Below are 51,979 nucleotides of genomic sequence, written 5' to 3' on the forward strand. Positions count from 1 at the left end.
CAACTTCTTGATTTTCAATCAAAGTCCAATTTAGAGCGAGTTAGATTGTTTAACATGTCATGTAAGGAAGCACAAATCGGGTCCAGATATCATCGTATGTTACTACAAATCAGAAGAACAGCAGATTTTATTTGGAAAACAGCAGATTTTATTTGGAACCAACAAACCTGTATTTCACTTTCGCCATCGGATAATTATCGTTCAGACGTAAGATGATGCGGTAGATATTATCTTTCCATTGCGTCTTCATGATGCCATCCGTCATCTGTACCTTTTCTACGGATGCCGAAAGATACTGCGCATCATATTCCAAACGGACCATACCACCCTGAAGGAGGATTCTGCCCGCTTTCTGGACCACCGGCTTGCCGTATGCCATCAGGATAATCTGATTGTCGAATACCTGACCGTTCAGTCGGTCTTTCTCTATCTGCAGGGAGTCGAGCTTATACTGTTCGGTAATCTCCACCCAGTCATACTCTCTGTCCAGGGCGATGGTACGCTGCCATTTTTCCACATGCGCCCCATCGGTATACGCCTTTTCGAGATTCAGAGTCAAGGAAGATACGCCATCTGCAAAGACATGATTCACCTTCTCGGCACGATACTTCCTGCCATCCTTCTGCTCCAGACCGTTGATGATAGGAGCATTATGATAAGCCGAACGGCAGTTCATCAGTTCAAAACGCTGGTTGCTGAACGATTTCGAAGTATAAGTATCACGCCCCAGGTCGATAATCACCGGCTGATTGTTGCGATAAACGATGAAGTTTCCGATATCGTTGTGGTTATGACTCTCGGCATTGTTTCCGCCTTTCGCTGCCACAAACCAGCTTTTATTGCTCGCCACCATAATCTGCGAGTTTTCCAGATAAGCATCCTCCGTCTTCGGCTGCTCCGCCTTCGTCTGCTGCAACTGCGGCAACATGGAAAGCAGCATCAGTTCTCTTCCCAATTTCGGATAGTTGCCCGATTTCAGGAAGAGCGTAGAAGGCTTGAGGGTATACTGATATTTCTTACCCACATAAGCCGCCAGCTGCATCATCTGCTCGTTCTGGAGATAGGCTCCATAAGGAAAGAGGATATTGATGTTCGGAACATTCTGAGCCTGGGCATCAGAGAAATTCACGAAGGTAAGGTCGTTGATATACATCGTAGTGATGAACCTACCCATATTCTCCACCTTCTTCTTCTGAGCATCAGTCAATGTCAGGACCGCCTGCTTAGGAGCAAACTGCATGAAATAGAGCGACTCGAAGAATGAAGCCCCGGCACAATCCCAATAACTGACACCTTCCTCGCAACCGCCATCATCAGGATAGCCCTTCATAAAGGTTCGCAGACATTGCTGCACTCCCTTGAAGGCAGCATCGCGCTGCTTGGCATCCTGCTCGCAGATAAGTACCGTCTGCAACCAGTTGGCGGTAATCCAGGTATTCCAGTTGTTGGCATTGTTCTTCCAGCCCTGAGGCTGATTCAATGCAGGTAGAAGGAATCGGCGTTCTATCTCGCTTCTCACCTTTTCGCAGAGTCCCTTTTCCTTACGGCTGATTTCATCTTCCAGCATATAGAGGGTCCAGGCAAGCATGCCTGCTGTCTCGGCATTGAAGAGATCTACCGGCTGGATATCCTTTTCAGGATGGTCTTTCGGATAATGCGCCGGAATGCCCCACCAGGGTTCCTTCTCTATAAAATAATGTAGACCCTTGCGGATGGAAGGCAGAAAACGCCCCCTGCCCTGCATGATTTCTGCCATCACCAGACAGACAAACTGTTTTCTGATACCAAAGCTAGCCTCCTCGTATCGGGTGCGGTTACCATTGGTTCGGAACTCAGCAAACATCGAGTTTGGAATGGCATTCCAAGGTTTCTTCTGATAGAGATTACCCAAACGGATATAGTCGTTGCGCATCGCCAGAGGCACCTGCTTCTGCCAATACTTGTCCTTAGCCTTCGGGAAAGGCACAAAAAAAGCCTGGGCTTTCATCAACATGGATGAAAGCACCAAGCCTATTATCATTATCAATTTCTTACTCATATCGTTAACTTTTTGCGTACAAAGTTACGAAGTAATAACAAGACCGAAGTCTAGAAAATGATAATTTTAGAGCAAATATCGCTTTAAGCGGTATTTTAAGAGAGAGATTCACATTTTCCTCAGTTTATCCACCCACAGCAGACTACTTCCTCAAAGAATTGGCAGTCAGTTCCAGAAGGCTCTGCAGATAATCATCGTCTGTATCCTTCTTCATCTTATTCAGCGAAGTGGCGCAGAATTTCTTCTCGTCGGCATTCAGCAACTTGCCATAACCCTTACAGAGCTTGACTATCTTGTTGGCTACACCCGTCTGGAGGGTACGTCGAGTTACCTGATTTCCAAAATAAGGGTATTGGTCTCTGGCATTCTTAAAGGCAGCACGGAGCGTGTTGAGTTGCACCATAAACTCTGCCGCATCCTTTGGAGGAGTCATCTCCAAGTCATAACTGCGAGCCAGATTCCTGTTATACCTGATGTTGCCCAGGGAAACAAGAGAATCCAAACCTTGGTTGCCCAGGGAAACAAGAGAATCCAAACCTTGAACCGCATTCATCTTATAAACTAATGACTTCTTATAGGCTTGCGGATCCTTGGAGTAGAACTTATAGACACTGCCCAATACCATATCATCCTTTCCTGGATACCATACCAAGGCATAAACATATCGCATGGTAGAATCCTTGCTGTCACGGAAATACTGCAGGTTATAGTTGCGGTCCTTATGAGTACCAAACTCATAGGTCGTGGAATTGTTATTCCCATATCCCACCCGATTCGTCTCAATGCTGGCAGAGCCCGCTTTCTTGGTAAAACTGATATAAGCGAGACGACTATTGCTCAACAAAGCCTTATGAAAGGTATCCACCATTTTCTGCTTCTTCCCGGGAACGGCAAACTCAAATCCCTTCATCATACCTATATTATAGGTATTCATCGTGGAAGAAGTAACGAGGTCGTCCTGCAACAAATCCTGTACGAATTTATCAAATGCCTGGTCGATGGACGGTATAGGCTTCTGGGCATGGCAAGCCGAAGAGAGCACCATCAGGCAAGCCACAAATGCTAATTTAAAAGTTGTTTTCATATTCTTCTTGTTTTAATTGTTTCCTGTTAATAAACCTCCTGGTCATCACTCACATGGTCCTCATCATGCACATTCTCCTCGCTTTCGAACGAGGCACTGGCTACATCGGCATTGAGCGACTGGGTCTGAAGAGCATCGACGAGATAGAGCTTGAAGAACATTTCGTTCTGCTGTGCCTCCATCTCCCGGAGATGCTCATCGGCAAGCTTTTCCGGCTCTGCCAACAAAGAATCGGTAACAATATTCTGAGCTATCCAAAGCTTTGGAGGAGCTGGAGTAAACAGATGCTGCCGATATTTCCCAGACTTGTGCTTCCTTGTTTTGGGAGATACGGAATCACCCGACCTTTTTATCTTTTCGGGCATGGAGAGATTGGCATCTGTAGATTTCTCCTCGTGGACAGCTGCTGAATCTGTATGTTCCTGATTCGTTCTGCCATCGAGTTGAGCCATCTTCGAATCATCCTGATGCCCTGTCTGTCGCCCTATCCGGGGAATAGCAAGCACAAAGAGCAGGGCGATGGATGCAGCCATACCAATCGGCAACCATAGGCGACGCATTCTTGCCTTTGCCTTCGGATGAGCATCTGCAACATGATTCTCTGCCTGATGGTCGAGAGGCATTCCCTCGTCGAAATATCCAAACATCATCTGGTATTCCTTCAAGTCATCGCTCACATCGGGATGCTGCCGGAACCACTCCCCTAGCAGAGCCTCCTCTTCCAGAGAAGTCTCACCAGCCATAAACCGGTCGAGCAACTGCCGTATATCTTTTTCTTTTTCGTTCATATCCAGTTTCCTCCTTTATTGATTATACCTATTTAAAGGGCTATCGACATCTTTTTCTGATTTCCTGCAACATCTGCTTTCTTGCCCTAGAGAGCAACACAGATACAGATTCAGGGGTGATGCCTACGATTTGCGCTATTTCCTCAAAGCTTTTCTTCTCTACCTGTCGCAGATAAAGCACCTGATATTGGTTGGAGGGCAGAGCCTTGAGGCGTTTTTGCAGCCACAGCTCGTTCTCCGAGTTTTCCACTTCCACATCGGGCGGCGCATAGTGGCTAGGCGACTTATCGAAAGGCTGGGCATCTATCGAAATCATCTTCCGCTTGCGAAAGAAGTCGATGCAAAGATGCTTGGCGATGCAACCCATCGAACCTTTGGCATGAGCAGCAGACTGAATATCATCCTTGATGGCCCAGAGCTTGAGCATCGCATCCTGTGCGATATCCTCAGCCTCATCGCAGCCAACACCATAACCTTGACTGATCTGCAAGGTTATCTGCCGCAACTGCGGAACGATATGGATGAATTCATTCTCTGTCATTAGCTCTCTTTTGCTTTATTTATTCAAAACTACAACATAAACGGAAAAGAAGTGTTTTTCTTAACGAGATTAACTTATATTAACGAGAAAGCCTGGCAAACGTCATTGCCAAGCTTTCTTGATTTAAAAAACTATTTATTACTTATCCATAAACGACAAGCCCTGATAGAACCAGACATTCATCTGGTTGGCACCACGATGATTCCAGGCATAGTAAGGGATCAGGGTGAGGTTCTGAACCTTGACAGAAATGACACCTTCCTTCTTTTGGTCCAAAATATGAGCAAGTGTAGAAATTGCCTTGACTTTGAAGGCAGGAGCACCCTTGGTCTCCTTGTTCTCAATGCTGTAGTTATCTACCAGCGAGAAAGACGGCTTCTTATCCATGATGGTGCGGAGTACAGGCTCGTTATCGTTATCCACAGCCTCAGCGCAATAAACCAATGGTCCACGCTCTACGGCAACCTTTCCCTTGTCATCTGCCACCTTGCCATTAGCAACCACAGTACGTACAGGCATATCGAAGTGGATGCGGATGACATCGCCCTTCTTGATGTTCTTGACTGGGAGATAACCCTTGTTGGCTTTGAGGTCAGCTTCAACAGCCTTGCCATTTACAGTTACGCTATAAGCTGGTTTCTCTACATCGCTATACTTGTAAAGGTCGCTAGGAACCACCTGGTTGCGAACCCATCCAGGAATGCGGACCAGAAGGTTGGCATTCTTCACACCACTCTTCTTCACAGCAATCTTGATGTCACCGTTCCAAGGATACTCGGTAGTCTCCTCCAGAACCACATCCTTGCCATTCACCTTGATGGTAGAAGTATTACCGGCAAAGAGGTTTACGTAGATGTTGTTATCCTTCACACCATAGAGATAACCCGGTACGGAAGGGATGAAGCGGCTCAGGTTACTTGGGCAGCAGGCACATCCGAACCATGGCTGGCGGGTCTTGGTATTATCAGCATTGAAGGCATACTTGCCGTCGCTTGACAATGGGTTAGGATAGAAGAATCTACCACCATCCATACTCATACCAGAGATGACACCATTATATAAGGTACGCTCCAGGCAGTCGATATACTTGCTCTCGCCGTGAAGGAGGAACATGCGCTCAAAGAGGTAAACCATAGAGATGGCTGCACAGGTCTCATTGTAGGCAGTCATGTTTGGCAACTCATAATTCTCGCCAAATGCCTCACCGGCATGGCGGGCACCTACACCACCTGTAAGATAGTATTTCTTGCCGACGATGTTTTCGAAGATACGGTCGATAACCTTCATATAGGCAGAATCCTTGGTCAAGGCAGCCACATCAGCAATACCAGCATACATATAGCCGGCACGAACAGCATGACCTACCGCCTCTTTCTGCTCCAGGATAGGAGCCTGGCTCTGAGAATATGGGTTGCGGATATGAGTCTTGCCACGATAATCGAGCAGATATTTAGCCTCATCCAGATACTTCTTCTCACCGGTCAGGGTGTAGAGACGTGCCAAAGCCATCTCAGCAATCTGATGACCAGGAACGATGGTAGCCTGTCCTGGCTTAGGACCTACTTCCTTCACCACGCAATCAGCATAACGCTTGGCGATATTCAGAAACTTGGTGCTTCCGGTAGCCTGATAGTGAGCACATGCAGCATCTACCATGTGACCGAGGTTGTAGAGCTCATGGCTCAAATCCTCGTCCTTCACCCAACGCTTGTTTCCCGACCACTGGTGTGGATGCTTTGGGTTGATGGTACGGGCTGTATAGAGATAGCCGTCAGGCTCCTGAGCAGCACCTACTACATCGAGTACGCTGTCGATATAAGCCTTCAGTTTCTTATCTGGATAAGTCTGGAGGATATAGCTGGCACCTTCGATGGTCTTATAAACATCAGTATCATCGAAAGAGAATCCCATAAACTTGCTTACATCCCACTCCTTGGTGTTCAAACCCGGATGGTTAGGATGCTGCAGGGTATAGGCAGCCATCTCGAAATTCTTGTAACGGTGCTCGCTCTCGCACTTGCTGAAAGCCAATGGCACAGTTACCTCGCGGGCAGCCTTCAGACGGGCACCCCAGAAGGTGTTCTGTGAAATCTTCACACTGGTAAAAGGAACTTGAGTAAAAGGATAACCATTACTCAATGTCTTTGCATTCTTCTGCGCCATCGTTGGCATTGCCACGGCTGCAGAAAGCAAAACTGCTGAAATTAATCTCTTCATTTTTCGAATAGGTTTAATTTAATTTATATTATTGTTTGTCATTTCGGTTGCAAAGATAAGAAAAGTTTCCGAATATAGTGTACAATAAACAATAAAAAATAGGTAATTATCGGTTAAAAACCTATCAAACACCTATATTTATATCATATTTATCGCTATTTCTTGTTACAATCGTTTTTTTATCTTACCTTTGCAGGCAAATTAGAAATACAATAATATATCAAATATGAATCATCTTCCATACCGTGCCATCGCCCTTGATCTGGATGGCACCCTGACCAACCACGACAAGGTGGTTACCCCGAAAACCCGCGAAGCGCTGCTCCAGGCAGAAGCCGAGGGTGTTGTTATCATCCTTGCTTCAGGCAGACCGACCTACGGCATCGAACCGGTGGCTGAATGTCTGGAACTGGATAAGCGAGGCGGCTATATCCTATCCTATAATGGCGGAAACATCGTGAATGCCAAGACTGGTGAAAAACTCTTCGCCCAGTTCCTGCCAGATGAGGTGATACCTATATTATATAGGTACGCGAAGGAGAAAAATCATGCCCTTCTCGGCTACGCCGGCAACGAGATTATCACCGAAATGCCCGACAACCAGTATGTGAAGGAAGAATCGCGCATCAACAAAATGAACATCCGAAAGGTAGAAAACCTGTTCGAAGCCCTGGAGCCTCACCCTACCAAGCTCCTCATGACAGGCGACCCGGCAGATATGCTCAAGGCAGAAAACGAGCTTTCTGAGATTCTGGGCGACAGGATGGACATCTTCCGTTCAGCCCCATTCTTCCTGGAGCTGGTTCCCAAAGGCATCGACAAGGCAAAGTCCCTGCTCCGCCTTCTGGCGAAAATCAATCTCACCCCAGCCGATATGATTGCTTTCGGAGATGGCTACAACGACTTGAGCATGCTGAAACTGGCAGGCATGGGAGTAGCCATGCAGAATGCAGCACCAGAGGTTAGAGCCGAAGCCGACTACATCACGCTTTCCAATGAAGAAGATGGCGTAGCTGCTGCTTTGGAACATTTCTGTAAAAAGTAAAAAGGTAAAAAAGTAAAAAGGTAAAAAGAAACTAGGGAGATTATACCCCACTAGACTTTTTTACCTTTTTACTTTTTTACCTTTTTACTTTTCAACAATCAGTCCACCCTTAGGCTGCATGACCACCTTCAGGTTTCCCTTCTTATCCACCTTTACGGTCTTCATCTGAGAAACAGGCCAGAGTGCCTTCCTATCCTTGCTGGCTGTTTCATAATAATAGGTAACGCTCTTGCCGGCAAGCATTGGCAGATTCAGGGTGAGCTTCATCACCTGGTCGGTGCCGTTCAAACCAGCCACATACCATTTATCACCATGACGACGAGCTACAACCGCATATTTTCCAGGATAACCGGCGATGAACTTGGTCTCATCCCAGGTAGTAGGAACGCTCTTGAGGAAATCAATCTCGTGCTGAGGAAGTTCAGAGAGATTATTCGGATAGATGGCGATACACTGGATGGCAGCCTGGTTCATGATAGCCGAAGCCATCTCGAAAACATCAGTAGTATAACGGCGATGACGACTCTTGTTATCCTTGGAGAGATACTTGTTCATGATGGTACCACCCCAATCCATCGCTCCCACGGCGTTGCGGCAGAAAGGATGCATGGTCAGTTCGAAAGCCTCCTGCTTGGCATGATAATCAGAGAAGAATACATTCTCAGAAGCCAGGACTGCCTCGCTGGAAACATAATTAGGATACATGCGCTCCCAACCTCTTGGCAGGGTACAGCCATGGAAGATAACCTGAATGCCGTAATCATTGGCATCGCTGAGGATATCCTCATACTGCTGCATGGTGTGCTGCTTGTCGCCACCAAAGAAATCTACCTTGATACCCTTGATGCCGATACTCTTCATCCAAGCCATTTCCTTCTTTCTTGCCACGATGTTATCCATGATGCCACGAGGTCCCTGAGGTGCATCGTTTGCCACACCATTAGAGTTATACCAAAGCATCAGACTTACATTCTTGCTCTGCGCATACTTGCTCAACTCTGCTATCTTGTCTCTACCAATCTGGGTATCCCAGAGCGCATCAACCAGCACATATTCGTAACCCATGGTAGCAGCCAGGTCGATGAACTGCTTTTGGTCATTATAGTTGCAGGAACCATCCTGCCAGATGAGCCAGCTCCAGGCATACTTGCCTGTTCCGTATTTCTGGGAAGCCTCGAATCTTGGCTCCACCACATCGTATGGAATGGTGGTCTCTACCAATGGCTTCAAATCAGAGCCCACGGTAATAGTGCGCCAAGGAGTTGAACCCGGAAGAATAAAGGTGCCCGATGTAGGCCCGATGCCATCTGCCTCTTTCTCCATTGGGAAGGCAATCTGATAACCCTTGGCTGCATCGTAATCGCTGATGTGACAACCCGGATAGTTGCCGTGAGTACCCGTCTCGCTGACCAATACCCAACCATCGGCGCCTACCTTGAAAAGGCATGGGAAAGTATAACCATGACCATAACCCGATTTGGCAGTAAGAGGCTGATCCACCTTATAATCTTCTTCATAACTTGGTTTGGTACGGGCAAAACCGATAAGCGGATCCGACTGTGGACAAAGGTAAGTGGTGGTTACCTTTGGAAGATTGAAGGCAGTTTTCTCTTCATTCACGATGATATGCTGAGCCTTCAGTTGATCAAAAGTATAACGGAATGCCACGTCATTGTTGCTTACATTAAAGGTAACGGTCATCGGCTGTTTCTTGCCATTGATGTATGTTACATGAAGCTGGTTGGCATGATAATCTACATGCGAAAACTTGGCGGTGCGGAGGTCATAACTCTTCTCTACCTTCGCCTCTTTCTTGCCCTGATAGGTCAATCCCTGACTGAAATCGCCTACATTAGCCAACAGACCGAGTTGAGATTCGTCCATCATCTGTTTGCCTGCATAGCTGATGGAATAATAGAGTTTGCCATCGTGGTCTTCTACCACGACATTCAACTTACCATCAGGAGAGCTGACAGTATTCTTCTCTGCGTATGCACCGATGCTCGCCATCAATGCCAGCGCTACTGCTAAAACGTTTTTCTTCATTTTCAGATAAAAGTAAATAGTTTATTTGTTACTATGTTTTTATGCTTAATTACATCGGCAAAGTTACAAAAAAGGAGAAGAATAACAGCATCTCTTCGTGATTATTTGTTCACGAATCGTGAAAATGGAACGAAAGCCAAAGAAAATGTAACACAAAACAAAGTTCATATTGTCCTTCATCAGACCAATATGCCGCAAAGATAATGCAAATGAGCGCAATGAAAGCTTGCTTTCAAATTGCCGAGTGCAGCTTATCTTATGCAAAGTTAAGCAATATTATCGAATAAACAAAAATTAAACCGAATTATTTTGTATTTTCTTCAAATAATAGTAACTTTGCACGAAATAAACTATACACATATCAGCAGTTATGTTACAACTTGACAATTTCTATAAGGCTCGCTTCGTGCTGAGCAAGGTAATAAGAAAGACTGAGCTGGTTCACACGCCAAGAATCAACCCAGAGAGTGATGTTTATTTGAAACCAGAGTGCCTGCAGAAGACCGGTTCGTTCAAGATTCGTGGTGCTTACTATAAGATTTCACAACTCACCGATGAAGAAAAGGCGAAGGGTGTGATAGCCTGTTCTGCGGGCAACCATGCACAGGGTGTAGCGCTGGGAGCTACAGCCATGGGCGTCAAGAGCCTCATCTGTCTGCCTGAAGGTGCTCCTATCTCCAAGGTAGAAGCAACCAAACGACTGGGTGCTGAAGTCTGTCTGGTACCTGGCGTTTACGATGATGCCTACCAGAAGGCGCTGGAACTGAAAGATGAGCATGGCTACACCTTCGTTCACCCTTTCGATGATGAGAATGTCATCGCCGGTCAGGGCACCATCGGATTGGAAATCCTCGACCAGCTGCCAGATGTAGAAGCTGTCGTCGTTCCTGTAGGTGGCGGCGGTCTGATTTCGGGTGTAGCTTTCGCCATCAAGTCGCTGAATCCTAACGTCAAGGTATATGGCGTTCAGGCAGAAGGAGCAGCAAGTATGGTCCAGAGTCTGCACGACCATAAACAGGAGAAGTTGCCTTCTGTAGCAACTGTAGCCGATGGTATTGCCGTAAAGGAACCGGGCAAGATTACCTTTGAAACTTGCTCCAACTATGTAGACGAAATCGTAACCGTGAGCGAGGATGAGATCTGTGCAGCCATCCTGAAACTCATAGAGAGCGAGAAGATGGTAGCCGAAGGCGCCGGTGCGGCCAGCGTGGCAGCCGTAATGTACAACAAGGTTCCGGTGAAGGGCAAGAAAACCATCTGCGTGGTAAGCGGCGGTAACATCGACGTAACCATCCTGAACCGCGTCATCACCCGTGGTCTTGCCAAGAGCGGCCGTCTCTGTACTATCGAGATGGAGCTGGATGACAAACCGGGCGAATTGGTAGAGGTTTGCTCTGTCATCGCCGGATTGGGTGGCAACATTACCGGTGTTCACCACGACCGTTCTGCCAACCGCAACAAGGTGAATGCCTGCGTGCTCCGCCTGACGATGGAGACTCGCGACGAGGAACACGTAAAAGAAATCAAGGAGGCTTTGGAATCAAAGGGATTCCATCTCTGGATAGTATAACCGTGCAGAGACTTACAAAAATCCATAAAATATAAAAAGAGGGTGCGCCGTCAGTTGATAGCGCATCCTCTTTTTATATATCATTAAAAGCTTTATTACCATCAAGCTCTTTTGTTATTGAGCTTTATCTTTAATAGAGCTACTTTACTTCCTTGAGCAAGCAAGGGCGAACCTTCTCGGTTACACCAGCTTCCTCAGTAATTACGGTAGTGAGAGGCTTGCGATCGGCAGCATTCTTTGCCACCATCACCTTGTAATCACCAGCCTCAACCTGCCACTGACTATCAACCTCATTGAAAGAAGCCAGGTTCTTGTATGGGATGTCGATAGTAACTGTCTCCGACTCACCAGGCTGCAAATTCTTAGTCTTGGCGAAACCACGAAGTTCCCTGGTTGGTTTATCCATATCCTTGCCAGGAGCTGCCACATATACCTGAACAACTTCCTTACCAGCTACCTTACCAGCATTCTTCACAGTCACCAGGACCTTGATATTGCCCTGTGCATCCTTCGTTACCACAGGTTTGCCATACTTAAAGGTAGTATAGCTCATACCATAACCAAAAGGAAAAGATACAGGCACATTCTTAGTCTGGTAATAACGATAACCTACATAAACACCATCATTATACTCGGTGTAATCCACATTCTTCACGTTACCCTTGCTACCGATGCCCTTGCCCATAAACATACCAAGCACATCATCAACCTTGACAGTCTCAGGGTTAGGGAAATCAGCCTTAGAAGGAACATCGTTATAACTTACAGGCCATGTCATAGGAAGACGACCAGAAGGATTCTCCTTACCCGCCAAGATGTCAGCAACACAGTTACCACCCTCCTGACCAGGCAACCAAGACAACAATACAGCATCAGGACCACCAATCCAACTCTTGGTCTCAATAACGCCGCATACATTCAAGATGACAACCACCTTCTTACCGGCCTTATGGAAAGCGTTGCAAACGCCAGAAATCATATCCTTCTCCTCCTTGGTGAGATTGAAGCTATCAGAAACCTTTCGATCCAAGAACTCACCAGACGACTTACCAATAGTGATGATTGCCATATCGTTGTTTTTGACGGCAGCAGACATATTCAATTCAGCAAGGCTCATCTCAGGGATGAAGTGACCAGGCAAGAAAGCCTCCAAAGGATTCTTTGGCTTTGGCAAGTTCGCCTTTGCCTTTGGAGCATACTCTATGTATGACTTATGGATATCGCCATCCACCTGATAGCCAGCATTCTTCAAACCATCCAACAAACTTACCACATAAGCATGGTTAACATTGCCAGAACCAGTACCACCAGCTATGAAATCATAAGAAGTATTGCCGAAGAGAGCTATGTTCTTAATCTTCTGAACGAGTGGCAATACATTCTTGTTATTCTTCAATAACACCATTCCCTCGGTAGCGGCATTGCGAGCCACCAAAGCATGTCCCTTCAAATCAGGGTTGTTGTCGGCAACATACTGCTTGAAACGAGGAGTCTGCATGATATACTCCAAGATATGGCGTACATTGCGGTCGAGGATTTCCATCGACAGGCGACCATTGAGCACAGCCTTGCGAATCTCCTTCACCTGGTCTGCCTTACCTGGCATCAACAGGTCGTTACCCGCTTCCATCTGGGCAGCTGCGCTAATACCACCAAACCAGTCGGTCATCACCATACCCTTGAATCCCCACTCATGGCGAAGAATCTCTGTTATCAAGTCACAACGCTCACTAGACATCGTACCATTGATGAGATTGTAAGAAGTCATCACTGTCCAAGGCTGAGCCTCCTTGATAACGATTTCGAAAGGTTTCAAGTAAATCTCACGGAAAGTACGTGGATTACCGATAACATTGTTACGAGTACGATTGGTCTCCTGGTTGTTCAGTGCGAAGTGCTTCAACGAAGTACCGACATCGTTGCTCTCGATACCATTCACCATAGCAGCACAAATGGTACCAGCCAACAATGGGTCTTCTGAATAATACTCAAAGTTACGACCACAAAGAGGATTACGCATAATATTGGTAGCAGGTGCCAACAAGACATCTACGCCATAATGCTTCACCTCGTCTCCCATAGAGGTACCTACAGAATACACCAAGTCTTTGTTCCAGGTAGAGCTCATCACTGTAGCCACAGGGAAGTGGGTACAGTAGAATGTCTTGTCGGTATTCTTGCGCTTAGGGTCGATGCGAAGACCAGCAGGACCATCGGCTACAACCGTAGCAGGAATGCCCAGACGCTCAATACCATTCACCTGACCTGCGGCACCCTGTACCAACTGACCTTGGTTACCAATGGTAGCCTCCATCTGGCTCTCATACTTACCCGAAGAACCTACCACCAACTGAATCTTCTCATCAAGAGTCATCGCATTGATGACATCCTGAATAGGAGACACACCCAACTTTGGGTTCTGTGCTTGCACTACGAAAGTCGCAGAAAAAAGCACACATGAAGAAACTAATAATTGTTTTATCATTGTCTATATCTTATTTTTTTAATAATCTTTTACAAAACTCTTACTTGAAAAACTTATGTTATCATTTGAAAATCTTCTGTGCGAACTCTGTAAGATACACACGCCAATTACGCCAGATGTGTCCACCCTCCGTCTCCAAATAGGTATATTTATACCCCTTCTCATCGAAATAGCGACGCAAGCCGGCTGTACTCTTATACAAGAAGTCGGTCTTTCCCATACCTATCCAATACAATTTTGGCTTGTTCTTAAACAAGGTTGCCAACTGCTGCTTCGCCTCCTCGTCCTCTTGCAGCATCTTATAGAAATCGCTGCGAAAATCGCCAGTCTTTCCCACATGCAAACCAGCGGAGAATAGACCAACGTAATCAAACTTATTAGGGAAACGGCGAGAGATGTCAAAGGAGTGTCCACCACCCATTGACAAACCGCAGATGGCACGATGCGCCTTATCCTTGCCCACCTTGTAATGGCTCTCCACATAGTTCATCACATCAGGGAAGCTCTCATCCATCGTAGCCACCGCCTTGGCACCTTGGTAACCATAGAAAGAAGGCACATACATACCTGCCGACCATTCGCCAGGAGCAGCCTGACAGTTAGGGTTGCCATTGGTCATCACCACGACCATAGGCTTAGCCTTACCAGTGGCAATCAAATTATCAAGAATATGCTGTGCACGACCTAAAGTAGTCCAAGCATCCTCATCGCCACCTGCGCCATGAAGCAAGTAGAGCACTGGGTAATCCTTTCCCTTGTCGTAACCTGCTGGGGTATAGACGGTCATACGACGCTGCATCTTGAGCGTAGGACTGTCATACCAAACCTTCTGCACATTGCCATGAGGCACCTCATTGACGGTGTAGAGGTCACCACAGTCGCCTTTCTTGTCTGACAAGATAAAAATATTGGTTTCCGAAGTGATGTCACGAGTGATATAGACGCTTCCAGGATCCACAATCTTCACACCATCCAAGATGAGATTATAAGAATAAAGCTCAGGAGAAAGATTAGTGCTGGTAAAGCTCCATACTCCTTTGTCATCCTTCACCAAGTCTGCCACTCCCGGTGCATCATACTTTCCCACAGGGGTATCAATCTGCTTGGTAGGCAAGAAGTCGCCCGTAATCTGCACTTTCTGTGCATTGGGAGCCTTGAGACGGAAGGTTACTGTATGGTTGGCGTTTAACTCTGGAGAAACCACAGGTACGTTGTCGAACAAAGCTTGTTGTGCAAAGCTGCTCATGCTCAAGAGCAAGGCTGTTGCCAAAAATGTTATCTTTTTCATTGTGATGTTGTTTGAAGTTACTTAAAGATTTTCTGGGCAAACTCACCCAGGTAGATGCGCCAGTTGCGCCAGATATGACCGCCATCGGTCTCCATATAGGTGAACGGATAATGGTTCTTGGTCAGTTTCTCTCTAAAGGCGGTATTGTCCTTAAAGAGGAAGTCGGTGTTGCCGATACCAATCCAGAAGAGCTTTGGCTTGGCAGCAAACAAGTCTGCCAACTTCTTGTCGAAATTGTCGTAGATATACTCATTGGCTCCATCGCTCCTCTGTTCCTTGCCTATGGCAGCAGAGAACAAGCCTACATAGCCAAAGGTCTTAGGATTGTTGATGGAAATGTAAAGGGAATGGAAGCCACCCATAGACAAACCTGCTATGGCACGGTTCTGACTATTTGCCAAAGTGCGATAACGGGCATCCACAAACTTCACTACCTCAGGGAAAGATACCTCGAAAGAGCCCTCCATGGTCTTAGGCAATCCCAATGTAGGGACTATCAGATTATCTGATGTCTGTCCTGGAGCTGCCTCCTGAGAGATATTGCCATTGGTCATGACAACGATCATTGGCTTCGCCTTGCCTTGCGCAATGAGGTTATCGAGAATTTGCGAAGCACGTCCCAAATCCATCCACGCTTCCTCGTCGCCACCGATGCCATGCAAGAGATAAAGCACAGGATATTTCTGCTTGCTGGTCTCATAACCTGCAGGAGTATATACTGTCATACGACGAGTAAGGCCAGCTTTGACATCATCATACCAGACCTTTGATACGGTTCCATGCGCTACCTTGTTGACCTTGTAGAGATCTGCCTTTCCCCCACCTATCAAGAAATAGTTGGAAACGTTGGCGATGTCACGCACGGTATAGACGTTGAGATGGTCGGTAACACTGGCGCCATCCACCATCATTGTATAGCTATAAAGCTCTGGTGCCAAAGGAGCAGTGGTTGTAAATGACCACACACCCTTCTCATCCTTCTTCAAATCGGCTACTCCAGGCATATCATACTTACCCATCGGGGTATCAACTTTCTTGGTTGGCAAGAAGTCACCTGTTATCTGTACTTTATGTGCCTCTGGTGCCATGCAGCGGAAAGTAACGGTCTTGTCTGCATGAATTTCTGGAGATAGAGGCATCTGTCCTCCGAACAAGGCTTGCTGTGCGAAACAGCCCAAATGTAAGAGCAGCGCTGCTGCAAGCATTTGTAGTTTCTTCATATCTGTTTTTAATTAATGTTTTTAATTTCACTTTATTATTGCCACACCTCACCCAACTTTTTCATAATTTTAGGCGTGCATGCAGCCCAGAAGGGCCAGTCGTGTGTACCAGCGCGAGTGATGTATTCGTTAGGCACCTTATTGGCATCAAGGGCCTGTTTGAAATTGCCAGCCGACTGAAAGAGAAAATCTTCAGTACCTATCTCGATAGTGATGCCCGGCAGTTTCGATACATCGGCCTTGCTCAACAGATCATATAGGTTAGGAGCGCCATCAATGTAGGTGGCGGGGCTGCAAGCATATACATACGAGAACATTTCGGGATGCAGCAAACCATAATAAAGCGATCCAAAGCCACCCATCGACAAACCACCAATGGCACGCGAGGCACGGTCTTTCTTTACAGCATAGAGGTTCTCAACCGTGGGCAAGAACTCAGTGAAGAAGTAGGTCATATATTTTATGTCATTGCCATTATAGTTGTCGCAATAAAAATTATCGCCACCACAGTCGGGGCAAATCACAATCATCTCAGGAGCTGTGCCATCGCTGGCCGCAGTCGAGGCATTAACGTTTATCTTTCCACCATTCAGCCAATCGTTATTGCTACCATTAGCGCCATGCAGCATATACAGCACTGGATATTCTTTGCTTTTATCATAGCCTTTGGGCAAATACACCGAATATTTCATAGTGCGACCCAGCACCGTGCTCTTAATGGTTTGGTCGCGCAGCTCGGTGCCCGTAGCCTGCATTAACGAAGCAAACTTAACTGAGAAGCTGCCCGTGGTGCTGGTGGTTTTTCCATCGGCAGTAGTGGTACCCAGGTTCTTAGCCACAAGGTTGAACAGAGCGGCACCCTCACTGCTCATGGCAGTAGAGACCTCTATCTGTCCTGAGGTGATATATTGCTTCACGCCACTGGCATCTACATAATAGCTACCGCCAGCCATGTTATAGTCGGGCACCACCCAACCGTTGTCGCACAGCCAAGCATCATGGGCATTGCCTTGCACAGTATAGGTACCAACTATACCTGTAGCCGTATTGCCCGAAGCATTAATAAGATCGAGGTAAAGGGTGGTAGCCCCCTCGGGCGATGTTACGCTAACCGAATATTTTGTTACACCAGGGAACACGGTGGTCTGACCCGTAGCCCAATCGTACGATGTAACTTGCTGCTCGTCTATCATCATCATATAGCCCGATGCCTCTGGGTCATCCTGTCCCACAACGAAGGCAAGCTCTCCTACATAATTCAACTTCACTCGCTGACCGGCGGCATTGGTAAACAAACCGTTCAAGTAATACTTGCCCTCGATAAGAGATACGTCGATGTCACCACTCTTCATTGCCTCACCATTCACCTTGACCACACAAGTTTTGTTAGCCACGGTCTCAGCTACGGTATAAGAGGCAGCGGGAAGAATCCACTCGGTACTACCAAAACTAACCTGAATGATGGTTCCCTTTACATCTTTTATATCTACATTGAGTGCCTTCACGCCTTTCTTTAACTTAGTGGTAGGCTGCACGGTAGCCTCTTGCGATGTATAATTCTGCATATCTGCATATACTCCCTGCATACCATCAAGAGCATCGTTATCGCAGGCTGTGAAACACAGCCCTGCAATAAACAGACTTAATATTGAACCTATATATTTTTTCATATCAATATCATTTAAATATCAGTTAATTAGAAGATTACCATCCCGTATTCTGCTGGATATTAGGATTCAATTCTCTTTCCTTCAAAGGAATAGGAAGCAACATGTGCTTGTCTTGGAATCCGAAAGTAGAATTGGAGAAATCCCAACTTACGCCCTTGGAAGAGTAGTTAGGAATTTCCTTACCCTGTGAACCCAGGGCTTTCTTGGCATCACCCCAACGTACCAAGTCCTGGAATCGGGTACTTTCCAGACAGAGTTCCAAGCGCTTCTCTGTCTTGATGTCGTCCAAGGTAACGCTAGTCAATGGAGTTTCCTTGGCACGTTCACGAATCATATTGATGTCTTCCAGCGCTACGTCTGTGTTGCCAGCCTCCAGGTTTGCCTCGGCAGCCAGGAGGAGTACTTCGGCATAACGCATAATCTTTCGGTCGGTATATTGAAATCCCTGGAAGTAGGAGGCATCCATGATGTTGTCACTCTTCAATACGCGGTTCTTGAAGAAGAGGTAGCCTTCACATCCATAGATGTTCTGACCAGGATTCAACTTCACACCGTATGCTGTCATCTGATCACTGTTGAGCAGGGTCTTCTGCAAACGATATCCATTCTTACCCTCTGCTTTTACAAATGCATCATAGAGAGACTTGCGAGGATTCAAGAAGCCGTAGGTTCCCTGAGCCACTTCGTCGGCAGCCTTGCCTTTGAGCGTCATATTGCCAGTACGCCATCCTTGCATCAGGAAGGTCATGTCCATCTGGGACCAAGTCTGCTCCTGGTCGTTACGCCACTGCAATTCGAGCATAGACTCACAGTTGTTGTTGTTGACGGCATGAAACTGCATGTCATAGTCGCCACGGAAGAGGTCGTACTTTTTGGAATCCACCACCTCATTGAGTACGGATGCAGCCTCCTGATACTTCTTCTGGAAGAGATAAGCCTTGCCCAAATAAGCCTTTGCCACTTCCTGGGTAACACGCATACCCGTCTCCTGATCGTCCTTGTTCTTCTTGGAAGGCAAGGCATTCATGCCGATAGCCTCTTTCAAGTCTGCCTCCACAACAGCCCAAAGTGCCTCTGGAGTACTGTTTGGCCGACGGTACTCATCTGTAGCCAAGAGATGATCTACCAATGGAGCTGTACCCCAAAGGGTAACCAGCTCGAAGTTAGCCCAAGCACGGAAGAAATAAGCCTCGGCTATGGCACGCTTCTTGACTTCCGTATCATTAGCCACCTTCTCTATGACGAGGTTTGACTGATAGATGACACCATAGAGACCCGAGAACAGGCCCTCGATATTGCCGTTGCTAGAATCGAAGGTATATTCATTCAACTGCTCGTATGAGTTGTTGTCGCCACGACTACCACCGCCACACCAAGCATCATCCGAAAGCATATTCTTGGTAAAGAACCAAGTAAAATACAATCCCTTCACACGGCTATACATGGCAGCCACCGCCTGCTCGGTCTGCTCATTGGTCTTGTAGAAATCATCCTGACCACCCATATTGCCATGCTTTGCTATATCGAGTCTGTCTTCACAACCGGCAAATAACACTGCCACAACGAGAAGCAGACTATATATGATATTCTTTTTCATAATTTCCTAATGTTATTATATATATAGAATATGTATAGTGTTAGTTATATGAACCTCCAGACCTTAGAACTCCAAGTTGAAGCCCATTACTACCTTCCTTGAGGTTGGATAACCGCCTTTGTCGATACCCATACCCACTACACTATTGGTAGAAACCTCAGGGTCGAAGCCTGGGTACTTGGTGATGGTGAAGAAGTCATCGAGAGACATATAGAGGCGCAAGTTACTGATTGCCACCTTCTTGAGAAGAGTCTTCGGTAAAGTGTAGCCCAACTGAATCTGCTTAATCTTGAAATAAGATCCATCATACACCATTGCACTGGATGTAGCATACTTGTCCATATTGTTGGCACCAGCACGTGGCTTGCTACCATTAGGGTTACCCTCCGTCCAACGGTCGTCATAGAAGAGTTCCTTCATCTTGTTGACCATAGGGAAGTCGGTACGGTTGATACAGTTGAATATCTTGTTGCCTGATGCACCAGAACCAAATACTGCAAAGTCGAAGCCTTTGTAAGCTGCGGTCAAGGTGATACCATAGGTGAAGTCTGGAATGGCACTGCCCAAGTCCATCTTGTCATCATCGGTCAGATCACCACTATCGTTCAGGTCGGCAAAAGTTGGATCGCCCGTCTTTGGGTCTATACCTGTAAACTGATAGCCGCGGAAGTAATACACAGGATAGCCCTTCTCGAAGTATGTGAGAGGCACATTCATAAAGGTAGTACCCTGCAAACGAGTCAAGGATGGGTCGAGATAAGTAACCTCGTTCTTCAAGGTAGCGAGGTTGCCACGTACACTGTAGCTGAAATCACCGATGTTGTCTCTCCAACCGAGTTCAAACTCGAATCCCTTGTTGCTTACGTTACCAGCATTGATAGGAGATGTAGTGCCGCCGATAACCAAAGATGGAGTGGTACCACCCACGAGCAAGTCCTTGGTCTTCTTCACGAAATAGTCCATGCTGAAGTTCATTCTGCCAGCAAAGAGGAGCGCATCAATACCCAAGTCGGTCTGCTCTGATGTTTCCCACTTCAGTTTATCGTTACCCATACTAGATGGACTAACAGACGTTGTATAATTATTACCAGGAACTAACGGATAAAAGCTACCCTGCGCCATATCGGTGCTGTAGGCATAGCCACCCAAGGAAGCCAAGCTACCATTCTGGCCCCAGCTGGCACGCAATTTCAAACTAGCCACAACATCTCTTAAAGGCTCGAAGAACTTTTCCTCAGAAATGGTCCAACCTCCAGACACAGCTGGGAAATATCCCCAACGATTGGTAGCTGGAAGCTTAGATAAGTCGGCAGCATCTGCACGGAGGGAAGCCTGCAGATAATAACGGTTCTTATAATCGTAACTCAAACGACCAAAGTAAGAATACTTGGCTGAGCGAGTTTTCTCACCACCTACAGACTTGGTAGCAGAGGCAGAAGCATAGTTGAGGAAGAAGAACAACGGATTATTTTTCTTGACTGCGTCCTCTTTGTTTGCTGTCAACGAACCATTTACATAATCGTAGGTAGATTCCTGGAAAGACATACCAACCATGGCATTCACGGTATGGTCACCAAACTTCTTCATATAGTTGGCAAAGTTCTCCCATTGATAATAGATAGAGGTAGAAGAAGATGCACTCTGATCTACATAATCACGGCTTTGCGTTTGATTTCCATAGAAAGGAAGTGAAGTGGAAGAACTGCGAGTACCCGACAAACGGTAACCAAAGCGAGAAGTAAGCACAAGATCCTTGATAGGTTTGAAATCTGCATAAATGGAACCATTCACATTGAATCCACTGTTGCGAGATATGCCATTGTCACGCATCACGAATGGGTTGAACTGCTCACCAGTATAGAAAGCAGACACACCATAGTAGTTACCAGCCGCATTGGTCAAGAGATGCTTTCCGCTTGCCAAGGCATTAGCAACATGAGTAGGCAAGTTTCCACCCTCGTATGCAACAGGGGTCAATGGATCCATAGAAAGCACAGCTGCCATCATAGAACCATACTCATTGTTCTCAGAAACAGAGCGAGCATTATATTTTTCAATCTGATTGGTTGTACCCACCTTCAACCATGGCTTGATCTGATATTCAGCATTGATGGTAGCGGTGAGACGACGATAGAGGTCATTATTACCTCTTACCATACCATCATTGTCAAGATAAGTAAGCGAAAGATAGTAGTTGCCATTTTGGTTACCACCCGTAAAGCCCAGGTTGTGCTTCTGCATCTTACCCTTGCCATAGATGGCATCTACCCAGGAGGTATTGGTAGTTCCATCCCAATTTTTCAAGAGATAATCCTCGGTAAAGGTCTTACCTTCTTTCATATATTGGATATATTCTTCGGCATTGAGCAACTTAGGCTTTTTAGCAAGCGATTCGATGGCATATTGGAAATCATATGTTATCTTTCCACTACCCACAGTACCCTTCTTCGTAGTAATGAGAACTACGCCATTACCAGCCTCTGCACCATATATGGCAGCAGAAGCGGCATCCTTCAATACTTCCATAGATGCTATGTCATTAGGATCGATACCACTAATATCGCCTAGGCGCACACCATCTACTACATAGAGAGGATCGGAAGAACCATTGGAAGAGAAACCACGGATACGAACGGTTGGTGATGAACCCGGACTAGCAGAAGAAGAGACAATCTGTACACCTGCGGTCTTACCCTGAAGAGCAGACTTGGCATTGGTGATGGTACGATTTTCCATATCTTCTTTCTTCACCTGAGAGATGGCACCTGTTACAGAACTCTTCTTCTGAACACCATAGCCTACAACCACCACATCGTCGAGTACCTTGTTGTCTTCATTTAATGTAATCTTGAGTCTGGAAGAGTTGGCTAAGACCTCTTTATTCTTATAGCCAAGATAAGAGAAGATAAGGGTCTTACCTTTTTGCACCTGGATCGTAAAGTTACCATCCATATCAGTTACAGTACCACCCTTGTTGTCTCCCTGCACACGCACGGTAACACCAATCAAAGGGTCGGCATTTTGGTCAACTACGAGACCAGCGACTTTCATCAGTTCCTGCGCCAAGGCAGCAGAACCGGAAATCATTAATAAGAACACGAAGGTTAGAAACCTTCTGTAATCATTCATTTTTCTCATAGATTTTTCTCATTAAGATAATACTTTATTAGTTGAGCTTTTATTCTTGTAAATCTGTTAATTGTTTACGGCTGCAAAGGTAGTACTTTTTATCATACACCTTTTTCTAACTTGTTTTCTTGTGTTACGTTTTTGTTCAAAATGGGGTTTTCTATATGTTCAAAAACTTGCTTATTTGTTTAAAAAGCCTTATAATCCTTGTATATATCAAGGTTTTATAGTACTTTTGCAATCATTATCAAAACCATCGATTATGAAACGAACAAAGATATTTTATAACGCACTCATTCTCTTGGCAACCCTTCTTCTTACTGCTTGCCAGGAACAAAAAGACATCCCCGTAGTCTCTTCACCCGAGAAGAACCTCGTCCTGTCTGATCATATCTCCAACCAAAAGGTGATGAGCATCTGCGAAGACAAATACGGTCAAATCTGGATAGGTACCTTCCGTGGTCTCAACAAGTATGATGGCAACCAGTATCACCAATACTACTGCGTGGACGATTCACTGGGATTGCCCGACAACCATATTACCCACATTTATCGTGACTCCCACAACCGACTCTGGGTAGCCACCGTCAACGGCGTATGCCTATACCAGGCCAATGGCAATTTCAACCGAGTAAGTATCAATGGTACTAACAAGAACATCGAAAAAATCCTAGAAGACAAGGAGGGAAGAATCTTCTTCCTCACGATGACAGACATATATCAATATGACGAAAATACCAACACAGCCATCATCAAGCTCTCCAAGATGCTAGAGAAGAACTGCTATCATATCTCTTGCCATATAGACCGAAAAGATGTGATGTGGATTGTTACCTCTTACTCTGTCAAGGGGTATCGCACCCGAGACCTCAAACTTATCGCCAAAAGCCCTGTACAGAGTAATCCCATCACCTCTTTTCTCCTCGATGGGCATCAGCTCTACCTCTCTGGCTATAATGGAATGCAGCTCTTTGATACGGACACCCGGAAATGGCAACATCTCCCTGTAGCCTTGCAAGGCATGCAAATCCCCAACGACATGGTCAACTGCATCCATCCCTATGGCGCAAAAGGCAATCTTCTGTTCAGCACCACCAAGCACGGATTACTCTATTTCAATGCCCAAGAGGGAACCATCCTGCCACAAAGCGACAAGAATTTCCCATTCGAAGTGCCTGATATGCAAGTCAACAAGATGTTAACCGACTCCAAGGGCAACCTTTGGCTCGGGTCTGAAGACGATGGCGTAAAAACCATCTACAGATACAAGGATATGTTTAACAGCATGCCTGCCCTTCAACGTGCCATCGGCAAACAGCCCGTACTCTCAGTAGCCGCCGACAGGAATCACCACCTTTGGATTTCTACCAAGAAGAACGGACTCTATATGTATGACTTGCAAACCCAGCAACTCAAGGACATACCGATGGATTCCTACAGCAACGGCAACAAGAAGAATGCCATCATCAACATCTTTGTGGATAGCAGCAATCATCTATGGCTAGCCAATGGCGACCATGTGGCAAAGTACCAATACGATGGCAACAATCTCAACAAGGTAGCCTCCTACCCTTGCTTCATGCCTATAGACATCTGCCAAGATGCAAAGGGTAACATCTGGGTATCCACGGCATCCGTCAACATCTACTGCATTTCAGCACAAAGTGGAGAGATGACCAAAAAACAACTCTTCCCTACCACTTTGTGCTTCATTCCCTGCATCATGCACTTGCAGAATGGCAACATGCTCATATCTGCCTTCTACAAACCCATCCTCGAAATGAATGGAGACAACTTCGACATCCAAGAGTTTAAAGTGAATCCGGATGACTGGAAGAAGTGCATCAAGCGAAGTGTGTATATCCCAACCAAGAACTATCAAGACCGCAAGGGCAACATCTGGTTGGGTACAGTTACCAACGGACTCTTGAAGTATGACGCAAAGAGCCACAAGCTGACCACCATAGCAGGAATCTCCTGCTCCGACATTTCAAGCATCGAGGAAGATCGAGATGGAAACATTTGGGTCAGTACGCTGTATGGACTCAACAAGATAGATGGAAAAACAGAAAAGGTAACCACCTACAACGAGGCTGACGGTGTGAAAGGTTTCCAATTCTACGATAGGGCATCGTGCAAGCTATCAGATGGAACACTCATCTTCGGCGGCACCCAAGGACTCACCATCTTCAATCCACAAAACGTAAACACGAACCAACAGATAAGTCTGCTTTTCGAAACACTCAAGGTACATAATGAGATTATGCTTCCTGACAAGAATGGATGTATCGAGGAGAGTATGGAAGAATCACCCCATATCCACCTAAGCTACAAACAAAACAGCTTCAGCATTGCCTTTTCTGCCATCGACTACAGCGACTACAAGCACATCCACTACTTCTACCAAATGGCTGGATTCGATAATACATGGATTGATGCAGGCAATAACAACGAGGCGTACTACTCTAATCTGCCTGCTGGCAACTATACCTTCAAGGTCAAGATGGTAGGCAACAACTCCAACAATACCATCGCCGAAAAAAGCATACTGGTAAGCATCGCCCCTGAGCCTTGGAACTCTTGGTGGGCCTGGTGCCTATACCTTATTATAATGGGGTGCGTCGGCTTCGTGATCTATCGGCAGAAGATGCGCATCAGCATCGAGAAGAACATGGTTCAAAAGGCTAAGGATGAGAAGGAGCAAGAACAGCGCATCAACAAGATGAACATGAGTTTCTTCGCTAACATCTCGCATGAGTTCCGGACACCACTCACCATGATTTCGGGACCTGTGGAACAACTCTGCGAAAGTGAAAGCATCAACAAGCACGACAAGTTGCTATTGAACATCATCAACCGAAGCGTAGATAGAATGCTGAGACTCGTCAACCAGTTGCTCGACTTCAACAAGTTGGAGAACGACACGCTCCGCTTGCACGTCAAGCAAACCGACATTATCACCGAGATGAAACGCATCATGGACCTCTTCATCGTGAATACCGAGGAGAAAGGTATCACCTTGAACTGTCACGGACTAGAAGGTTCCTACCTGATGCTTCTGGACTCCGACAAACTGGAAAAGATTATCAACAACCTGATGTCCAACGCCATGAAGTTTACCCCTCGTGGCGGTAAGATAGATGTATCTTTCGACACCGGTACCACTAACAAGGGAGAACAGATTATCACCATCACGGTGGCTGATACAGGCAAGGGAATCCCACAGAATGAGGTGGAGAATATCTTCAAGCGATATTATCAGTTGAACAACCAGTCCACAGGCACCATCAACTGGGGTACTGGCATCGGACTCTACTATGCCCGCAGCCTAGCCGTCCTTCACCATGGCGATTTAAAGGCGGGCAATCGCAAGGACTGCCAGGGAGCCATCTTCACCGTTACCCTGCCTACCGATGAGAGCCTCTATGCCGCCAACGAGAAAGCCCTTTTGGAGCAAGACCAGAAGATGGCTTTTCCGCTGCACGACAGTCAGAAAGTGGCAGACAAGGTAAGTCAAGATAACAGTACAGACAACCGTCCGAAAATACTCATCGTAGATGACGACACCGAAGTGGTGCATTATCTTCGTACCCTCCTGGCATCATCCTATCGCATCATCTATCGTTTCGATGCCGAGAGTGCCTTGAAGGCGACAAGGGAGGAAGAACCTAGCCTCATCCTCAGCGATGTGGTGATGCCGGGAATGAGCGGCTATGATCTCTGCAAGGAAATCAAGCAAGACATCCAACTCTGCCATATCCCAGTCATCTTGGTAACGGCAAAGACCACCACCGAAAACCAAGTGGAGGGTCTGAACAGTGGAGCAGATGCCTACGTTACCAAACCATTCACCCCCAAGGTTCTCCTGGCAATGATCAACTCGCAACTCACCAACCGTGAGAAGACCAAGACCATCCTAACCAACGCCACGGAGACCGACAAGAACGTGGAAGAAGTGCTGTCGCCACAAGACAAACTCTTCATGGACGAACTCTATCATATGATGGAGCAGGAACTAGCCAACTCGGAATTGGATGTCAACAAGGTAACGAAACTGATGAACATCTCCCGTACAAAGCTCTACTACAAGGTCAAGGGACTCACAGGAGAGAATCCAAGCGTCTTCTTCAAGACCTATAAGCTCAATCGTGCCGCCACCCTCATCGTGGAAGGCAAGTACAACATCTCGGAGATTGCCTACATGACGGGATTCAACACCCTCTCCCACTTCTCAACCAGCTTCAAGAAGCAATTTGGATGTACACCGAGCGAATATAGTAAGAAAACTTATTAAATTTTGATGCGAAATAGACCTATTATGGGAAAAATTGTTTATCTTTGCATCTAGATTGATTTAATAATAGAAAAAGAAAATAAATTATGAACGCAATTCACACAGACAATGCGCCTGCAGCTATCGGTCCATATAGCCAGGCTATCGAAGTAAATGGTTTTGTTTTTGCATCTGGTCAGATTCCTATCGACCCTGCAACAGGCAATTTCGTAGAAGGCGGCATCAAGGAGCAGACTCGCCAGAGCCTCACCAACGCCCAGAACATCCTGAAGGCAGCAGGTACTGACCTTTCTCATGTGGTTAAGACTACAGTTTATCTGAACAGCATGGACGATTTCGCTGCCATGAACGAGGTATATGCCGAGTTCTTCAGCCAGCCATATCCAGCCCGTTCTGCCGTAGCTGTAGAGAAGTTGCCAAAGGGCGCCCTCGTAGAGGTTGAGGTTTTGGCAGCCAAGTAATTCTTCCTCTTTTCTATCAGGAAGTAAAGTTTCAAGGTGAAAACATTCTTTAGATGGTATCAAGCATTACATTAAAGAATCTGATTATAGGCTATCGTTCGAAGCATCAGCTCCGGGCGATAGCCTCACCTGTTCATGCCTCGCTCCAAGCCGGTGAACTGACCTGTCTCATCGGAGCCAACGGAGTGGGCAAATCTACCTTACTCAGAACTTTAGCCGGATTTCAGCCAGCGCTTGATGGCGAAATTCTGATTCAGGACAAATCTCTTTCCGATTTCTCAGCCCAGGAACTCGCCAGAGAAATCAGCATCGTTCTCACATCGAAGACAGACCATGCCCAACTCTCTGCTGAAGAGATTGTAGGCATAGGCCGTTCTCCCTATACCGGTTTCTGGGGCACATTATCTGCTGCCGACAAGCAGATTGTTGCTTCTGCTCTTCAGGAAACGGGCATTCAGCATCTTGCCCAGAGAAACATCAGCGAACTGAGCGATGGTGAGCGTCAGAAGGTAATGATAGCCAAAGCCTTGGCGCAGCAAACCCGCATCATCATCCTGGACGAGCCTACCGCCTTTCTCGATTTCCCCAGCAAGATAGAAACCCTACAGATGCTCCGTCGCCTGGCGCACGAACAAAATAAGTCCATATTACTGTCAACCCATGATGTAGAGTTGGCGCTCCAGCTCTCCGACCGTCTCTGGCTGATGGAAGAAAGCCGTTTCTCTATCGGCACTCCTAAAGAGTTGGCTGCCGATGGTTCCTTGTCCAGATTCATCAATCGTGACGGCATCCGATTCAACAAAGATTCCCTCCGCATCGAAATCAAATGAGTTTTCGTAACTGATTTTTTCTATGGTCACACGCAAGCACATGAAGAAAAATTCTCAAGTGGCTCAGTTTGCTAACTCAAGTGGCTCAGTTTGCAAACTCAAGTAGCTCAATCAGCGAGTTCAGACGTCTCAGTTAGCTGATGCAGACGTCTCGGCAAGCCTACGGATACGGCTCCGTTAGCCTACGCAGCCATATCTGTAACCCGATGCAGTCATATTCGTAACCCAGCGCAGCCATATTCGTAACCCAGCGCAACCATATTCGTAACCCAACGCAGCCATATTCGTGAATAAGTTTTAGATAATCATCTATCATCCATCACGGTTTACATACACCACGCACATTAATACACTAATATACAGATACTTAAATAGCGTGACAGATACTCCGAAAACGGGAATATCCATCACGCTATACAGAAGAAATAATTACCTCATTATCAAACAATTAAAATTTAAAAAGAGGAAACGTGAGGGATGTGAGGGATAAAAAGAGGAAAAAACTTATAAGGGCGTATACAGAAATGGTTTGCTAGCGTATTATGCTATCTTGGGCCCTCATCATTGATATTAACGTAAAAAACATTAAAAACGACAAGAATCTCAGGGAAAAGCATCTCCTTATCCTAGGATATGTGTAATTTTGCACCAACGGAGACCTAGGAAATGTGTAAAATATAGGATTACAAAACCTAGGAAACGTGTAAAATCCAGCACTCTGAAAGCTAGGATACGTGCAACAATAAGAATACCAAGAAGTTATGAAACGTAAAATCTATAGTCAATTATTAAGATGGAAATCAGACGATAATGGGCAGAACGCATTACTCATTGATGGGGCACGACATATTACCTATCGACTCCTTACGTCATTCACACCTCAGACTTAGCGGAAAAAGATGGGATAGCATATCTACCACTCTATATGACACCCCTGCTATAAACCAGAGCTAGAAGAGGGCGTGCAAGAACTATATCTTGCACACCCTCTTTTTTTCCTATTCCTACAATATCTCCAACTGATCCTTTACCGCCTTATAACAGCGGCGGGAAACCGTGATTTCCTCATGGTCGAAAGGAGGAGAAAAGATGCAACGGAGCGTATAATTCTCAATGCTGAGAAGATAGTCGAGATTGATGATGCAGTCCTGACGAACCTGAACCAGAGAAGGCGACATGGAAAGGATGGTCTTTGCCGTGGCCTGCTTCTTCAATTTATAAACCTGACCATTCGACAACTTCAACTGCCAAAGATGAGTAGCCTCATCAAAAGTGCAACTGAACACATCATCGGGCTTCAACATCAATAAACCCGAAATGGTCTGAATGGCAAGACGCTTGGCTGCTGTTCCCAGCAACCCATTCATTCCCGAAAAATCCTGAGCCTTCTGAGAAGCCAAGGCTGATTCAGAAGAACAGGAAGAGGACTCAGGAACGGAAGAAGCATCTTCATCCACATCATCTCCATCTTTCATTTTCTGCCGGATTCGGTCTACTACAAGTCCGAACTCATCCTGCTGATAAGGTTTCAACAGGAAATCGAAGGCAGAGGCCCTGAGCGCATCAATCATATACTTATCGAAGGCGCTGTAGAATACTACGATGAGCTCCATCGGCATTTCTTCTCTCAGAGACTGCAACACCTCAAAACCCGTCTGCCCAGGCATTTCAACATCGATGAACAGCACATCGGGCTGTATGCTCATCACCAGATTCTTTGCCGATACCGCCGAAGAGGATGTGGCAATCACCTCAAAATCTTCCAGAGTTGCCAAATCGTCCTGCAACCTGCGGATGCTCTGTGGTTCATCGTCCACAATCACAACCTTAATTCTATCTTGCATTGCTTGCATGTTATTTCGTTTTAAATTCTTATGAAAAGTTTCTTACTTAAAGACATTATAATCGTAATTACATGGAACTCCGATACTTACACGCATTCCTCTATTCCTGGCACCACCCTCCTCTTCTGATGCTCCTCTGTTGCTCTGCATCTTGAAGAACATCTTGCGTTCGTTGCTTGCATTAAGCATTTCGATGGTACTGTTCAGAATTCTCAATCCGGTTCCCGTACTGGCAGCACAATTTTTCTTTTTCTTGCCAACGGTACCCGAATCTCCACATCCGTTGTCTGTAACATCTATGCGGAGCATATCGTCCTCAACCCAGATATTTACATCCAGCAAAGGCTTATCTTCCGTCTCTTCCATTCCCACAAAAGCATGTTTCAAGGCATTCTCTACAGGAATCTGGATAATCATAGACGGCAGCATGAGCTTCATATCCACATCCTTGGCAACATGGAACTGAGGCATCGGAAGGAACGGATTGGTTTCATGGCGAAGAGTAGAATAGCTCATCACCATCTGCAGTTCTTCTTCCAGACTTACCGCCATCTTATCGCAAGAAAGCAAGTAGGCACGCAGTACCTGTATCAGGAGCTGAAGCGGTTTGACATCAACCCCCTTCGGAAGATTCGAGACGAAGATATTGAGCACATTAAATACGAAATGAGGCGAGAAACGATTGCGCACATTCTCCATCTTCAGAGCCATCATCCGGTTCATCTCCTCATGATGCTGATGCTTGTTGCGCAACCATTTGTAACGGAGGAAAGCGATGAGAGCCAATACGCTCATTACCAGCAAGCCAATAATCAGGAGCAGGATGACTCTAAAGGATCTTACCTCTGCTTGCGTGGTGCTAAGGGATAAATCACGGCGAACGATGGCCGTATCCTGCTTGAATCTCAATTCATTCTCCTGAACATTCGAAACCATCGTAGCGTTACGGAGCGAATCGTCGTACTGATTCATCAGTTTCTGATATTGCAGAGCCTTGGCATACTGTCCCTTGCGCTCACAAAGAGCCGCCAGTCCCTTATGATAAAGGTAAAGATAATTAGGCGACATCTTGGAGAGATCGTATGGCTTGTTCAAAATCTCAGTAGCCTTCGCCAGACTATCCTGCTTCAGAGCCAGAGATGCATTCAACCCATCCACATAGAATTGCACATCGCTCTGCATGGAGGGCTGGGCAAAGAAGAATTTCGTGGTAAGAGTCAGATATTTCTGTGCAGAATCCAACCGGTTGAGTTCCAGATAAGTCTGTCCGAGATTAGCATCAACAATAGCCGTCGCCAGGGGCTGTTCCATCTGCCGTGTAGCCTTTTGAGCCTTCAGGAAGCACTTCAGAGCCTCAGCCGGTTTTTCCTGACTGCTGTACACATTTCCCCAACTGTTGTAAAAGAAATGAACATCTTTCGGATTCTTTGGCGGATACAGGCGTTCAGCCTTCTGGAAATAATGATGCGCCAGCTGATAGTTCTGCAAATCATTATAAACCTGTCCCAGTCCTGAGAGAATACTGTTCTGGGCTTCATGCTGATTCAGAGAATCTGCCAGGAAATAGGCACGGCGGTACCAGGAAGAAGCATCCGCCAGCTTACCCATCTGTCTGGACGCATCGGCAATATTGATACATACATCAATCGCCTCGCCGCAACTGTCAAGGTTCATGATTTCATGATAAGCTTTCTCATAATAAATTAAAGCCTCCTTCCTCTTGCCGGAAACCAGCAAAAGTATGCCTTGCAGATTATCAGCATAAGAAAGAATTCTGTTGTCAGGAGTTTGTTTGCAATAAGCGTTAACCGAATCTATCAACAACTGGCATTGGGCATCAGCCCCCTTCATATAATAACATTTAGCTATTAATAATTTTTTCCATTGATCGCTTTTATCGGGATTACCTTCACATTTGAAATTTCTTATCAGCATGATCATCGAATCAGGATGACTCTGCATGAGAGATTGGTGACCGGACACAAATTCATCGATATCTTTATGCCACGACTCATCACCCTTCTGCCGATGAGAACAAGCGGCAAACAGCAGCATCAGAACGAATAGCCACAGAAGGCACAGTCCGTTCTTAATCTGCATCGTCATTATCTTTCTATATACACTTACCATGATAGACTATTTAAATGAATTTATGTTTCAGTTGCGAAAGTACAACAAAAAATCCAAATAAACAAAAAAAATAACTGAAAAACTCATTTTTTAAATAAAATATGAACTAAAACGTGTTTAAATGTGTATCTTTGTAGCATGGAAATGCATTTATTCAAAAATATAGAACTAAATAATATGCCTGAAAGGATGAACAATCCATTCAGCTACGAACCTCATCCGCTCTGCATCGAAGCATGCAGGAAGCTGCAGGCTGAACTCTCACAGCGAAACGACTGGCGGGAGGAAATAAACCGTGGAAAGATGTTCGGCGTGCTTATCGTAGAAGCCGACAACGGTAAGATTGGCTATCTGAGAGCTTATAGCGGACAGATTGGCGGCAGGAGCGACTGGGAAGGTTTTGTTCCAGCCGTATTCGATTATCTCCAACCCGACGGATATTTCAAGAAACATGAGGCTGAGATTTCGGAATTGAACCAGCAAATCAGACAGATTGAAGCCAACGAAACCCTGAAAAAGGCAAAAAGCCTGATTAATGATTTACAGCAAAAGCGCCAGGAAGTTATCGCAAACTATCAGACAAAGATAAAAGAAGCGAAAGAAAAGCGAGATGCAAGGCGACAGGAAGCCCTTTCTGCTGGAAAATCTCTGAGCCAGGAAGAGGAAGAGGCGATGATAAAAGAGAGCCAGTTTATGAAGGCTGAACTGAAGAGACTGAAGAAATCAATAAACGAAAAGACGGCGCTGGAAACAGAATACGAAGTCTACGAAAAGGACTTGAACAGGGCAAAAAAGCTCCGCAAAGAGCTATCAGAAGCACTTCAGCAATGGCTGTTTGCGAAATTCCAGATGCTGAATGCAGAAGGAGAAAGCAAGGACCTGCTGGAGATTTTCAAGGACGAGGCGATTAAGATTCCACCTGCAGGAAGTGGAGAATGCTGCGAGCCGAAACTCCTGCAATACGCTTACCAGCATGGCTACAAGCCTCTGCAGATGGCGATGTTCTGGTGGGGAGAGAGTCCAAAAGAAGAAATCAGGCACCATCTTCAGTTTTATCCTGCCTGCAACGGAAAATGCAAACCGATACTACATTGGATGCTGCCTAAAACGGTCTTTGAAACCCAACAGACCGAGGCTACTATATATAATAAGGTGGAAACGCTCTACGAAGACCGTGAACTGGCTGTCATCTATAAGCCCGAGGGTTTGCTCTCGGTTCCCGGAAAAGATGCAGCCCAGCCATCCGTCTACACTCTGATGCGCAGGAAATATCAGGAAGCTACCGGTCCGCTCATCGTCCACCGTCTGGACATGGCAACAAGCGGACTGATGATTATTGCCAAGACCGAGTTTGCCTATCATCGTCTGCAAAAGGAGTTTCTGAATCATCGGGTTCAGAAGAAATACGTAGCCATCGTTTGCGGAAAAGACAAGGAATCGTGCAACCGGATTCTGAAAGAAGCAGAAAGCGGAAGAGGTTACATCTCGCTTCCTCTGATGGCAGATTTCCTAGACCGTCCACGCCAGATTGTAAACCGTGAACAGGGCAAGGAAGCCATTACAGAATACGAGGTTCTAGAGCGTATTGACGATACCCATCTGCGCCTGGCGCTCTATCCGAAAACAGGCAGAACGCACCAGCTGAGAGTGCATTGTGCTCATCAGGAGGGTCTGAATGCCCCTATCATAGGCGATCCGCTCTACGGCAACGAGACTGCAACAAGACTGCATCTCCATGCTGAAGAAATCACATTTGAGCACCCGATGACGGGAAAGAAAATGACTATAACAAGAAAGGCTGATTTCTAACCGAAACCAGCCTTTCTTCATATCTGCGGATGACAGAATCAGCAGAAACAGATGAAAACATCGGAATATCAGACAAAGAACATCACGATAACCTGGGCTATCACCACTCTGATAAACATGCCGAGCGGATAAACCGTAGCATAACTGATGCTTGGCGTATCGCCGTCGAGCGTCTCGTTGGCGTAAGTCAAAGCCATCGGATTCGCCATACTTCCACAGAGGATTCCGCAGATACTGCCGAAGTCATACTTCTTGGTCTTCAGGATGATGAGACCTACGATAACCACAGGTACAACCGTGATAAGGAAACCGATGCCTACCCACATCAAACCTTCCGGACGGACCACCGTCTCGAAGAACTGTCCACCAGCCGCCAATCCCAGGCAACCGAGATAGAGGGCAAGACCCAGTTCTCGCAGCATCAGCCCCGCACTTCGCGTCATGTAAGAGATGAAATGCACACGAGGTCCCAACGCACCAATCAGAATACCCATCACGATAGGACCACCGGCAATACCCAGACGCACAGGAGCCGTCATTCCAGGAATATCCAGAGGAACGGTTCCTACGGCAAGACCGAGAATGATTCCGAGGAAGATAGCGCCGAGGTTCGGCTCGTTCAAGGTCTTTACGGCATTACCCAGAAACTGCTCTACATGGTCGATACTCGTAGGGTCGCCAACTACCGTCAGTCGGTCGCCGTACTGCAGACGGAGGTCATCTGTAGCAAGCAGACGGATATCACCACGAAGCACTCGGCTCACATTCACGCCATAGGAGTTTCGCATCTGCAGACTGCCCAGGCGCTTGCCGTTCAGTCCCGGACGGGTAACAACGATAATGCGGCTTTCAACCTTCGCATCAATCGCATTCCAGTCTACCTTATCATTATTCCACTCCTTATCCACCTTCTTTCCGAAGAGAATCTGCATCGCCGAAACCTCATCCTTATTGGTAACCACGAGCACATTATCATTCGTATGAAGTACCGTATCAGCCTGAGGAACAATTACCTGTTCGCCTCTCCACACACGGGAGATGATGAACTTGCGATGCGTCATCATCGTAATCTCTGCGATGGTATTGCCGTTCAGGGCGGGATTCACGATTACGTATTGTCCGATAGACGTATGGTCGTCATCATCATTTTTGCGAATCTCCAGATCTTCCGGTTTCACAAAGAGTTTGCGCATGAGCATCATCGCCAGGATAACGCCCACTACACCCAGAGGATAAGTGACGGCGCAGCCCAGAGCCGCACCTTCGCTAGGCAAGCCCAACTGCTGCAACGCCTGCTGGGCAGCACCAAGGGCAGGCGTATTGGTCGTGGCGCCACACAGGATGCCCATCATATCAGGCAGACTGATTGGTAGAATCCAGCACAAAACGAGCGAGAACAAGGTTCCCACCAAGATGACAGCCAGACTCCACAGATTGAGCGAAATGCCTTCGTGACGCATCGAACCGAAGAAGTTAGGACCCACATAAAGACCCAGCACATACACAAACATGGTAAGGCCGAAGCTTTCTGCAAACTCCAGCATGTTCTGGTCAATAGAGAGTCCGAGATGACCCGCTATAATACCCACGAAGAATACGAAGGCTATGCCAAGGGAGATTCCTTTGACATGAATCTTGCCGAGGGCAAGACCCAAAGTACAAATCAAAGACAGGATGACGATGCCTTGCACCGCCGAATGCACGTTGATTAAATTATCAAACCACATAATGTTTCTTTATATCTATTCTAGATAAAACTTTAAAAATTGCTTTTTCTCGATGCAAAGGTACATTAAAATGCGAACAAAACAAAATAATTCCCATTTTTTTTTGTATTATTCTCGATTTGCAGTACCTTTGCATCCGCAAAATAAAGTAAGAATGAAAGATATTTGTTGTATTGGGCACGTAACAAAGGATAAAATCGTGACCCCGAGCAGTACGGTTTACATGGCTGGCGGCACCTCTTTTTATTTTGCCTACGCCATCAACCAATTGCCAAAGGATGTAAGTTTCTCGCTTATTACGGCGATGGATCCTACCGAGAAGGAACCTGTTGAAAAGATGCTCAAGGCTGGAATAGATGTCACCTTGAACCCATCGCGCAATACGGTTTTCTTCGAAAATATTTATGGCAATAATCCCAACGACCGTAAGCAGCGAGTGCTTGCCAAGGCCGATCCTTTCACCATCCAGCAGCTGGAGCATGTAGAGGCAAAGGTTTTTCACCTGGGCAGTCTGCTGAGCGATGATTTCTCGCCGGAAGTGGTCGCCTTTCTTGCCAAGAAGGGAAAAGTTTCCATCGATGTGCAGGGCTATCTGCGCGAGGTGAGAGACGAGAAAGTTTACGCTACCGACTGGAAGGACAAGCTCCAGGTGCTCAAGAACACCTATTATCTGAAGGTGAACGAGACCGAGATGGAGACCATTACGGGACTGAAAGACCCGAAGGAAGCCGCCAAGCTGATTCATGCCTGGGGCGTAGCCGAAGTAATCATCACGCTGGGAAGCGAGGGCTCTCTGGTTTATGTAGATGATACTTTCTACGATATTCCTGCCTACCCTCCTCATGAAGTAGTAGATGCTACAGGATGTGGCGACACCTATTCGGCAGGCTATCTCTACAAGCGTATGCAGGGAGCCAATCCGGTAGAAGCCGGAAAGTTTGCTGCAGCCATGTGTACCATCAAACTGGAGCACAACGGACCGTTCAACCGCAGCATAGAAGATGTAATGAAAATTATCAGATAACAGATGAAACAATCATCAGATAAAACAGACGGGACTATTCCCGATTTCAAGAGAAAGGCAGTTTCCAACAAGCAGGAAACTGCCTTTTTTCTTTGACTCCACACTCCGTTTATCCCTTGAAAATATGTTGTTTAGCAACTTTTTCCATATATGAACCATTATGAACTTGTATAATACCACTTTTTTTCCTACCTTTGCAAAGTAAATGAAACTAGCAGTTCCAGATACACCTAGAAAAAGTAATCACATAAAACGAAGAAATCATGAAACAGAAGAAGTATCTAGCAATCGTAGGGAGCATGCTCCTCGCATTAACCGCATGTTCCGGTGGAGGTTCTGAATTAGACCCTACACCTAGTCCAACCCCTTCAGCAAAAGTGCCTATCAGCATCAGCACTTCGATAAGCCGTGCTACTGATCTGGCTTTTGAAACGGGAGACCAGATAGGACTGTTTGTTGTCAACCATAAAGCCGACGGCTCTGTCGCAACACTCCAAACAACAGGTAACCATGTAGACAACATGAAATTTACCTACGATGGAACCTGGAAGGCTGCATCACCAACCTACTGGAAAGACAACAGCACCCATGCCGATTTCTATATTTATTATCCATATACAGGCTCTATCAGCAACATAGAGGCGATGCCTTGGACCATAAATGCAGACCAGAGCACAACGGAAAAATACAAGGCTAGCGAACTTCTGATAGGCAAGACTACAGATGCGGCTCCTACAGAAAGCGCCGTGAAGATAGAAGCCAGGCACGTGTTGAGCCAGATGATTATCAAACTCGTGGCAGGAAACGGATTTACAGAGGCTTCGCTTGCTGCAGCCAAGATTAGCGTAAAGATCAACCGTCTGAAGACACAGGCTACAGCCAATCTTTCTACAGGTGCCGTAACAGCCAAGGGCGATGATACAGACCTCATTCCGCTCAAGGAAGAAGGCAACAGCTACAAGGCGCTCATCATTCCGCAAGCCGTAGGCGAGGGAAATCTCATTACCGTAAATGTTGACGGCAGAGATTTCAATCTCCCTAAGTCATCCCAGTTTTCCGCTTTTGAGGCTGGCAAGAAGCATAAGTTTACCGTTACGCTCAGCAAGACCAGCAACGGCGTGAATGTAAATATCAGCAAGTGGGAAGACGACGGTATTGACTATGGCGGAACAGCCGAATAACAGAACGGACGATTTTCTATCCAGAAATAATAAGAGATGATCTTTCTGACTGAGAAAGGTCATCTCCCCTAAAAGAATTATTTATGAAAAGAGTAAAACATACCTTATTATATCTGCTTGCGGCAGGAGCCATGCTCCTGACAGGCTGTAGCGATGACTTCTTCGGCGACAAGACCGAGCAGCACGACAGCAACCGCATCCAGCTTTCGGGCGATATCGACCAGCTTGCCGTAACCCGCGTCAACGACAACGGTTTCTGCAACGGCGACGTGATGGGCGTTTACATCGTAGATTACGAGGGGAACAAGCCTGGAACCTTGAAGGTAAACGGCAACCGTGGCGATAATGTGCGCCACACTTTCGATGAGCCTAACTATAAGTGGAACTCCGCTTATGACCTTTTCTGGAAAGACAAGCATACGCATATTGATGTGTATGGCTACTATCCTTTTGCCAATCCTGAGAGCATAGAGGATTATCAGTTTGAGGTTCAGAAAGACCAGAGCAAGGCAACCGAGAATGGCGAAATGGGTGGCTACGAAGCGAGCGATTTTCTCTGGGGCAAGGTTTCAGATGTGGCTCCTACCACCAGCGTAATCCGTTTGCCTATGGCGCATCGCATGTCTAATGCCCGTGTTACCCTGATTCAGGGTTCCGGTTTTGCTGAGGGCGAATGGGCGAATCTGGAGAAGATTGTTCTGACAGCCAACGTAGCCCGCAAGGCGGGCATCAATCTTTCTACTGGCGAAATCAAGACTGCAGGTGCTGTAGAGAACACCATGACCATCCCATCTCGTACTAACGACGAGTGGCGCACCATCGTGGTTCCTCAAACCGTGGCAGCCGGCACTACCCTCTTCAGCATCACCATCGGCGGCGTACCTTATAAGTTCACTAAGAACGAAGCACTTACCTACGTATCTGGCAAGATGATGAACTTCGGTATCAAGGTGGATAAGCAGGCAGGAAGCGGCACTTATAAGCTTACCTTGGTAAGCGAAAGCATCACTCCTTGGGAGAATGATTTGGTAAGTCATGATGCTGCGGCGAAGGAGTACGTGGTTATCAACTCAACGAAAGGTCACCTAAAAGAGGCGATTGCTGCGGCTAATAAGGACTATACAAAACTCAAGAATCTTAAGATTACCGGCGAGATAGGACCAACAGACTTTGAATTTATGCGTGACGAAATGAGCAATCTTCAATCTCTGAATATGAAAGAAGCTATTGTTTATGGAAGATTTGGTTATCAACCTTGGATTTCTGGTGACAACTCTCACGATGGGGTAGAGCGAAAGTACGTAATTCATGAGCGTGCATTTGATGAAAAGAACTCATTAGTCCGTGTCGTTCTTCCAGACAGTCTTACAGGTATTGGTGAAAGAGCCTTCAGAAATTGTGTAAATCTAACTGGTTCTATCATCATACCAGAGGGAGTAACTCGCATCGGTCCTAGTGCATTTCTTTGGTGTAATTCCTTAACAGGTTCTCTTTCACTACCAACAACATTGGAATATATTGGAGGAGGAGGCGCCGTAGATATCGGAGGTGCCTTTGACGGTTGTCATTTTAATTGCGAGTTGAAATTACCAAACAATTTGAAATATATTGGACATAATGTATTTGCATCGAATCCTGGTTATTACGGCAATTTAGTATTACCAGATAAACTTGAATATATAGGTGATGGGGCTTTTTGTAATGACAATAATCTTACGGGAAGTCTTAAAATACCACAAGGCGTAAAAACCATTAATCAAAACGCATTTGGCGGTACAGGTTTTAATGGTACACTCCAACTTCATGATGGAATAACAAGCATCAATCAAGGTGCTTTTAATAATGTTCCACTAAAAGGAGAGTTGAACTTACCTAAAAACCTAACTTCTGTTGGAGAGAGTACATTTGCTGGGTGTGATTTTTCTGGAGAATTAAAATTACCAAAAGGTCTTGTATCTATCGGCAGAAACGCCTTTGCAGGAAACTGGAGATTGATGGGTACTTTGGAATTTCCTGAAGGCTTGGAGTCAATCGGTGCAGGAGCTTTCGCCAACTGCCGTAGTATAGAACAACTTATTTTCCCAGAAAGTCTGTCTAGTATTGGTTATGAATCAACATGGGGAGATAATGGAGGTGCTTTTGCCAACGATTTTGGCATTTACAGCATCGTTTGTAGAGGAGAGGTTCCTGCACATGTTTTGAGCGGAGCTTTCAATGGCGTAGCCAAGGATAACTTCACTCTCGAAGTTCCTGAATCTGCCATTTCCCAGTATCAGGCAGCACCAGGCTGGTGCGACTTCAAGCGAATCGCAGCTCACCACGAGCTCGTTTGCCGCCCATCTGTAGCCTGCGCTTTAAGCACGGAGCATAAGCAGAAACTGGTGATTAACGCCGAAGGCGAATGGGAAGTAGCCAGTAAGCCAGACTGGTGTGAGGTTTCTCCTGCCAGCGGCAACAAGAAAACTGAAGTTACTTTGACTATCAAGGGAATGGCTAAGAATGCTGATAGTCGTGATGGAAAGGTGGTATTCCGCCTGAAAGACAAAGACTATACCCACGAATGTAGCGTTTCGCAGTATGGTTATGAATATGGCGAGGACGAATGGATTACCCTGCAGAAGGCTACCAAGGGCAACAATGGAGGAATCAACATCGTTCTGCTCGGCGACGGCTTTAGCGCAAAGGATATTGCCAGCGGAAAATATCTGAATGATATCAAGCAGGAAGTGGAATATTTCTTCGGTATTGAGCCTTACAAGACTTACCGTGATTACTTCAATGTTTATACCGCCATTCCGCTTTCTACTGAATCAGGCGTAGGAACCGTGAACACCATCCGCTACAACCGATTCAACACCACCTTTACCGGTGGCGTAGGATTGAAGGCAGATTATGACGAAGTATTCGATTATGCTCTGGGCGCTCCAACCGTCAACAAGGGCAATCTGAATCAGACCCTGATCATCATGGTTCCTAATTCTACCGATTACGGCGGCATCTGCCAGATGTGGGAAGATGGTTCGGCTATTGCCTTCTGTCCGCAGAGTACCTACGACTATCCGCTCGATACCCGTGGCGTCATCCAGCATGAGGCAGGCGGACACGGATTCGGAAAGTTGGGCGATGAGTACATTTATCACAACGCCTTCATCGATTTCTGCGACTGCACCTGCTGCGGACACGTTCTTGAATTCAACGGAGCCAAGTCACTCGGCTGGTACGACAACCTGGAACTTACCGGCAAGATGCATAGCGTAGGCTGGAGCCATCTGATTTTCGACGACCGCTACAGCGACATCGTAGACATCTACGAGGGAGGCTACATGCACAACCGAGGCGTATTCCGTTCGGAGCCGAACTCCTGCATGAACAACGATATTCCTTACTACAGCACCATCAGCCGTGAGAGTATCGTGAAGCGCATCAAGGCTTATGCCGGAGAAACCTACAGTTTCGAAGACTTCGTGAAGAACGACAAGCGGGATGCGGGAATCGTAGAGAGCCGTGCTTTCGGCGGCAATGGCGACCAACGCACATCCGGAACCTACCAGCATGCTCCAGTCTTCCATAAAGGCAGTCCGCTGAAGATGGCAAAGGTTAGAAAGCATCGCTAAGGACGGATGCCAGGAAAATCAGAGTATGGACCATTAAAACAAGAAAAAAAATGAAGAAACATATAATAAGATACGCCAGTTTTGCGTTGGCTATATTAGGAATGGTTTCATGTAGCGAGGAGGTGGAAACAACCTCCCGCTACAAGGATGCCCAATCTACGCCGATGACTTTTGCCATAAACTATCCCGGCCAGAGCCGTGCCACGGCAACCAGTTTCGAGTCAAACGACAAGATAGGTCTCTACGTGGCAGAAAGCAAGGCTCCACTCGAAATAGGCGGCAATCTCGTGAACAACGAAGCGCTCACCTACGATGGCAGCAAATGGGAAGCCGCCCGTACCCTCTACTGGGACGAAGGCACCTACAACGCCTACGCTTACTACCCATACATACAGGGCGTAAGCAGCACGACAGACCAGCCTTTCAGCGTAGCCCTCGACCAGAGTACCCCGAAGACGGCAACTGCACCCGGCGGTTACGAGGCAAGCGACCTGCTCTTTGCCACCAGCAAGGACATCCAGGCATCCAACTCCCCTATCAGCCTCAACTTCAAGCACATCATGAGCAAGCTCAAGATACGCCTGATCAAGGGCGAAGACTTTGAGGGAGAAATGCCTACTCATGCCCAGGTAACCATCCACAGCACGGTACCTACAGCTACCATCGACCTTCAGGCAGGCGTGGCAACCCGTTATGTGAAAGGAACCCAGCAGAGCATCATCGCCCATCAGGAGAGCGACTACATCTACTCGGCAATCATCGTGCCTCAACGCATAGAAAACCGAAGACCACTCATCGAAGTGGTAATGAAAGGTGTAAGTTATCTCTACGAGAGCAGATTCCAGTTTAAACCCGGAACCGAACATCTTGTCAACTTCATCATTTCAGACAACCCAGACCAGGTGAAGATAGAGATAGGCGGCGAGATTCAGAACTGGGGAAAATAAGTAAGAAAGCCTTTCTCCCGAAGGGCTATGCATGATAAAAATACAGAGAATTATCGATGAAGAAGACGGTATTGATATTATCCCTTCTAGCACTCCTTCTCGGAGGATGGGTGGCAGCCTTGTGGCTGCTGCCCTCTGCCGTTTATAAAGGCGACAGCCAGGAAATCCGATACGGAGTGAACGAAGGACTGGAACTTGTAGAAAAGGACAACGGCACGAAAGGCAAGCGATACGTGGTAGAAGATGCAGACGGCAACGAGCTGTTTGCCATCCCTTTGCGTGGCTGTCTGCTAGATACCCGTTTCCGCAACGGACAACTCCGGTTCCGCGAGCAAAACTCTAAGAGAGAGGGATTTATCGACCGCCAGGGTATGGTCGTATTCACGGAAAGCAACAAGAATGCGATTCCAGAAGACAACAGGCAGCAGGCGCAGATGCTGATGAATGGAGAGGCGGAAGAAACCGCAAAGACTTCGGCTGATTATCAACCGGAAGAACAGGCAAACAGGCAAGCGAACGCACCAAAAACAGGAAAGACCAGCCATCTTTCGCAGGTAGATCTCAAGACGATGGCGCAGTCGAATCCTTTCTACAAGGAAGCCTCGAAAATCATGCAGGGCAAACTCACAGAGACCGATGCCAGACGCCGCCGCACCATCCTCAATTACTGCGAACATTTCCGCACAGCCTATACCACCAAGGATCTTGATTTTCTGAAACAGGTGTTTAGCGACAAGGCACTCATCATCGTAGGAAACGTGGTAAAACCTGCAGCCAACGACAACAAATGTCAGGCTGAAGCAAAGGTAACCTACGCCATTCACTCGAAGAAAGACTATATTTCAAGACTGGCGAAGGTATTTACAGTCAACCAGAAGATAGACTTGAAGTTCTCGGGATTCCGCATTATGCGCCATCCTACGATGGACGGCATTTACGGCGTCACCCTGAGACAGCAATACAAGAGCAACCGTTACGCAGACGACGGCTATCTCTTTCTGCTCTGGGATTTCCGCAACCCGTCTATGCCGCTCATCCACGTGCGCACCTGGCAACCGGCAGGAACCGTACATAGCGGAGACGATGTAATCAGTATACAAGACTTTAATTTAGAATAAATAATATGATGACAGTTAGGAGTGAGAAATTAAGAGCTGGGAGTTTAAGACTCACGATACTCTTATTCATATTAAGCCTGTGGTCGGCATCCGTCCAGGCACAGGAATTTTCGGTAGCAGGTTTCCGCCTGTTGCCCAACGACGTGAGTGCCTTTATCACCCCCGTACGCGACCTCAACGATGAGCCTTGCGCCCTGGTAAAGGTAGAAGCGCCCTCCGACTTTGCCTTCTCCACCCCGCTCGGCATCGTATCGCGAAAAGATGAAGTGGGCGAAATCTGGCTCTATCTTCCCAAAGGCTCCAAACTGCTCACCATCAAGCATCCGGAATGGGGCGTGCTCCGCGACTACCGGTTCAGCAAACCGCTGGAAAGCAGAATGACCTACGAGCTGAAGCTGAAACTGCCAAAACTTACTCCTATCATCCAGGAGAAGCACGACACCATCGTAGAGGTAAAGACGGTAATAGATACGATTGCCGTACCACAAGTACGTCAGAAGATGCCACTCGCCCTCTACACGCTCGCCACGCTATCCTTCCATGAAGACGGACCTTCCTACGGTCTCTTCTTCGCCCTGATGCGCCGCCACGGCTTCTTCATCCATGCCAGCAGCAACCTCAAGCGCATCGGCAGCACAGAAGGAACCTGCAACAAAGAAGGCTACACGCCGGGCAGCAGTATCAAACCTTATTATACAGGCAATACACGCCACCAGAACTACACCTTTACCGCTGGAGCCATCCACCACATTACGCATGGTTTCTGCCTATTCGAAGGCGTAGGCTACGGCAAAGCCGCTACAGCCTGGCAGCAGACCGAGAGCAGCGGAGGCGGATACCTGCTCAACGAAGACCTTACCCACAAAGGCTTCGCAGCCCAGCTGGGTGTACTCGCCTCGTTCAACAGAGTGAGCATCGCAGCCTCAGCCATCACCATCGCCGGAAAACAATGGCAGGGCAGCATCGGCATAGGTATTAAAATCGGAAAACAAAAGAAGTAAGAAATGAACATAAAAAGCATATTACGCAGCATCAGATTTCTTGCCCTCCTGATAGGAAGCATGATGATGGCAGGATGCAGCAATAGCGATAAGCCTGCCTATCTGGAGCCGCACCTGATAACCACAGAGGCGACCCACATCACCCGGACAGAGGCTACCCTCAACGGATTAGCCACCATAGAGGGAGAAACAGAAATGCCGAAACTTCTGTTCAGATACGGCACTTCGGAGAGCATGAACCTCAATACCAGCGAGGTTCATGCCCAGGGAACTGACGTCTCGCTGGTTCTGACGGGGCTCAAAGCGGGCACTACCTATTATTATATGCTACAGGGCAACAACGGCCGAACAACCACAACCAGCAACATGATGAGTTTCACCACCCTGCCCAATATGAGTCCGAAACTTACGTCGGCAACACTCTTGAGTCACGGACCGATGAGTGCTTTCGTAAGTTACGAAATAACCGATGATGGCGGCGAACCGATGACCGAAACCGGATGCTACGTTTATCTGACCAGCGAGCCGGAGAACAAGCAAAAATGCATCGCAGAAAACTTTGACGGAAAGGAGGGTAAAATCAAGTTGCGTATCGGAAATCTGGAGCGGAATGCCCACTACGAGTTCCTGCCTTTCGCCCGCAATACGGTAGGAGAAACCCTCGGAACCGCCATCAAATATGATACGAGCGACGCCATTACGCTAAACGAAACAGGCGAACTGCCCCAGCTGATGGGCAATCATCTTTACGAATATACCCAGCTGACCATAGCCGGAACCCTGAACGGCGAAGACCTAAGTTGTCTGAGATTGATGATGGGGCGCGACAATAATAATGCATCCACCCCAGGCAAACTCTCGGATATAGACCTTGCCGACGTTCACCTCGCAGCAGGCGGAATGGTAGGTCCTTATCATCACGAAGCTGCAGAAAACCAGATTGTGCAAGGCACATTTGCCGGTTGCGAGAAGCTCACCCACTTAGTTCTTCCTGCCGATGCAACCACCATAGAGAAAGATGCATTTGCCGATTGTACTTCGCTCCGCGAGATAGAGATTCCAGCCTCAGCAGGCAGCATTCTCCCTTCCAGCGGATGCACGGCGCTCGAAGCCATTACGGTTTCGCCAGCCAACGCTCATTACCAGAGTCAGGACGGCGTGCTGCTGAATGCAGAAGGCAACAGAATCGTCTGGTTCCCGATGGGCAAGAAGGGTAAATACACTCTTCCCACCGCCTTTACTTCCATCGGCGCCTACGCCTTCAGAGAATGCAGCATCGAGACGTTTTATCTGTCAGACAACGTAGAAACATTAGGACAAGGTGCCTTCATGGACAGCCAGGTAAAGGAAATACATCTCGGGGCTGGCATCAAGCTGATTCCTACGGGCGTTTTCCAAGGCTGCAGGAAGCTCACGAAAGTATATCTGGGAGCGAAAACCGAACATATCAGCAACTACGCTTTCGATGAAAGTCCGCTTACCGACCTCTATGTTTCAGCTTCCACAATACCTTACTGCGAAGAAAACGCCTTCTCCAACAAGGTAGCCAACTTCTTCACCACCTGCGTGGTCCACGTTCCTGCAGGCATGAAAAAGGGGTATCAGAACCATAAGATATGGGGCAAATTCACCCATATCGTTGAAGAATAAAATTGTCGAACATTCATACTGTTAAAGAATAAATTATGACAACACCCGAAATAGAAGAGCTCAAATCGCTCGTAGAACAGAAATACGGCAAGATTCTTGCCACGACAACCGACTTCGAAGAGTTTTCACTCTATCTGGAGAAGAAAACATGTGGAACTGTTTCTCCATCCACCCTCAAACGACTCTATGGATACGTGAGCGACAATCATAAGCCGCGCATGGTAACCCTCGATGTGCTTTCCCAATACATCGGACATAAGAGCTACATGGAATTTACCCATTGGCTCAAGACCAGCACCAAGTACAACAGTTCTTTCTTCAAGGCAAACCAGCTGGTAAGCAGCGATTTGCGTGAAGGTTCCCTCGTTTCTATCGGATGGAGTCCCAACCGTCTGCTGCTGCTCCGCTATCTGGGAGACAGTACCTATGAAATAGAGAAATCAGAGAACAGTAAGCTGCTGCCAGGCGACCGCTTCGTAACAGGTTGTTTCATCAAGGAGCAGCCCCTCTTTCTGCCTTACATCGAGCGCGGCGGCGAACGTACAGCCTCGTTCGTAGCCGGCAGAAACGGCGGACTTACCGTCATCAGCATCAACAAGAAATAAAACAATAGAAATCAAGAAAAAGAGGAAACCGTGAGCATGAAGGAAACAGAAGAAAAGAAGAAGAAAACAACATCGGGATTTACCGAAGATATCAGCAAGGAGATGAGCGATTCAAACCCTTTGCCTGTGGAGGATGCATTCAGCAATCTCCACCAATGTTACGTGTCTATTTCGGGTCATACGCGCATCTTTACAGCCACCAAATACGGCAAGCGTTTCATGCTGAAATGTCTCAAGAACGATTTTCTCTACACCCCTGTTTACCGACAGGCACTCGCCAAGGAGTTTGAGATAGGCCAGCAGCTGGAACATCCCAATATCTGCCGTACCATCGACCTGGAAAAGGTTGACAACTTGGGCACGGTAGTGGTGATGGAATATATTGACGGCGACAATCTGGAACAGTTCATCAAGAAGAATGCCCTCTCGGCAGAACTCGCCCGCAAGATTGCAGCACAGCTGATGGATGCGTTGGAATATATGCACAATAAACAGATGATTCATCGCGACCTGAAGCCTTCTAACATCATGATTACCCATAACGGGCAGAACGTGAAACTTATCGATTTCGGTCTCTCGGATAGCGATTCTTTCTGCGTATTGAAATCGCCAGCCGGTACTTCGGGCTATATTGCTCCCGAACAGATGTTGCCAGGCGCCAAGGCTGAACCGCGTGCCGACATTTATTCTCTGGGCATGGTTCTGGGTGAAATGGCCAAGGCTACGGGCGATAAGGCACTCAGCAAGATGGCTGAAATCTGTAGCTGCCGCGACCCGCAAAGCCGTCCGCAAAACATCGCCCAACTGCGCCAACGCCTGTCCTGTACGCCCCGTTACCGCCACGCCTTGTTCCTGCTCTGTGCTCTCATCATCGCCCTGCTGGCAGCCCTGGCCGGGAGCTATTATCATCTGGAGAAGAATGCCCAAGAGCCTGCATCTTCGGCAAGCGACAGCATTCAGTCTAACGACAATAAGGTAATCGACTATCAGCTTTGGGATAAATAAAGCAGGAACTTTAAACATATTTATCTCTTTTTCTTTCCATATTCGGCAGAAATACGCTACTTTTGCACCCTATATGGAACAGATTTCACCAATTCAGGCATTATTGCAGCAACGCACATTACTCCAGTTGGAGTATTATACCGAGAAAGAAGCCTTCCGCAAACTTACCGAACAGATGGGAATGCAGCGGAAGGTGAAACGAGGTGATGCCTGGTTCCCGCTACAGGTGGGAAAGAGCTTTTATAATTCGCTGAACCAGACAGCCATAGAGGTTTTCCGAACCTCTGACCAGGATATCGAGCACAATTTTGAGTTCGGTCGCCCCGTCATGTTCTTTATGGTCAAGAAGATGGGCAAGAATGAGAACCAGGGCAACACAGCCCTCCAGCAGTCAGAAAACCCTTCAGACGCTAATCATAAAGTTCAAAGTTCAAATCTCAAAGTTCAAAGTATAAAATATTTCTCCTTTACCGGAACCGTGAGTTATGTGGATGGCGACAGAATGGTGATTACCGTACCCGATTCTGCCCCTCTGCTCGAACTTCAGCAGTCAACCGACCCTATCGGCGTACAGTTATCCTTTGATGAAACAAGCTACAAACTGATGTTCGAGGCCTTGGACCGCGTGATGAAGGCAAAGAACAACCGTCTGGCTTATCTCCGCGATTTATTCTATTCCCATCAGAAGGCAGGAAGATTCTCCTTCGAACCGATGAAGTTCCCTTGGCTCAATCCTACCCAGGAAAGGGCTGTAAACGAGGTGCTTTGGGCGAAGGATGTTGCCATCGTTCACGGACCTCCGGGAACCGGAAAGACTACAACCCTGGTAGAAGCCATCAACGAAACCCTGATGCGTGAGAGTCAGGTTCTGGTGTGTGCACAGAGCAACATGGCGGTAGACTGGATATCAGAAAAACTGGTGGACAGAGGCATCAACGTGCTACGTATAGGAAACCCAACCCGCGTAAACGACAAGATGCTGGGCTTCACCTACGAGCGCCGCTTTGAGAGCCATGCAGATTATCCTCAGCTTTGGGCGATTCGCAAGGCAATCAGAGAATTAAGAAAGAACAGGAAGAAGGGTAGCGAAAACTATCATCAGAAGATGGATAGGCTGAAGAGCCGTGCTGCCGAAATAGAACTCCGCATCAACGCAGAACTCTTTGGCGAGGCGCGTGTCATCGCCTGTACCCTGGTAGGCTCAGCCCACCATCTGCTGGAAGGCATGAAGTTTGGAACCCTCTTTATCGACGAGGCTGCCCAGGCTTTGGAAGCAGCCTGCTGGATTCCGATGAGAAGAGCCAGCCGGGTGATTCTGGCAGGCGACCATTGTCAGCTGCCGCCTACCGTAAAGAGTATTGCGGCATTAAGAGCCGGACTGGGCAAGACCCTGATGGAGCGCATCGCCGAAAACAAGCCGGAAGTAGTAACCCTGCTGAAAATCCAATACCGCATGAACGACGAAATCATGCGATTCTCCAGCGACTGGTTCTACGGGGGCAAGGTGGAGAGTGCGCCTCAGATTAAATACCGAAGCGTATTGGATTACGACCATCCGATAACGTGGATTGATACTTCGAACGAGGAGAATCAGATAACCATAGAAGGAGGAGATGCTCCAGAAGATTCTGCTTCCACATCATCTTCTGAATCTGCAGCCAATCAGAATTCTGATTTGAACTTCAAGGAGCAGTTTGTGGGCGAGAGTTTCGGGCGTATCAACAAGGCAGAAGCCGAGCTTACCCTGCTTACCCTGGCGGAATACTTCACCAAGATAAGCAAACGGCGCGTTTTGGAGGAAAGAATCGATGTAGGCATCATTTCGCCTTACCGTGCCCAGGTACAATATCTCAAGAAACTCATCAAGAAGTATGAGTTCTTCAAGCCTTACCGCCGCCTGATAAGCGTGAATACAGTAGATGGTTTCCAGGGGCAGGAAAGAGACGTGATCCTCATCTCCCTGGTACGCTCCAACGATGAGGGCCAGATTGGTTTTCTGAAAGACCTTCGCCGCATGAACGTGGCGATGACGAGAGCCCGAATGAAGCTCATCATCCTGGGCAACAAGGACACGATGACGAAGCATCCTTTCTACAAGAAACTGTGGGAGTATGTGGAGGCTATCAACAACAACGAATAAAACAAAGACTATTTTATGCTACAACGAGACTACATACAGCGACTGATTCGCGAGTTTATGGCGGCACTCGAAAGAATGCTCGAAAAGAAAGAGGTGGAGGTGAGACGTGAGAAGATCAGGGAGCTCTACAATCAATACGTGGGTCCTTATGCCTTCTACAGCATCGCCACCATCGAAGACGTGATGAAGGCAATGGCAGGAATTGCCGACGAGGAGAAACGACTCTCCAAGATGGACATGCTTGCCGAACTCTACTATCACGAGGCGGATACCGTGGGACAACCTACAAGAGATGAACTCCTGAACAAGGCGTTCATGCTCTTCGATTATGTGGAAGCACACGGAGATACGTTTTCCATTGAGCGCCGCAACAAAATGGCACAAATCAAACAGAAAGTGGGAGATGCACTCAAATAAAGAGTGCATCCTCCTCCTTTTTTATATTTTAGGATAACAAAAACTAATCATAAAGTTCAATGGTCAAAACTCAAAGTTCAAAGTCAACAAACGACATGACTGTAGGCTCGCCCTTGCGAGCCATCATCAAATTTGCGATTCCACTTATCTTGGGTTACATCCTTCAGCAGATGTATCTCATCATCGATGCCGCCATCGTGGGAAGATGGATTGGCGTGGGAGCTCTTGCGGCAGTAGGCGCATCCAGCTCCATCATGTTCCTCATCATGGGCTTCTGCAACGGCTCCTGTGCCGGTTTCGCCATCCCTGTCGCCCAGGCTTTCGGCGCCAGGGATTATGCCAAGATGCGGGCTTACGTGAGCAACAGCATCCGCATCGCCGTGGTGTTTGCCGTGGTCATCACCTTCCTTTCCTGCATCTTCTGCGGAAAGATTCTGCATCTGGTGAATACGCCGAAGGAGGTGTTCGATGATGCCTACATCTTCCTGATGCTGCAGTTTGCGGCGATTCCTTTCACTATCGCCTACAATCTGCTCTCCGGTCAGATTCGCGCCCTGGGCAACTCGAAACAGCCTTTCTATTTCCTCATTACCGCCTCGGTCATCAACATCATTCTCGATGGCATTCTGATTCTCGGCATGGGACTGGGCGTAGAGGGAGCAGGTATTGCCACTTGGCTCTCGCAGGGAATTTCCGTGCTGCTCTGTATCTGGTTTATCAAGAAGAAGATGCAGATTCTGATTCCGAAGGGAGAAGAAAGGAAATTTGATAATAAAAAGATAAGCATTCTGCTGAACAACGGCGTTCCGATGGGTCTGCAGTTCTCTATTACCGCTATCGGCCTCATCATGCTCCAGAGTGCCAACAACGCTCTGGGAACGGTTTATGTGGCTGCATTTACTGCCTCTATGCGCATCAAATATCTCTTTACCTGCGTATTCGAGAACATCGGAGTGGCGATGGCTACCTATTGCGGTCAGAACCTGGGAGCCAGGAAGCTGGATAGAATCGGTCAGGGCGTAAGGGCGTCCATCAGGATGATGCTGGTTTATTTCGTCTTCACCTTCCTGCTCATCTATCCGTTTGCCGACGAGATGATGATGCTCTTCGTGGATAAGGGCGAGGCAGAAGTGGTAACTTATGCTGCCCAGTTTATGCGCATAGCCAACTATTTCTATCCTTGTCTGGGCTTGCTCACCATCCTGCGCTACAGCATCCAGGGCTTGGGTTACAGCAATCTCTCGATGCTGAGTGGCGTAATGGAAATGATAGCGAGATGTGGCGTGAGTCTCTGGCTGGTGCCAGCCCTGGCGTGGACGGGAGTCTGCTTCGGCGACCCTGTGGCGTGGGTCATGGCAGATCTCTTCCTCATCCCCGCCTTCCTGTGGCTTTATAAGCATCTGAAGAAGGAGCAAGTCCGATAGGGTATTTTTGACGTTTTAAAAATTTGCATTAAAAAATATT

At 47.1% G+C, this 51,979-nt stretch carries 33 protein-coding genes; 18 read left to right on the top strand and 15 right to left on the bottom strand.

Annotated features, from left to right (window positions below; all coding sequences use genetic code 11):
- Window positions 1-148: 148 nt before the first annotated feature.
- The 5 genes from KSW37_RS08920 to KSW37_RS08940 form a co-directional block, all read right to left on the bottom strand.
- The gene (locus tag KSW37_RS08920; protein ID WP_217314195.1) at window positions 149-2,038 is read right to left on the bottom strand and encodes a heparinase II/III domain-containing protein; all 1,890 of its coding nucleotides are present in this window, start codon (window positions 2,036-2,038) and stop codon (window positions 149-151) included.
- 142 nt (window positions 2,039-2,180) lie between these two features.
- On the bottom strand, window positions 2,181-3,122 hold the full coding sequence (locus tag KSW37_RS08925; RefSeq protein ID WP_217314196.1) for a hypothetical protein: 942 nt from the start codon (window positions 3,120-3,122) through the stop codon (window positions 2,181-2,183).
- 26 nt (window positions 3,123-3,148) lie between these two features.
- Complete coding sequence (locus tag KSW37_RS08930; RefSeq protein WP_217314197.1) at window positions 3,149-3,910, bottom strand: hypothetical protein; 762 nt, start codon at window positions 3,908-3,910, stop codon at window positions 3,149-3,151.
- A 40-nt stretch (window positions 3,911-3,950) separates the two neighbouring features.
- Entirely contained in the window at window positions 3,951-4,451 is a 501-nt protein-coding gene (locus KSW37_RS08935; protein WP_144154066.1) for an RNA polymerase sigma factor, read from the bottom strand.
- 138 nt (window positions 4,452-4,589) lie between these two features.
- Complete coding sequence (locus tag KSW37_RS08940) at window positions 4,590-6,668, bottom strand: glycoside hydrolase family 127 protein (RefSeq protein WP_217314198.1); 2,079 nt, start codon at window positions 6,666-6,668, stop codon at window positions 4,590-4,592.
- A 226-nt stretch (window positions 6,669-6,894) separates the two neighbouring features.
- Between KSW37_RS08940 and KSW37_RS08945 the strand changes: the two genes are divergently transcribed.
- Window positions 6,895-7,713, top strand: a complete 819-nt coding sequence (locus KSW37_RS08945) for a Cof-type HAD-IIB family hydrolase (RefSeq protein WP_217314199.1) — start codon at window positions 6,895-6,897, stop codon at window positions 7,711-7,713.
- Window positions 7,714-7,797: 84 nt separating this feature from the next.
- Here KSW37_RS08945 and KSW37_RS08950 read toward each other — a convergent pair whose 3' ends face one another.
- The gene (locus tag KSW37_RS08950) at window positions 7,798-9,759 is read right to left on the bottom strand and encodes a glycoside hydrolase family 97 protein (protein ID WP_217314200.1); all 1,962 of its coding nucleotides are present in this window, start codon (window positions 9,757-9,759) and stop codon (window positions 7,798-7,800) included.
- 370 nt (window positions 9,760-10,129) lie between these two features.
- On the opposite strand from KSW37_RS08950, the gene ilvA reads away from it, so the two are divergent.
- A complete protein-coding gene (gene ilvA, locus KSW37_RS08955; RefSeq protein WP_119229456.1) occupies window positions 10,130-11,329 on the top strand; it encodes a threonine ammonia-lyase in 1,200 nt (399 codons plus the stop codon).
- Between the two features lie 139 nt (window positions 11,330-11,468).
- Here ilvA and KSW37_RS08960 read toward each other — a convergent pair whose 3' ends face one another.
- The 6 genes from KSW37_RS08960 to KSW37_RS08985 form a co-directional block, all read right to left on the bottom strand.
- Window positions 11,469-13,811, bottom strand: a complete 2,343-nt coding sequence (locus KSW37_RS08960) for a glycoside hydrolase family 3 C-terminal domain-containing protein (RefSeq protein WP_437183120.1) — start codon at window positions 13,809-13,811, stop codon at window positions 11,469-11,471.
- Between the two features lie 64 nt (window positions 13,812-13,875).
- Window positions 13,876-15,102 (bottom strand): esterase, encoded by a 1,227-nt coding sequence (locus KSW37_RS08965; RefSeq protein WP_217314202.1) that lies wholly within the window; start codon window positions 15,100-15,102, stop codon window positions 13,876-13,878.
- A gap of 17 nt (window positions 15,103-15,119) precedes the next feature.
- The gene (locus KSW37_RS08970) at window positions 15,120-16,322 is read right to left on the bottom strand and encodes an esterase (RefSeq protein WP_217314203.1); all 1,203 of its coding nucleotides are present in this window, start codon (window positions 16,320-16,322) and stop codon (window positions 15,120-15,122) included.
- A 35-nt stretch (window positions 16,323-16,357) separates the two neighbouring features.
- The gene (locus tag KSW37_RS08975) at window positions 16,358-17,992 is read right to left on the bottom strand and encodes an alpha/beta hydrolase (RefSeq protein WP_217314204.1); all 1,635 of its coding nucleotides are present in this window, start codon (window positions 17,990-17,992) and stop codon (window positions 16,358-16,360) included.
- 34 nt (window positions 17,993-18,026) lie between these two features.
- The gene (locus KSW37_RS08980) at window positions 18,027-19,589 is read right to left on the bottom strand and encodes a RagB/SusD family nutrient uptake outer membrane protein (protein WP_217314205.1); all 1,563 of its coding nucleotides are present in this window, start codon (window positions 19,587-19,589) and stop codon (window positions 18,027-18,029) included.
- A gap of 63 nt (window positions 19,590-19,652) precedes the next feature.
- Entirely contained in the window at window positions 19,653-22,718 is a 3,066-nt protein-coding gene (locus tag KSW37_RS08985; RefSeq protein WP_254368606.1) for a SusC/RagA family TonB-linked outer membrane protein, read from the bottom strand.
- Window positions 22,719-22,980: 262 nt separating this feature from the next.
- Here KSW37_RS08985 and KSW37_RS08990 point away from each other — a divergent pair, with 262 nt between their 5' ends.
- The 3 genes from KSW37_RS08990 to KSW37_RS09000 all read left to right on the top strand — a co-directional run bounded on the left by KSW37_RS08990 (window position 22,981) and on the right by KSW37_RS09000 (window position 28,303).
- Window positions 22,981-27,012 (top strand): hybrid sensor histidine kinase/response regulator transcription factor, encoded by a 4,032-nt coding sequence (locus tag KSW37_RS08990; RefSeq protein WP_217314207.1) that lies wholly within the window; start codon window positions 22,981-22,983, stop codon window positions 27,010-27,012.
- A gap of 86 nt (window positions 27,013-27,098) precedes the next feature.
- Window positions 27,099-27,473, top strand: coding sequence for a RidA family protein (locus tag KSW37_RS08995; protein ID WP_006848032.1), 375 nt, complete (start codon window positions 27,099-27,101; stop codon window positions 27,471-27,473).
- 53 nt (window positions 27,474-27,526) lie between these two features.
- Complete coding sequence (locus tag KSW37_RS09000; RefSeq protein ID WP_217314208.1) at window positions 27,527-28,303, top strand: ABC transporter ATP-binding protein; 777 nt, start codon at window positions 27,527-27,529, stop codon at window positions 28,301-28,303.
- 1,004 nt (window positions 28,304-29,307) lie between these two features.
- Here KSW37_RS09000 and KSW37_RS09005 read toward each other — a convergent pair.
- Both KSW37_RS09005 and KSW37_RS09010 read right to left on the bottom strand, forming a co-directional pair.
- The gene (locus KSW37_RS09005; protein WP_217314209.1) at window positions 29,308-30,147 is read right to left on the bottom strand and encodes a LytR/AlgR family response regulator transcription factor; all 840 of its coding nucleotides are present in this window, start codon (window positions 30,145-30,147) and stop codon (window positions 29,308-29,310) included.
- Between the two features lie 42 nt (window positions 30,148-30,189).
- On the bottom strand, window positions 30,190-32,253 hold the full coding sequence (locus tag KSW37_RS09010; RefSeq protein ID WP_217314210.1) for a tetratricopeptide repeat protein: 2,064 nt from the start codon (window positions 32,251-32,253) through the stop codon (window positions 30,190-30,192).
- A gap of 162 nt (window positions 32,254-32,415) precedes the next feature.
- On the opposite strand from KSW37_RS09010, the gene KSW37_RS09015 reads away from it, so the two are divergent.
- Complete coding sequence (locus tag KSW37_RS09015; protein WP_217314211.1) at window positions 32,416-34,086, top strand: RluA family pseudouridine synthase; 1,671 nt, start codon at window positions 32,416-32,418, stop codon at window positions 34,084-34,086.
- A gap of 68 nt (window positions 34,087-34,154) precedes the next feature.
- On the opposite strand, the gene KSW37_RS09020 is transcribed toward KSW37_RS09015, so the two are convergent.
- Window positions 34,155-35,813, bottom strand: a complete 1,659-nt coding sequence (locus KSW37_RS09020) for a putative transporter (RefSeq protein WP_217314212.1) — start codon at window positions 35,811-35,813, stop codon at window positions 34,155-34,157.
- 154 nt (window positions 35,814-35,967) lie between these two features.
- Here KSW37_RS09020 and KSW37_RS09025 point away from each other — a divergent pair, with 154 nt between their 5' ends.
- From KSW37_RS09025 to KSW37_RS09080, 12 genes are all read left to right on the top strand, one after another.
- Complete coding sequence (locus KSW37_RS09025; protein ID WP_217314213.1) at window positions 35,968-36,837, top strand: PfkB family carbohydrate kinase; 870 nt, start codon at window positions 35,968-35,970, stop codon at window positions 36,835-36,837.
- Between the two features lie 263 nt (window positions 36,838-37,100).
- Window positions 37,101-38,018 carry a fimbrillin family protein gene (locus KSW37_RS09030; RefSeq protein ID WP_217314214.1) on the top strand — a complete coding sequence of 306 codons (918 nt, stop codon included), beginning with the start codon at window positions 37,101-37,103 and terminating at the stop codon, window positions 38,016-38,018.
- Window positions 38,019-38,101: 83 nt separating this feature from the next.
- Entirely contained in the window at window positions 38,102-41,632 is a 3,531-nt protein-coding gene (locus KSW37_RS09035; RefSeq protein WP_217314215.1) for a fimbrillin family protein, read from the top strand.
- 50 nt (window positions 41,633-41,682) lie between these two features.
- Complete coding sequence (locus tag KSW37_RS09040) at window positions 41,683-42,579, top strand: fimbrillin family protein (RefSeq protein WP_217314216.1); 897 nt, start codon at window positions 41,683-41,685, stop codon at window positions 42,577-42,579.
- Between the two features lie 56 nt (window positions 42,580-42,635).
- Complete coding sequence (locus tag KSW37_RS09045; RefSeq protein WP_217314217.1) at window positions 42,636-43,697, top strand: hypothetical protein; 1,062 nt, start codon at window positions 42,636-42,638, stop codon at window positions 43,695-43,697.
- A gap of 5 nt (window positions 43,698-43,702) precedes the next feature.
- On the top strand, window positions 43,703-44,698 hold the full coding sequence (locus KSW37_RS09050) for a hypothetical protein (RefSeq protein ID WP_217314218.1): 996 nt from the start codon (window positions 43,703-43,705) through the stop codon (window positions 44,696-44,698).
- Window positions 44,699-44,701: 3 nt separating this feature from the next.
- Window positions 44,702-46,348, top strand: coding sequence for a leucine-rich repeat protein (locus KSW37_RS09055; RefSeq protein ID WP_217314219.1), 1,647 nt, complete (start codon window positions 44,702-44,704; stop codon window positions 46,346-46,348).
- A gap of 35 nt (window positions 46,349-46,383) precedes the next feature.
- Window positions 46,384-46,953, top strand: a complete 570-nt coding sequence (locus KSW37_RS09060) for a hypothetical protein (RefSeq protein WP_217314220.1) — start codon at window positions 46,384-46,386, stop codon at window positions 46,951-46,953.
- A gap of 36 nt (window positions 46,954-46,989) precedes the next feature.
- Window positions 46,990-47,958 carry a serine/threonine protein kinase gene (locus KSW37_RS09065; protein WP_217314221.1) on the top strand — a complete coding sequence of 323 codons (969 nt, stop codon included), beginning with the start codon at window positions 46,990-46,992 and terminating at the stop codon, window positions 47,956-47,958.
- A gap of 73 nt (window positions 47,959-48,031) precedes the next feature.
- Window positions 48,032-50,098, top strand: coding sequence for an AAA domain-containing protein (locus KSW37_RS09070; RefSeq protein WP_217314222.1), 2,067 nt, complete (start codon window positions 48,032-48,034; stop codon window positions 50,096-50,098).
- Window positions 50,099-50,113: 15 nt separating this feature from the next.
- The gene (locus tag KSW37_RS09075) at window positions 50,114-50,515 is read left to right on the top strand and encodes a hypothetical protein (protein ID WP_217314223.1); all 402 of its coding nucleotides are present in this window, start codon (window positions 50,114-50,116) and stop codon (window positions 50,513-50,515) included.
- A 59-nt stretch (window positions 50,516-50,574) separates the two neighbouring features.
- Window positions 50,575-51,939 carry an MATE family efflux transporter gene (locus KSW37_RS09080; protein WP_254368608.1) on the top strand — a complete coding sequence of 455 codons (1,365 nt, stop codon included), beginning with the start codon at window positions 50,575-50,577 and terminating at the stop codon, window positions 51,937-51,939.
- Window positions 51,940-51,979: the final 40 nt, after the last annotated feature.

The sequence above is a fragment of the Segatella copri genome (assembly GCF_019127135.1).
Taxonomy (GTDB): Bacteria; Bacteroidota; Bacteroidia; order Bacteroidales; family Bacteroidaceae; genus Prevotella.

Bases quoted from the DNA above. Each gene is read 5' to 3' on its own strand.
- KSW37_RS08920 (WP_217314195.1), bottom strand. From the start codon at position 2,038: ATGAGTAAGAAATTGATAATGATAATAGGCTTGGTGCTTTCATCCATG.
- KSW37_RS08925 (WP_217314196.1), bottom strand. From the start codon at position 3,122: ATGAAAACAACTTTTAAATTAGCATTTGTGGCTTGCCTGATGGTGCTC.
- KSW37_RS08930 (WP_217314197.1), bottom strand. From the start codon at position 3,910: ATGAACGAAAAAGAAAAAGATATACGGCAGTTGCTCGACCGGTTTATG.
- KSW37_RS08935 (WP_144154066.1), bottom strand. From the start codon at position 4,451: ATGACAGAGAATGAATTCATCCATATCGTTCCGCAGTTGCGGCAGATA.
- KSW37_RS08940 (WP_217314198.1), bottom strand. From the start codon at position 6,668: ATGAAGAGATTAATTTCAGCAGTTTTGCTTTCTGCAGCCGTGGCAATG.
- KSW37_RS08945 (WP_217314199.1), top strand. From the start codon at position 6,895: ATGAATCATCTTCCATACCGTGCCATCGCCCTTGATCTGGATGGCACC.
- KSW37_RS08950 (WP_217314200.1), bottom strand. From the start codon at position 9,759: ATGAAGAAAAACGTTTTAGCAGTAGCGCTGGCATTGATGGCGAGCATC.
- ilvA (WP_119229456.1), top strand. From the start codon at position 10,130: ATGTTACAACTTGACAATTTCTATAAGGCTCGCTTCGTGCTGAGCAAG.
- KSW37_RS08965 (WP_217314202.1), bottom strand. From the start codon at position 15,102: ATGAAAAAGATAACATTTTTGGCAACAGCCTTGCTCTTGAGCATGAGC.
- KSW37_RS08970 (WP_217314203.1), bottom strand. From the start codon at position 16,322: ATGAAGAAACTACAAATGCTTGCAGCAGCGCTGCTCTTACATTTGGGC.
- KSW37_RS08975 (WP_217314204.1), bottom strand. From the start codon at position 17,992: ATGAAAAAATATATAGGTTCAATATTAAGTCTGTTTATTGCAGGGCTG.
- KSW37_RS08980 (WP_217314205.1), bottom strand. From the start codon at position 19,589: ATGAAAAAGAATATCATATATAGTCTGCTTCTCGTTGTGGCAGTGTTA.
- KSW37_RS08985 (WP_254368606.1), bottom strand. From the start codon at position 22,718: ATGAATGATTACAGAAGGTTTCTAACCTTCGTGTTCTTATTAATGATT.
- KSW37_RS08990 (WP_217314207.1), top strand. From the start codon at position 22,981: ATGAAACGAACAAAGATATTTTATAACGCACTCATTCTCTTGGCAACC.
- KSW37_RS08995 (WP_006848032.1), top strand. From the start codon at position 27,099: ATGAACGCAATTCACACAGACAATGCGCCTGCAGCTATCGGTCCATAT.
- KSW37_RS09000 (WP_217314208.1), top strand. From the start codon at position 27,527: ATGGTATCAAGCATTACATTAAAGAATCTGATTATAGGCTATCGTTCG.
- KSW37_RS09005 (WP_217314209.1), bottom strand. From the start codon at position 30,147: ATGCAAGATAGAATTAAGGTTGTGATTGTGGACGATGAACCACAGAGC.
- KSW37_RS09010 (WP_217314210.1), bottom strand. From the start codon at position 32,253: ATGACGATGCAGATTAAGAACGGACTGTGCCTTCTGTGGCTATTCGTT.
- KSW37_RS09015 (WP_217314211.1), top strand. From the start codon at position 32,416: ATGGAAATGCATTTATTCAAAAATATAGAACTAAATAATATGCCTGAA.
- KSW37_RS09020 (WP_217314212.1), bottom strand. From the start codon at position 35,813: ATGTGGTTTGATAATTTAATCAACGTGCATTCGGCGGTGCAAGGCATC.
- KSW37_RS09025 (WP_217314213.1), top strand. From the start codon at position 35,968: ATGAAAGATATTTGTTGTATTGGGCACGTAACAAAGGATAAAATCGTG.
- KSW37_RS09030 (WP_217314214.1), top strand. From the start codon at position 37,101: ATGAAACAGAAGAAGTATCTAGCAATCGTAGGGAGCATGCTCCTCGCA.
- KSW37_RS09035 (WP_217314215.1), top strand. From the start codon at position 38,102: ATGAAAAGAGTAAAACATACCTTATTATATCTGCTTGCGGCAGGAGCC.
- KSW37_RS09040 (WP_217314216.1), top strand. From the start codon at position 41,683: ATGAAGAAACATATAATAAGATACGCCAGTTTTGCGTTGGCTATATTA.
- KSW37_RS09045 (WP_217314217.1), top strand. From the start codon at position 42,636: ATGAAGAAGACGGTATTGATATTATCCCTTCTAGCACTCCTTCTCGGA.
- KSW37_RS09050 (WP_217314218.1), top strand. From the start codon at position 43,703: ATGATGACAGTTAGGAGTGAGAAATTAAGAGCTGGGAGTTTAAGACTC.
- KSW37_RS09055 (WP_217314219.1), top strand. From the start codon at position 44,702: ATGAACATAAAAAGCATATTACGCAGCATCAGATTTCTTGCCCTCCTG.
- KSW37_RS09060 (WP_217314220.1), top strand. From the start codon at position 46,384: ATGACAACACCCGAAATAGAAGAGCTCAAATCGCTCGTAGAACAGAAA.
- KSW37_RS09065 (WP_217314221.1), top strand. From the start codon at position 46,990: ATGAAGGAAACAGAAGAAAAGAAGAAGAAAACAACATCGGGATTTACC.
- KSW37_RS09070 (WP_217314222.1), top strand. From the start codon at position 48,032: ATGGAACAGATTTCACCAATTCAGGCATTATTGCAGCAACGCACATTA.
- KSW37_RS09075 (WP_217314223.1), top strand. From the start codon at position 50,114: ATGCTACAACGAGACTACATACAGCGACTGATTCGCGAGTTTATGGCG.
- KSW37_RS09080 (WP_254368608.1), top strand. From the start codon at position 50,575: ATGGTCAAAACTCAAAGTTCAAAGTCAACAAACGACATGACTGTAGGC.